The organism is Acidomonas methanolica (genome assembly GCF_004346035.1).
Lineage (GTDB): Bacteria > Pseudomonadota > Alphaproteobacteria > Acetobacterales > Acetobacteraceae > Acidomonas > Acidomonas methanolica.
Genome location: NZ_SLZN01000006.1, coordinates 55,924 through 113,594 on the forward strand (window position 1 = coordinate 55,924; position 57,671 = coordinate 113,594).

At 62.1% G+C, this 57,671-nt stretch carries 52 protein-coding genes and 3 pseudogenes (2 of these 55 only partly in view); 24 read left to right on the forward strand and 31 right to left on the reverse strand.

Annotated features, from left to right (window positions below; genetic code table 11):
* From EDC31_RS06660 to EDC31_RS06725, 14 genes are all read right to left on the reverse strand, one after another.
* Nucleotides 1–2,053, reverse strand: partial view of a helicase-related protein gene (locus EDC31_RS06660; protein ID WP_132126965.1) — the 5' portion only. 263 nt of this gene lie to the left of the window's left edge; 2,053 of the gene's 2,316 nt are visible here — the first part of the coding sequence; the start codon lies at nt 2,051–2,053; its stop codon lies off the left edge, out of view.
* Between the two features lie 152 nt (nt 2,054–2,205).
* Complete coding sequence (locus EDC31_RS06665; RefSeq protein WP_042059041.1) at nt 2,206–3,315, reverse strand: DUF6094 domain-containing protein; 1,110 nt, start codon at nt 3,313–3,315, stop codon at nt 2,206–2,208.
* A gap of 71 nt (nt 3,316–3,386) precedes the next feature.
* Nucleotides 3,387–4,037, reverse strand: coding sequence for a hypothetical protein (locus EDC31_RS06670; RefSeq protein WP_042059042.1), 651 nt, complete (start codon nt 4,035–4,037; stop codon nt 3,387–3,389).
* Nucleotides 4,038–4,123: 86 nt separating this feature from the next.
* Nucleotides 4,124–4,504 carry a hypothetical protein gene (locus EDC31_RS06675; protein ID WP_042059045.1) on the reverse strand — a complete coding sequence of 127 codons (381 nt, stop codon included), beginning with the start codon at nt 4,502–4,504 and terminating at the stop codon, nt 4,124–4,126.
* An 87-nt stretch (nt 4,505–4,591) separates the two neighbouring features.
* A complete protein-coding gene (locus EDC31_RS06680) occupies nt 4,592–5,200 on the reverse strand; it encodes a DUF3275 family protein (protein WP_042059047.1) in 609 nt (202 codons plus the stop codon).
* A 105-nt stretch (nt 5,201–5,305) separates the two neighbouring features.
* Nucleotides 5,306–5,851 carry an STY4534 family ICE replication protein gene (locus tag EDC31_RS06685; RefSeq protein ID WP_042059049.1) on the reverse strand — a complete coding sequence of 182 codons (546 nt, stop codon included), beginning with the start codon at nt 5,849–5,851 and terminating at the stop codon, nt 5,306–5,308.
* A gap of 360 nt (nt 5,852–6,211) precedes the next feature.
* Complete coding sequence (locus tag EDC31_RS06690) at nt 6,212–6,577, reverse strand: DUF3085 domain-containing protein (RefSeq protein ID WP_042059052.1); 366 nt, start codon at nt 6,575–6,577, stop codon at nt 6,212–6,214.
* Nucleotides 6,578–6,689: 112 nt separating this feature from the next.
* Nucleotides 6,690–6,908 carry a hypothetical protein gene (locus tag EDC31_RS06695; RefSeq protein WP_042059054.1) on the reverse strand — a complete coding sequence of 73 codons (219 nt, stop codon included), beginning with the start codon at nt 6,906–6,908 and terminating at the stop codon, nt 6,690–6,692.
* Nucleotides 6,905–7,711 (reverse strand): hypothetical protein, encoded by an 807-nt coding sequence (locus EDC31_RS06700; protein WP_042059055.1) that lies wholly within the window; start codon nt 7,709–7,711, stop codon nt 6,905–6,907. Before EDC31_RS06700 ends, EDC31_RS06695 begins: the two co-directional genes overlap by 4 nt.
* Nucleotides 7,712–7,980: 269 nt before the next feature.
* Complete coding sequence (locus tag EDC31_RS18585) at nt 7,981–8,367, reverse strand: hypothetical protein (protein WP_239641670.1); 387 nt, start codon at nt 8,365–8,367, stop codon at nt 7,981–7,983.
* Nucleotides 8,368–8,446: 79 nt separating this feature from the next.
* On the reverse strand, nt 8,447–9,121 hold the full coding sequence (locus tag EDC31_RS06710; protein ID WP_042059058.1) for a hypothetical protein: 675 nt from the start codon (nt 9,119–9,121) through the stop codon (nt 8,447–8,449).
* 103 nt (nt 9,122–9,224) lie between these two features.
* Nucleotides 9,225–9,509, reverse strand: a complete 285-nt coding sequence (locus EDC31_RS06715; RefSeq protein ID WP_132126966.1) for a hypothetical protein — start codon at nt 9,507–9,509, stop codon at nt 9,225–9,227.
* 421 nt (nt 9,510–9,930) lie between these two features.
* Nucleotides 9,931–11,514, reverse strand: coding sequence for a DNA cytosine methyltransferase (locus EDC31_RS06720; protein WP_042059060.1), 1,584 nt, complete (start codon nt 11,512–11,514; stop codon nt 9,931–9,933).
* A gap of 574 nt (nt 11,515–12,088) precedes the next feature.
* Nucleotides 12,089–14,086, reverse strand: coding sequence for a DNA topoisomerase III (locus EDC31_RS06725; protein WP_042059062.1), 1,998 nt, complete (start codon nt 14,084–14,086; stop codon nt 12,089–12,091).
* A 26-nt stretch (nt 14,087–14,112) separates the two neighbouring features.
* Between EDC31_RS06725 and EDC31_RS17665 the strand changes: the two genes are divergently transcribed.
* Nucleotides 14,113–14,262 (forward strand): hypothetical protein, encoded by a 150-nt coding sequence (locus tag EDC31_RS17665; RefSeq protein WP_158310325.1) that lies wholly within the window; start codon nt 14,113–14,115, stop codon nt 14,260–14,262.
* Between the two features lie 87 nt (nt 14,263–14,349).
* Nucleotides 14,350–14,595, forward strand: coding sequence for an antitoxin (locus tag EDC31_RS06730; protein ID WP_042059064.1), 246 nt, complete (start codon nt 14,350–14,352; stop codon nt 14,593–14,595).
* An 83-nt stretch (nt 14,596–14,678) separates the two neighbouring features.
* On the opposite strand, the gene EDC31_RS06735 is transcribed toward EDC31_RS06730, so the two are convergent.
* Genes EDC31_RS06735 through EDC31_RS06750 form a run of 4 tightly spaced genes read right to left on the reverse strand, consistent with a single transcriptional unit; the run spans nt 14,679 to nt 17,390 of the window.
* A complete protein-coding gene (locus EDC31_RS06735; RefSeq protein ID WP_042059065.1) occupies nt 14,679–15,062 on the reverse strand; it encodes a single-stranded DNA-binding protein in 384 nt (127 codons plus the stop codon).
* Nucleotides 15,063–15,103: 41 nt separating this feature from the next.
* The gene (locus EDC31_RS06740) at nt 15,104–16,069 is read right to left on the reverse strand and encodes a DNA-methyltransferase (protein WP_042059067.1); all 966 of its coding nucleotides are present in this window, start codon (nt 16,067–16,069) and stop codon (nt 15,104–15,106) included.
* Nucleotides 16,066–16,575: a DUF3158 family protein gene (locus EDC31_RS06745; RefSeq protein WP_042059070.1), complete on the reverse strand. Its 510-nt coding sequence runs from the start codon at nt 16,573–16,575 to the stop codon at nt 16,066–16,068. Before EDC31_RS06745 ends, EDC31_RS06740 begins: the two co-directional genes overlap by 4 nt.
* Nucleotides 16,572–17,390 carry a PFL_4669 family integrating conjugative element protein gene (locus tag EDC31_RS06750; RefSeq protein ID WP_042059072.1) on the reverse strand — a complete coding sequence of 273 codons (819 nt, stop codon included), beginning with the start codon at nt 17,388–17,390 and terminating at the stop codon, nt 16,572–16,574. Before EDC31_RS06750 ends, EDC31_RS06745 begins: the two co-directional genes overlap by 4 nt.
* A 799-nt stretch (nt 17,391–18,189) precedes the next feature.
* Here EDC31_RS06750 and EDC31_RS06755 point away from each other — a divergent pair.
* The gene (locus EDC31_RS06755) at nt 18,190–18,558 is read left to right on the forward strand and encodes a helix-turn-helix domain-containing protein (RefSeq protein WP_042059123.1); all 369 of its coding nucleotides are present in this window, start codon (nt 18,190–18,192) and stop codon (nt 18,556–18,558) included.
* Complete coding sequence (locus tag EDC31_RS06760) at nt 18,558–19,790, forward strand: type II toxin-antitoxin system HipA family toxin (protein WP_042059075.1); 1,233 nt, start codon at nt 18,558–18,560, stop codon at nt 19,788–19,790. The genes EDC31_RS06755 and EDC31_RS06760 overlap by 1 nt, the downstream gene beginning before the upstream one ends.
* A 26-nt stretch (nt 19,791–19,816) precedes the next feature.
* On the opposite strand, the gene EDC31_RS18060 is transcribed toward EDC31_RS06760, so the two are convergent.
* From EDC31_RS18060 to EDC31_RS06805, 7 genes are all read right to left on the reverse strand, one after another.
* Entirely contained in the window at nt 19,817–20,941 is a 1,125-nt protein-coding gene (locus EDC31_RS18060) for an STY4528 family pathogenicity island replication protein (protein ID WP_052511940.1), read from the reverse strand.
* A gap of 2 nt (nt 20,942–20,943) precedes the next feature.
* On the reverse strand, nt 20,944–21,504 hold the full coding sequence (locus tag EDC31_RS06775; protein ID WP_042059077.1) for a DUF2857 domain-containing protein: 561 nt from the start codon (nt 21,502–21,504) through the stop codon (nt 20,944–20,946).
* Nucleotides 21,505–21,515: 11 nt separating this feature from the next.
* Nucleotides 21,516–23,186 carry a ParB family protein gene (locus EDC31_RS06780; RefSeq protein WP_042059078.1) on the reverse strand — a complete coding sequence of 557 codons (1,671 nt, stop codon included), beginning with the start codon at nt 23,184–23,186 and terminating at the stop codon, nt 21,516–21,518.
* Nucleotides 23,187–23,413: 227 nt separating this feature from the next.
* Nucleotides 23,414–24,283: a ParA family protein gene (locus EDC31_RS06790; RefSeq protein ID WP_042059081.1), complete on the reverse strand. Its 870-nt coding sequence runs from the start codon at nt 24,281–24,283 to the stop codon at nt 23,414–23,416.
* A 34-nt stretch (nt 24,284–24,317) separates the two neighbouring features.
* Entirely contained in the window at nt 24,318–24,524 is a 207-nt protein-coding gene (locus EDC31_RS06795) for an AlpA family transcriptional regulator (RefSeq protein ID WP_042059083.1), read from the reverse strand.
* 644 nt (nt 24,525–25,168) lie between these two features.
* On the reverse strand, nt 25,169–26,068 hold the full coding sequence (locus EDC31_RS06800) for a LysR family transcriptional regulator (RefSeq protein ID WP_042059085.1): 900 nt from the start codon (nt 26,066–26,068) through the stop codon (nt 25,169–25,171).
* A 1,119-nt stretch (nt 26,069–27,187) separates the two neighbouring features.
* Entirely contained in the window at nt 27,188–27,559 is a 372-nt protein-coding gene (locus tag EDC31_RS06805; RefSeq protein WP_010668705.1) for a hypothetical protein, read from the reverse strand.
* Nucleotides 27,560–27,676: 117 nt separating this feature from the next.
* On the opposite strand from EDC31_RS06805, the gene EDC31_RS06810 reads away from it, so the two are divergent.
* Nucleotides 27,677–28,135, forward strand: a complete 459-nt coding sequence (locus EDC31_RS06810; protein WP_010668704.1) for a MarR family winged helix-turn-helix transcriptional regulator — start codon at nt 27,677–27,679, stop codon at nt 28,133–28,135.
* A gap of 73 nt (nt 28,136–28,208) precedes the next feature.
* Here the strand turns inward: EDC31_RS06810 and EDC31_RS06815 are convergent, their stop codons facing one another.
* The 3 genes from EDC31_RS06815 to EDC31_RS06825 are packed head-to-tail and all read right to left on the reverse strand — an operon-like array spanning nt 28,209 to nt 33,599.
* Entirely contained in the window at nt 28,209–31,370 is a 3,162-nt protein-coding gene (locus EDC31_RS06815) for an error-prone DNA polymerase (protein ID WP_026200119.1), read from the reverse strand.
* Nucleotides 31,367–32,887: a DUF6504 family protein gene (locus EDC31_RS06820; RefSeq protein WP_010668702.1), complete on the reverse strand. Its 1,521-nt coding sequence runs from the start codon at nt 32,885–32,887 to the stop codon at nt 31,367–31,369. The genes EDC31_RS06815 and EDC31_RS06820 overlap by 4 nt, the downstream gene beginning before the upstream one ends.
* The gene (locus EDC31_RS06825; protein WP_018308150.1) at nt 32,817–33,599 is read right to left on the reverse strand and encodes an ImuA family protein; all 783 of its coding nucleotides are present in this window, start codon (nt 33,597–33,599) and stop codon (nt 32,817–32,819) included. The genes EDC31_RS06820 and EDC31_RS06825 overlap by 71 nt, the downstream gene beginning before the upstream one ends.
* 197 nt (nt 33,600–33,796) lie before the next feature.
* On the opposite strand from EDC31_RS06825, the gene EDC31_RS06830 reads away from it, so the two are divergent.
* Nucleotides 33,797–34,444: an SOS response-associated peptidase gene (locus tag EDC31_RS06830; protein WP_010669086.1), complete on the forward strand. Its 648-nt coding sequence runs from the start codon at nt 33,797–33,799 to the stop codon at nt 34,442–34,444.
* Nucleotides 34,445–34,453: 9 nt separating this feature from the next.
* Nucleotides 34,454–34,663 (forward strand): annotated as a pseudogene (locus tag EDC31_RS18430) (pyridine nucleotide-disulfide oxidoreductase); the annotation flags it as partial.
* Between the two features lie 154 nt (nt 34,664–34,817).
* Here the strand turns inward: EDC31_RS18430 and EDC31_RS06840 are convergent.
* Nucleotides 34,818–37,319 (reverse strand): protein-disulfide reductase DsbD family protein, encoded by a 2,502-nt coding sequence (locus EDC31_RS06840; RefSeq protein WP_042062465.1) that lies wholly within the window; start codon nt 37,317–37,319, stop codon nt 34,818–34,820.
* Nucleotides 37,320–37,464: 145 nt separating this feature from the next.
* Between EDC31_RS06840 and EDC31_RS06845 the strand changes: the two are divergent.
* A pseudogene (locus tag EDC31_RS06845) lies at nt 37,465–37,932 on the forward strand (IS481 family transposase); the annotation flags it as partial.
* Nucleotides 37,933–38,376: 444 nt separating this feature from the next.
* Here EDC31_RS06845 and EDC31_RS06850 read toward each other — a convergent pair.
* Nucleotides 38,377–38,571, reverse strand: a complete 195-nt coding sequence (locus EDC31_RS06850; protein ID WP_018308145.1) for a hypothetical protein — start codon at nt 38,569–38,571, stop codon at nt 38,377–38,379.
* Here EDC31_RS06850 and EDC31_RS06855 point away from each other — a divergent pair.
* Nucleotides 38,571–39,088, forward strand: a pseudogene (locus EDC31_RS06855) (type II restriction endonuclease); the annotation flags it as partial. The gene EDC31_RS06850 and the pseudogene EDC31_RS06855 sit on opposite strands and share 1 nt — an antisense overlap.
* A 92-nt stretch (nt 39,089–39,180) precedes the next feature.
* On the opposite strand, the gene EDC31_RS06860 reads toward EDC31_RS06855, so the two are convergent.
* Nucleotides 39,181–41,604, reverse strand: a complete 2,424-nt coding sequence (locus EDC31_RS06860) for a heavy metal translocating P-type ATPase (RefSeq protein ID WP_018308144.1) — start codon at nt 41,602–41,604, stop codon at nt 39,181–39,183.
* A gap of 43 nt (nt 41,605–41,647) precedes the next feature.
* Between EDC31_RS06860 and EDC31_RS06865 the strand changes: the two genes are divergently transcribed.
* The 15 genes from EDC31_RS06865 to EDC31_RS06940 all read left to right on the forward strand — a co-directional run.
* On the forward strand, nt 41,648–41,920 hold the full coding sequence (locus tag EDC31_RS06865) for a metal-sensitive transcriptional regulator (RefSeq protein ID WP_007284529.1): 273 nt from the start codon (nt 41,648–41,650) through the stop codon (nt 41,918–41,920).
* Nucleotides 41,921–42,406: 486 nt separating this feature from the next.
* Nucleotides 42,407–44,239: a copper resistance system multicopper oxidase gene (locus EDC31_RS06875; protein WP_042056440.1), complete on the forward strand. Its 1,833-nt coding sequence runs from the start codon at nt 42,407–42,409 to the stop codon at nt 44,237–44,239.
* Nucleotides 44,236–45,042, forward strand: a complete 807-nt coding sequence (locus tag EDC31_RS06880) for a copper resistance protein B (protein ID WP_023979778.1) — start codon at nt 44,236–44,238, stop codon at nt 45,040–45,042. Before EDC31_RS06875 ends, EDC31_RS06880 begins: the two co-directional genes overlap by 4 nt.
* A gap of 80 nt (nt 45,043–45,122) precedes the next feature.
* A complete protein-coding gene (locus EDC31_RS06885) occupies nt 45,123–45,515 on the forward strand; it encodes a hypothetical protein (protein ID WP_042056445.1) in 393 nt (130 codons plus the stop codon).
* 65 nt (nt 45,516–45,580) lie between these two features.
* Complete coding sequence (locus EDC31_RS06890; RefSeq protein ID WP_023979779.1) at nt 45,581–46,144, forward strand: c-type cytochrome; 564 nt, start codon at nt 45,581–45,583, stop codon at nt 46,142–46,144.
* Between the two features lie 134 nt (nt 46,145–46,278).
* Nucleotides 46,279–48,414, forward strand: coding sequence for a 2Fe-2S iron-sulfur cluster-binding protein (locus EDC31_RS06895; protein WP_023979780.1), 2,136 nt, complete (start codon nt 46,279–46,281; stop codon nt 48,412–48,414).
* On the forward strand, nt 48,414–49,142 hold the full coding sequence (locus tag EDC31_RS06900; protein WP_010668179.1) for a hypothetical protein: 729 nt from the start codon (nt 48,414–48,416) through the stop codon (nt 49,140–49,142). The genes EDC31_RS06895 and EDC31_RS06900 overlap by 1 nt, the downstream gene beginning before the upstream one ends.
* Entirely contained in the window at nt 49,139–49,921 is a 783-nt protein-coding gene (locus tag EDC31_RS06905) for a hypothetical protein (protein ID WP_010668178.1), read from the forward strand. The genes EDC31_RS06900 and EDC31_RS06905 overlap by 4 nt, the downstream gene beginning before the upstream one ends.
* A gap of 997 nt (nt 49,922–50,918) precedes the next feature.
* Entirely contained in the window at nt 50,919–52,973 is a 2,055-nt protein-coding gene (locus tag EDC31_RS06910; protein ID WP_018308134.1) for a ParB/RepB/Spo0J family partition protein, read from the forward strand.
* 84 nt (nt 52,974–53,057) lie between these two features.
* On the forward strand, nt 53,058–53,555 hold the full coding sequence (locus tag EDC31_RS06915) for a DUF6878 family protein (RefSeq protein ID WP_010669160.1): 498 nt from the start codon (nt 53,058–53,060) through the stop codon (nt 53,553–53,555).
* Nucleotides 53,545–53,904, forward strand: a complete 360-nt coding sequence (locus EDC31_RS06920) for a DUF6915 family protein (protein WP_042063043.1) — start codon at nt 53,545–53,547, stop codon at nt 53,902–53,904. The genes EDC31_RS06915 and EDC31_RS06920 overlap by 11 nt, the downstream gene beginning before the upstream one ends.
* Before the next feature lie 127 nt (nt 53,905–54,031).
* The gene (locus EDC31_RS06925) at nt 54,032–55,216 is read left to right on the forward strand and encodes a DUF932 domain-containing protein (RefSeq protein WP_132126969.1); all 1,185 of its coding nucleotides are present in this window, start codon (nt 54,032–54,034) and stop codon (nt 55,214–55,216) included.
* Between the two features lie 83 nt (nt 55,217–55,299).
* Nucleotides 55,300–55,740, forward strand: a complete 441-nt coding sequence (locus EDC31_RS06930) for a hypothetical protein (protein ID WP_018308132.1) — start codon at nt 55,300–55,302, stop codon at nt 55,738–55,740.
* The gene (locus tag EDC31_RS06935; RefSeq protein WP_010517764.1) at nt 55,727–56,773 is read left to right on the forward strand and encodes a DUF7146 domain-containing protein; all 1,047 of its coding nucleotides are present in this window, start codon (nt 55,727–55,729) and stop codon (nt 56,771–56,773) included. Before EDC31_RS06930 ends, EDC31_RS06935 begins: the two co-directional genes overlap by 14 nt.
* A 320-nt stretch (nt 56,774–57,093) precedes the next feature.
* Nucleotides 57,094–57,671, forward strand: the 5' portion of a protein-coding gene (locus EDC31_RS06940; protein WP_010517762.1) for a DUF2493 domain-containing protein. Its footprint extends 352 nt past the window's final position; 578 of the gene's 930 nt are visible here — the first part of the coding sequence; its start codon is at nt 57,094–57,096; the stop codon falls past the right edge of the window.

Here is a 57,671-nt window from a genome sequence, read left to right on the forward strand (position 1 = left end):
CGATCGTCGGAAATTCCAGAAGATCGAGCCCTGTCTTGACCAGTTCCGGGTTGGTGATGAGGATATCGATCCCCCGGTCGAGCTGATCGGCAATCCAGTCTTCCCGGCGGGACGCCTCCACGCTTGCGCGCAGCACGGCCACCTTGAAACCTTCCTGCGCGAGCAAGACCTTGAGACGCGATGTGGTATCGCGCGTCCCGGTATAGATGGAATAAACAAGGGTCTTGCGCCCTTGTGCCTTCTCCCGACGGCAGATTTCGATCAGTTCCCGCTCCTTGGGCATCATCTCCAGCTCATCGAACTGAGCCGGGACAAAGGTCAGGGTTTGACGGGTACGGGGATGAACCACCGCCTCCGACCGGAAACAGCAATCCGCCCAGGCGAGAAGGACGTTGAGCACCACGCCCAGGAGGGTGGTATCGCGCTTCGCCAGAGCCTGCTTCAGCTCCGCGGTGAGACGAGAGGCCAGATCCCGATAGGCCATGGCCTGGTCGGTATCCATTGCGATCTCCCGGAATTCCTCGTTGTAGGGCGGCAGCACATTGCCGCCGATATCCTTCAGTTTGAGAAAAACCGTGAAGGGCAGCACGCACCGCATGACGCCCTTCGGACCGAAGCCGGGGGCCTTGACGGTGCGGACCGTGACCTTCGAGCCCCGGGCGGTCTTGTGGGCCGTGCCGGTGCTCTCGGAATAGATGTCCTTCAGGACGCCATGATCGCGCATGAACGCCATCGCGGCGCCCGTCATGCTGCCGGTCTTGGTCGGTCTGTAACCGTCCTCGATCATCCGCGCGGGCAAGGCGCGGAACAGAAGATAGAAGAGATCGTCGCCGTATCCCCCCATCAGCGTGCCGGTGAGCAGGAGCGTCCTGGTCGCTTTCGCGGCGAGTACGCCCATGGCTTGACCTTGAGCGGAGCCGCCGTTTTTGTATTCATGCGCTTCGTCGGCGATGAGCAGGTCGAACGTGCCTTGCGGCAGGTATCTTTTGATGAATTCCGACGGTTGATAGCCGCCTTCGCCGAAGCCGAACTCCATGTTCGCCATCGCGCGTTCCATGCGCTGGGCCTGGCGGTCGGAAAACACGAGGGCACCCCGTGCGTCCATCAGGTTGATGAACTCGTGGATATTGTCGCCCAGCATGGAGGCCAGGAAGCCGTCGCCAAACGTCTTCATCAGTCTCTGGGCAGTGACTTCCCCGATGGTGGGGATACGCTTGAGCGCCTTGTGAACGGCGGAGGACTGGTCGCTGGAGGACAGCCGTCCCGGACGCATCAGGGTCCACAGGGGGGCGGCGCAATGGCTGCATGTCCTGCGGTGTTCCTCGGCGTCGAGCGCGACCGGATCGATCGGCTCGCCGTCGAGATCGGTAATGATATGGCCGCAGTCCGGGCAAAGACCGATTGCCCCGTGGCCGGTGCGCCTGCGCATGAAGGCGGGTTTCCAGTGGAAGCCCATACGCATCCGCACACGGCCCAGGACGAAGAATTCCTGACCCTGCTCCGGACTGTTCAACTGCTCGCGCAGTTTCAGAAGCTTGACCAGCGTGTCGGGACCGTTGATTACCCAGACCCTGGCGCCAGCCACCGTTTCCTGGATCTCGCGCCGCCATTTGTAGACCAGATGGGGAGGCGAGAGGATCAGGGTTCGACGGAAGCCTTCGGCGTTGAGCACGGCGGCCGTGGCGATGCCGACAGTGGTTTTGCCACAGCCCATCTCGCCATTGACGATCGCGGCACGCTCGCCGCGGTCGATCAGCAATTCGGTCACGGCATGGACCACATCGGCCTGGGCATCGAACAGGCGACGCTTGAGACCGGCGAGAACGATCTGGCGGAAGGCCTTCGGACGTCCCGTATAGACGGGCGGATTAGCCCGGTTCAGCGATTCCAGCAGGTCGTCGCCAAACTCGGCGACGAAATCCGGAAGACTGACGGCGAGTGGAGAAGACGAGACCTCGTCGAGCAGGTCGTCCTGCATCGGCACGAGATCAGCGGAGGGAGGAAGAGTGTCGAGTTCGAGAGACATGGTGATGCTCCAAAGAAAAAGGGGCATGCACCTCCCGCTCGGGGCGATGACATGCCCCGGGGTGGGATGAAGCGAACGGCGAACCGGCCGTGCGCGGATGTGGAGGAAAGCGTGGTTGCTAGAAGGCCAGATTCTCTTCCGGCAACTGGACGGCGGTGAGGCGCCCGGATGGAAAAAGATCAGCGGATCGTGAGCACCTCGCCCCGTGTCGGGGAGCCAGGCGTCATGTCCCACGCGCGGATGACGGGAACGAACTTGTCGGTGAGGATGCGGGTCTCGGCCACGGAGCCGTCGTCGCGTTCAGTGTATTGCGTCTGCGACGTCTTTTCCTTGTGGGTGTCACCCTTGACGACCAGAACGCGCCCGTCTCTCGACCGCACCACGCCGGAAATCGCACCGGCCGCGAGGGCCAGGGCGAGATGCCATTGTGACAGGGCGCGCGCCGGGGGACGCGGTGCCTGTTGTGCGGCGCCGAGATGCGTGTCGAGCGTCGGCCAGAGTCCTTGCAGCCTGCCGATTTCGTCGGCGAACTGCTCGGGCTCCATCGTCGCGCGGAAGAACTGTTCCGGCTCGGAAGCATTGGCCGGGACCGGGTAAGGCAGGAGCGACCATTCGGGCGGTAGCTCCTCGGCCGTGGCATCGCCGCACCCGATCTGAAGCAACCGGTTGCGGATCGCCTTGGCCGTGTCCGACGCTAGATCGCGCTGACGGACGCGGCGTCCGAAGAGCACGACCTGTTTGAACTGCGTTTCCACCGCCCGGTAGATCCGCAGATCGGCGAAATGTCGTGTGAGCCAGCCGACCAGTTCGGCATCGAGGACGTAATGCGGCACGATGAAGACCAGCACGCCGCCATATTGCAGGAAAGGCAGCGAACGCTGATAGAACAGCTTCTCCAGACGCGGGCGGCCCTGGCTCTGATAGCCGATCGTGCCGTCCATGCCTTTGGACAGGTCGCCGTAGGGTGGATTGAGCCACAACAGGCCGAAGGCCTGCCGTGAGATCATCGTATCCATCAGGTCGCCATGGATGCAGCGATCGACCAGTTGCCGGGCATGACGGGCGCGCTCGGCATCGTATTCGACGGCGAACGCCCGGACCTGCTCGCGCCCTAGGGCGTGGGCGGCTTCGGCGATCGCCACGCCTTCGCCGGCGCAGGGATCGAGAATATTCATCGGGCCGGTGGAGGGAGCCAGAGCAGAGAGCACACGCTCAATGGTCGGCTCGTCGGTGGGGAAATAGCCGTTTTTCACGAAATTGCGCGCAAGGCGCGGGAACATGAGAGCCATGAGATGTCTCCTGACAGAGGATTAGGAAAGATGGGCAGGCGCGCGCGGGCGTGCCCCACCGATGGGATTGGCTACGCGACGCGCAGCAAAGGTGGCCCGAAGGACGCCCGGTGTTCGTCGATCGCCAGTTCCCCGCTGCGGATCAGGCTGCCGAGGGCGGTGGTCAGCGCGGGAACGTCAATGGCCAGCCGGTGGCCTTCCAATGGCCCGAGAGCGAATGGAAGGCGGCCGAGCATCTCCTGCGCGTAGAGCAGGTCCAGCACCGTGTCGCGCCAGTGATCGAGCAGAGGCAGCGGGCAGGTTTCCCGCACCAACGCCCAGAGGCGTTCGCGCCGATGCAGGGAAAGGCCCGGCAGGAGAGCCAGCGCGGTTGCGTTGGCTTTGTCGGGCCGTACGCAACGGCGGTCGAACAGCCACAGATGAACGATGGCGCCGAACAGTGTGCGCCGATAAGCGCGCGTGGTCCGCTTTTCCAGGTTGTCGACATTGCCGACGAACACCGGAACACCGTCTCCCTGTTCGGGGATGATATGAAAGCGGTCGAGACCGGCTTCGTCGTGCCCGAGGGTCAGCCGTGCCAGGAATTCCTGGATGGCGGTATCGCGCGCCCAGATGGACAGGAACACGAGGCCGTTCCGATCATCGGCGATGCAGGCATCGGCCATGAGGTCGGGGCACTCCGCGATCCGATACAGCGGTTTGGAAAGTGTGGGTGTGGGCATTGGTGATGTCCTTGAAGACAGGAACAGTCACCGCCCGTGGGCAGTGATTGCCCCATGGGGTTGAAAAGAAGAGGCCGGACGGACGATCAGGTCGGCGCAAGATGACCGTGACGGGCGTGCCAGGCGTGAACACCGGCGCGCCATTCGGAAGACTGCTCGGGCGCCAGGTCGAGGTAGGACAGGGGGCACGAGTAATAATAGGGGTGCATGGCCTCCTCCAACGGCTTGTGCCCCCACATCTTCCCGCTTTGATCCAACAGATCGCACCGGATGTAGGTAAGGGACTCGCCGGGTTTGAGGTGGGGATGAACGCCTTCGGTCCGAGCCGTCACCTTGACGACTGACCACAGCACAGTGTCGGACAATGTGTGGTCGAGGACTTCAACGATCGCGCGATCAGTCGTTGTCGACTGCGTGAGTTCCCGGACCAGCGCGGCTTTGGATTGCAGTGAGAAATACCAGCCCATGAGGGTCTCCGTGAGAAAAGGTCGGAGTTCCTCCCCGAAGGGCGAACCCCGACGGGTGAAGGAATGCTGGTTGAGCGGTGAGGCGGATCAGGTTCTGGCGAGACGCCATTCCTGGGCCAGGGGGGCGAACTCGTATCCGAGGGCGCCGAGACGATCGCATTGCTGACGCAGACGCTGGCGATCGACGGTGGGGTCGAGCTTCACCACCTCGCCAAGCGGCCACAACGTATCGAAGAGCGCCTTGTCGGCGTCTTCATCGCGTGCCTTGACCGTAGCGGGAGGCTCGGCGCCGAACGGTGTCGTATCGACCAGGGGATCGTGCTGCCCGCGCGGCTTCGCCGTCTTCGGTGCCTTGGTGCCAGACGGCACGGCGGGCTGTGCCTCTTCGTCGATCGGATCGACTTCCTGCGGACTCAGCCGCTGGGCGTCGTCCGGACTCAGGGCGTCGATGGTGGACAAGGACATTCCGCCGAGCAGGGCACGGATCTCGATGACCATGCGGCCATTGGTGGTGTAGGTGGAAGGACGGATGTCCGCGATGGCGAAATCGCCGTCATATTGTCCTTCGGCGTACTGATCGAGTTCGGCATTCTTGACGACGAACTCGCCGATAGAGGTCGCAAGACGGCCGACGTTGAAATCGCCGTTGCGCCCGTGGATGGTCTTGATGGCCAGACGACCGGGGATGGTGATCATGGGAAATCTCCCTGTTGGGATAACGCCGCATCACCGCGCTCTTGCCGAACACGAGGGACGCGATCAGGGAAGCAAGACCCCGATGAACGAGGTCTTGCTGGACGATCAGAAGGACTCCGCGAACGCCGGTTCCGAAGTATCGGCGGCGTTTTCCTCGGGCGCATCGGCTGCCGGCACGGAAGGTCCGGGCGTGGCAGCATCAGGCTTTGCGGAAGAAGCGGGAGCCTGCGGTATGGGATCACTGGTCTCGGTCGGCTTGGGCTCGGCCTTGTAGACGAGCTGGCCGTCGATTTTGATCCAGCTGACGAAAAGCAGGCGGGCCTTCAGGCTGACGCCCTGCTCGCCGGCACGCTTGCCCTTGGCGTAGGTAAAGATGTCGGTCCAGAGATCGCCAAGTCGAAAGCCGATCAGGACTTTCTTCTCGGCGTCAACCGCCTGGATGCAGCGCCGGACGAGATGCTGGGCTTCGGAACCCGAGACCCGCGCGTCGAAACGCACATAGGAGGCATCGTCGGTCGGGCCATTCAGCGCCGCGATATCGCAGGCGAGGAAGGGCGCGCCCTTCTTCGGCTTCACCTCACGGATACGGTTGAGGTAGCCGAGGCCGGTGATGTGCAGGTCGAAATAGGTGCTTTCGGTGGATGTGGTCATGGTGGATCTCCTGGAGAAAAAAGGCGGAGACACACCGACCCGGACCGGGAGGTGTGGAACCCCCGCGTGGGTTGATGGACGTAAGGTCTGGCATCACCGTCATGAATGACGGCCGTTCGCGCATGGATGCCGGTGCGAACCGGGATGATCAACGCGGTCGGAACCGCGCCGCAGCCTTCAGGATCGGGGCTGCCTGGGCATGCTGCTGATCACGATCAGCGGGCATGATGGGAGGGTCGCACGCGGGATTTCGCTCCACGGGCAACAATATGCACCGTATCCAGTCCCTGTTCTCCGTCGGTGGGGCCAGCCCCCAACGAAAAATCCCCCGCCGAAGCGAGGGACCAGGAAAAGGACGGGTTATTTATCGCTGGGGGAAGGTGCGACGGCCTGTAGCGAAAGATGCGTCGGGGTCGCGGAGAGTTCGAGGTCGTCTTCGCTGTGCAGGATGCGGGTGAAGACGCCCTCGTTCGGGTCGAAATATTCGCCGAAATCGTCGCCGCCGAGTTCCGCGCGGACCAGTTCCCACCAGTCGTCGAACGGATCGGTGTCGGGATTGCAGCCGACGGCGTAGGCCAGCAGTTTCTGGCGTCCGCTCTCGGTGCGCTCTCCCCGCTCGGAAAGGAAATAGGCGCCCTGATCCTTGGCGAGGATAACGCGGCAGTGATTGGCGATTGCTTCGGTCAGCACAGGCCGAAGATCGGCCCCGCGGAAACGGAGTGACATGGATAAATCCTCCTGAAAGCCGGAAAAAGCTCTCCGTCCGGGGACGGAGAGCGGGGAAAGGCATGGTTTCGGTCGGGTTTGAGCGAGCGGACGGCGTGATGCCGCCGGACGGTCATCCGTCCGACTGCCAGGCTTCACGCCAGGATACGAAGCGCGCGTCTCCGCCGAGCGAGACCGGAGGTGCAAGATTCCGGGTGTCGTCGGTGGAAAAGCGCGTCGCCTGGCACAGAGACGTCCAGCCATGCGTGTTGGACCAGAAGCCCGCACCGTCGCTGGTGGCGGACTCATTGGGGGAATAGACGACCCAGAGGTCGTGACGGTCAGATGTCATGCCGCCGACCGTCGGCGCGCGGATCGTTCGTCAAGGGCATTGACCTTGATCCGACGCCAGGCGCCATCATCGAGCAGCCGTTCCAGCACCCTGCCGAGATCGTCGAAATACACGTCGTCAACGCGATCGACGCATTCGCCATTCTGCCGCAGTTCGATCCGGTAGACGTCCGCTCCCCGGTCATAGAGAATGCTGACATTTCCGGTGAACTTCACGGTGGTTACGGTGAAGCTGATCGCCGGTGGCGTCTTGATGATGTTGGCGAGCGTGGGATCGACGAGAGTGAAATCCCGCGCGCCTGCATCGACGAGCAGGTGGGTGATGCGCCTGAAACCATCCGGTGCGGGTAACTGCTCCAGCTGGTTGATCAGTTCGGCCAGTTCGGGGCAGTCGGGCCGTGGGACGGGCAGTTTGGCGGGGGCGCTTCCCAGCACGTAGGTTTTTGCCGTGTAGGCCGAGCCGTCCGCCAGATATTGGGTCTTCGTCTCGGGGGTGTCCGCGCGCAGACCGTCGAAACGGTGCCTGGCATAAGGCTCCACGCGAACCCTGGTTCCCTCGCAGGGGTCCATGGTCGCGAGGTGACGATCAACGACCGCGAACTGCGTGCGACCGATCTTGACGATGATGGCGTCATCGGTCCTGGCGACGACGGTCCCCTCGAACGGGTCGGGGTCGATATAAAACCCCAGCGTCGAACGCTTGGGCTCACCATCATAGATGGCGAATTTGAATTTGCGGGCATTGGAGGGCACGTGGCCACGAACCAGGGCCGGCATCTGTTCACGGATGGAATGGGTGTCCATGGAAGGGCTCCTTTGAAGTGCAGGGAGTCCCGCCCCAAGGGAGGAAACTCCCGTTGGGGTGCATGAGAGGGACGCGAGATGCGTCCGGAGAGGATTGGGGGACCAGCACGGCAAGCCGTGCCGCAGTCTTGATGGTCTCGACTGCCTGGGCATGTTGCTGGCGACGCCAGCAGACATGCCCACAGAATCGCGCAACACATCCGGTTGCGCGTCAGAGAAAGGGAAGGCCGCCGCGCTCGTTTTGTAGACGGGCGCAGGAGGTGAGACCGTCAGGCCTCACAGACGAAGTGGTGCAGTTTCTGCCGTGGGAAGAAGACGTGTTTCCAAAGATCGCCGTGGATGTTGCCGCCATCGAACAGGATCATCTCGTAGAGAGTGAGGTCGGCGTCGAGCAGATCCAGCGTCGCGATATGACGCATGTGCAACTCAGCTCCTTCGCGAATAAACACCCAGGTTCTGCCGACGGCGTCATCCTGCGCCATAGCGTCGATGCAGGCATTGAACTGCATGTCGAAATCCGTTTCGTACCCGTGTTCGTCGATCAGACGGTCGGCGAGGAGGTCGGGAGTCAGTTCCGCCGGAAAAGGAGAGTGTTCGACCTGCGATCGGCAGGGATCGGTGACTGTCTGGACATGGGGTGTACTGGTATTGGGCATGGAAGGTCTCCGGAAGCAGGAAGGCTGGAGTCCTCCCACGCCGGGATCGGACCCCAGCGGGTTAAGGAAAAGCGATTGATCAGGTCTGATCGAAAAGCCGGTCAGCCAGACGTTGGTGGAGTTGCGTACGGAAACCGGCGTCCTGGATTCCATTGAGCCGATTCAGGATCTCGCGGAGGATCAAATCCGTCGCGGCTTCGATCTGCTGATCCAGAACTGCCTGTCGCAGGCCGGACGCGAGCGTGAGGATTTCGCTGGACGAGCCGAAAAGACAGACTTCCCGACTGATGAATTCCCCATCGCCGCCGAACTCGTAAAGACGAGGTTTGCTACGATGCCAGCAGCCCTCGAAGGAAATCGCGGTCAGGTTGTGACCATCGTCGAAACATGTCGCCAGGAGGAACAGGGCGTCGAGATCGGCGGTGTCCTCGAAACCGTGCCGCTCGATGAGGGTCTCAAGGTCCTCGTTGTCGTCGGATTTGAAGTGCGTGGCGAGAAGACGGAGCAGAGGCTCGATCGACAGGTCTCCGTCGCTCGCGGGGACCGCCAGATCAAGCTCGACGGCGAGATCTTTCAGTCCTTCCGCGACGTGCTCCCATAGTGGATCGTTCGTCTCGGAAATGCGGGCGATGTAGATGCGCCCGCCGCCTGGATGGGATGGATCGAGAGCATAGGGACCGAACAGGGCGTGAATGACGGGCGTTACCCGATCGAGGAAGAGAACGCCGGTGGCGTCGTAATAATTATTGGCCATGACTGGCTCCTTTGTAAGAGGGGGTGGTGTTCGTCCTGGAAGTGGACGTCATCCGTGAGGAAAACCGAAACCATGCGGTATCGGTGATGGAATGAAGGTCGGTTCAGTCCGTCCTGTCGGCGGACAGGGTCAGCGTGTTGATGATCGCGTCCGGCGATATGGCGCCCGGGGCGTTTTCGTAGATGACGGCCTGCTCGCTGTAGCAGAGGGCTTCGGTGAAACCGTCTCCCGTAGGGATGACCTTGATCTCGGCTTGATCCGCGCCGTCGATGTCGTAATCGACCACGACGATCCTGGGATGAGGGATGTGGCTGGGCCAGTCCTGCAAAACGACTGCCAGGACGATGCCGCCTTCCAGAGCTACGGCGATGGAGGGTATTGGGGACATGATCGCTCCTTGAAGAATGAGAGCGAGGAACACGCTCCCGCACGGGGACGCATGTTCCCCACGGGGTTGGACAGGAAAAAATCAGTGAATGGTGGACAGTCTGCCTTTGTCGTCGAAGCTGAGATTAAGGGTTGCGTTGGGCGCGTTGGTCGCGCGAGGATTGAAAGGCGCATGACCAGTTGCCGCGCGTGAAAGCGCATGGAGACTGGATCGACGCTGGGTGGGGTGAGCGCCGGAGCGCGATGGGAAAGGGTGCATCGACGCCCTGTGGGCGCGCGTCCGCGACATGATGCGATGCGGACGAGGTGGTCGGACGCGGAAGACTCCGCAGCGCAGCCTGAAGACCGTGACTGCTGGCGATGGCTGACAGGTCAGCGCATGCAGCAGAAAGGATCGATCGGGTCGATCCGGATGTCGCGCGTCAATGCGCTGTGCCTGCTTCCCGGCAATCGAGCCCCGCGATGAGCCGGCGTCCCAGCCACGCCATGCACGGCACCGCCATGGAATTGCCAATCGCCTTGTAGCGTGGCGCGTCGGCGGCCGGTTTGCCGCGATAGGGTACGAGGGTATAGTTGTCGGGCATCCCTTGGAGACGTTCGCATTCGATCGGCATCAGGCGACGCACCAGCCAGCGCGACCAGGGCGGCGCGTCTGGATCGGCCGTATACAGGAACGATGCGCTATAGACGGGCGCGATGACATGCCCCTTGTCGCTGCCTCCGCGGGACGCCCGCAATGCCGGTGAAATCGGGCCGCCCGGTTCGGCGCTCACGCCGTCATCGCGCCCGCGCAGGGATAGGCTGACCACCATGGGGCATCCCTGGCCGGGCTTGCCGCCGCCGGTGGAGAGCGCGCCGACAAGCTGCCCATGCCCGGATTCCAGCCTCAGTTCGTTCCGGGAGTTCTGCGCGAACGCGATAGCGGGTATCACGCCTGCATTCGCGTGTCCGCTGCGGTGGCCCCCTGCCCGTAGCGGGGGTGTCCGCTCCACCGTGGCATCAGCGCCTGACCCCTGCGCGGTGAAAGCGATGATCGGAACGCCCCTGCCGGTCCGGTCCTCGCTGCTGCCCTTGCCGCCATTGGCCGTGTTCAATGCGTGAGTGACGGTTCCGGTGACGGACTGCACCATGAAGGTCTCGACCTCGAAGTCGTTCTTCGGGCCGGCGGCTGCCGTGAGGCAGGCGGCAACGTCGATGGGACCGCCCGTGTTGCCGCCCCCGAAGGAGAGGGTCATCGGGTCGTATGGGCCCCTTACGGGTCCATAGTTGCCTGGGACATCAGGACGTGATGCAGGAGTGGCGGCAGCGTCTTCCCACGGCGTGCAGCCCGGCGAAGGATTCCCGAACACGCCGTCGGACTCAAAAAGTACCGTGGCGGGATCGAGGTCGTCTCGACCACTTGCCACAAGAAACACGCGACGGCGCCGTTGGGCCACGCCGAAATGTTGGGCGTCGAGCAGGCGCCAGGCGATGCGGCGGCGGGGACCAGACACATGACCAGCGTGCGTCCATTTGCCCCCTGGCGGTTCGAGCGCATGGTCTTCTCCGGCCAGTGCGCCCAGGAAATGGCCGAAGGCGTTGTCGCGGGTGCTGAGAACGCCGGGGACGTTTTCCCAGACGAGCGTGGACGTCGGGAGACGGGATTCAGTCCGGATTTGATCGATGGCATCGGCAAGGTCCACATAGGCAAGGGTAAGGGCGCCACGCGGATCGGCCAGCCCCTGGCGGTATCCGGCGACGCTGAATGCTTGGCACGGTGTACCGCCGACCAGAATGTCTGGCGCGGTCACGCTGCCGGCACGGATGCGTGGCGCCAGCATGGTCATGTCTCCGAGATTCGGGACATCAGGGTGGTGATGGGCGAGCACCGCGCTCGGGAACGGCTCGATTTCGGCGAACCAGGCGGGTTTCAGCCCGAGCGGTTGCCAGGCGAGGCTGGCGGCCTCGACGCCGCTGCACACGCTGCCGTACTGCAAGGCGGGTGCGGTCAAAGAGTGATGATGCATGGGGGGTGTCTCGTGTTCGGGTGGCGGAAAAGCAGGAGAAAGGTGCGCGACCTCCGAAAAGAGGTCGGGCTGTGGAGAACGAGACCACCCGTGGGCTGAACCAGATCAGGCTGTCGTCAGGGCCTTCCGCTGGAGCAGCAATCGCACCCGGTCCGTTTCGTGGCTGGGACCGGCATTCGCTGGCGCACATCCGCGCACAAAAGGAGCCCGTTGTTTCACCGGCGGGCACCGGCATCGAATACCGTCGACCGGAAGGGTCGCCCGGTCTCTGGTCCAAAGGCAGAACCAGGGATCGGGGGACCCTTCCGGGAGGACGGAAATACAGGAGAGAAGTGAAGACGCGGGATGCGTCGCGAAGAATGTGGCCCTCCAACCCGCGCCATGGGCGGCTCGCGGGGCGCGCTGTCATGATGGGAGGGCGGTGCGCGCTGGAGATCCCGCTGTTTATGAGCGGGACCAGAGCCATGCCGTCGGGGCGAGCGGCATGACGCATAGTGGGAACTGGTCGCGATGCGGGCGGACGCCGGGCATGCGGTGAGTGTGCGCCAGGGCGACCTTCAGGACATAGGAGGCCCTAACGGCGTTTGCCGGCCCCACCACGTTTCGCGGGACCAGTCTCGGCCGGGAGCGTACCGGTACACTCGGGATAACGGCTGCATGACCAGAACGCGCCGGTCTTGCTCATGCGCTCCCGTGTCGGCGCGCCGCATTTCGGGCAGGCCGGCGTCGGTGGCAGGGTAATGGCAAGCTTCGTGCCGCGATAGTGCTGGACGAGTTGGCCGACCCAGGCCGATTGTCGTGCGAGGAAGTCGTCGAGCGTCATCTGACCGCCCTCGATCATGTCGAGGGCCTGTTCCCAGATGGCTGTCGTCGCGGGATCGACGATGGCGGCGGGCACCGCGTCAATGAGCGTGAAGGCGGCCTCGGAGGCGCAAACCGCACGTCCTTTCTTGACCAGGTAACCCCGACCGACCAGGCCGCTGATGATCCCGGCCCGCGTGGCCTCGGTGCCGATGCCGGTTGTGTCCTTCAGCTTCTGCTTCAGGCGCGGATCGGTGACCAGTTTCGCGACGCCCTTCATGGCCTTGACGAGTTCGCCCTGCGTGTAGGGCTTGGGCGGCAGCGTCTTCATCGCCTTCAGATCCACGGCGCCGACAGTGCATGATACACCCGCGTGCAAGGCTGGCAGGGTCTGACTCCGCGAAGGAGCGGCGCCTTCGTCCTCCTCGGTCTTCGGGGCGGCGAGCACCGCACGCCAGCCGACGATCGCGACCAGCTTGCCGATGGCCTGCAACTCCTGATCGGCGCATGTCAGCTGCACCGTGGTGCGATCGAATTCATGCGCCGGCAGGAACTGTGCCAGATAATGCGCGCGGATCAGCCTGTAGACGGCCAGCTCCTTCTGGTTCAGGGCGGTGAGATCGACCGGTTCGAGCGTGGGGATGATGCCGTGGTGCGCGCTGACCTTGCTGTCGTCCCAGGCGCGCGAACGCTGGGTACGGTCGAGCTGGTCGAGGAGCGGACGCAGACCGGGATCGGTTTTCAGCAGACTGTCGAGCACTGTCGGCACCTCGGCCAGCATGCTTTCCGGGAGATAGCCTGAATCGGAACGGGGATAGGTCGTTGCCTTGTGGGTCTCATAAAGGGCCTGCGCGATATCCAGGGTTTCCTGCACATCGAGCCCGAGCTGTCGGGAGCAGACTTCCTGAAGCGTGCCGAGGTCGAAGGGCAGCGGTGCGCCCTCGCGCACGCGCTCGGTGTCGACAGACCGGACCAGGGCTGTACCGGCGCCACGCATCCGCTGTTCGGCGTTCTGCGCGACGGACTGTTGCAGACAGCGGCCGGCATCGTCCGTGCAGCTACGGGGTGGCATCCAGCTTGCGACGAAAGACTGCCCGCCCGTGGAGAGGGTGATGCCGATGGTCCAGTAGGGCACGGACATGAAACGGGCGATCTCGCGATCGCGATCGACGACGAGCTTGAGGGTGGGGGTCTGCACGCGTCCAACCGAGAGCACGCCCCTGTAGCCGGACTGCCGGCCCAGCAGCGTGAAGAGCCGGCTCAGATTCATTCCGATCAACCAGTCGGCACGCGAGCGTGCCAGGGCCGAGTAGTAGAGTGGCAGGGTCTCCGCTGATGGTTTGAGCGCGCCCAGGGCCTTGCGGATGGACGCATCGTTGAGGGCGGAGAGCCACAGCCGCTGGATCGGACCGCGATAACCGCAGAGATCGAGGATCTCGCGCGCGATCATTTCGCCTTCGCGATCGGCGTCCGTGGCGATGATGATTTCGGCGGCCTTGCCGACGAGTTGCTTTACGATTTTGAGTTGTGGCGCGGTCGAAGGCTTGGCCTCGACGTGCCACTGCTCGGGAATGATGGGCAACTGTTCGAGAGTCCAGCGTTTATACCCCTCATCGTAGGATTCGGGCTGCGCGGCTTCGACCAGATGTCCGATGCACCAGGTAACCACGACGCCGGAGCCGTTGTAGCAGCCGGACCCGCGCTGTCTGGCGCCCAGCACGCGGGCGATGTCCTTTCCCTGGGATGGCTTCTCGCACAGATAGACGCGCATGAAACCTCCTGGTCCGGATGAACGGGATGGTCGGCATTCAGCGACCGATCATCATCATTCCCGGCTGGCAGGCTGGCGGCAGCAAACAACGCGCAAATCGCGCGATCCGCTTGTCCCGGAACGAAGAAACGCGAGGAAGACAGGACGAAATCCGCCAGTTTTCCGGGCTTTGCTGACTTTGCCCAATGTGGGGTAACCTCCAGCAGGTGTGGCAGGGTATAATCATCGGAGATTTCTCACCCTGTTTGGCGGGAGACGCGCGAATGGAGACAGTCAGGATTTTCCGGTCGGCGGACGTTCAGGTGGTTCATCTGCCGAGGGCGTTTCATCTGGATGCCGACGAAGTCAGGATTCGGCGGCACGGGGCGTCTATTGTCCTGGAGCCGGTCGCCCGGGATTGGAGCTGGCTCGAGGATGTCGTGGGGCCTGTCGATGAGGCGTTCGAGCAAGCTGTTGCCGCGCCCGTCGAAGGTCAGGTGGGGCCTGATCCGGATTTTTACGGGTTGTGAGGCGCAACGCCTCTGGATTTGGGCGCATGTCGCCGAAGAAGGGGTGACGGAACGCTGGCGCAGCCACCCCCCTGTCGAGAATGTCAGCGTTCGGTCGCGGGCTTCGGGCTCAGCGTCACCGCTTCGATCCGATACGGCAGGATGCCGACACGACGTGCCTCGATCCGGAACGTCACCCGTTCGTTCTCTTCGGCGTCTTCCCACTCGTCGCGCACCGTGCGCCCCTCCACCAGCACGCGCATGCCCTTCTGGTAGAGCGCCTGCCAGTGTTCGGTGTCGCGATGCCAGATCTCCACCGGGGCCCAGAAGCCGCCGCGGTCCTCGAAGGTCCCGTCCTTTTTCGGCACCGGATTGTCGAAATAGACATTCAGCCGCAGCAGTCGGCGCGGTTCGTCGTTGCCGTTGGCAAACTCGCGATATTCGGGGGGTGAGCCAATATTCCCTTCACCGCTGAAATGGGTGCTCATTGTGCTGTCTCCGTCATGAAACGTGGGGGACACCAGACCCTCTATGGGAGGTGCTGGAGGGCGAGAAACGACGGGTTCAGTTCGCAGCCGATGAACCGACGTCGAAGGCGCGTTGCCGCCCGTGCGGTGCGGCCGCTGCCTATGAAGGGATCGAGAACGATGTCGCCGATCCGTGAGCCGGCCAGCACGCAGGGCGTGACAAGGGCATCCGGAAAGACGGCGAAATGCTCGCCTTTGAGAGGCTGGGCGGCGATGGTCCAGACATCGCGCCGGTTGCGACGGGGCCGCGCGCCGATCTGATGCAGCCTGCCGCGCAGATTGCCGTTCGGGCCGGTTGCGCGTTCTCCGGGAGGCTGGCGGACCGGCCGCAGATTGCCTGGCGCGCGAGGATCGGAAGACGGCTCGGAAATCGCTTCCCGATCGAAATAGTAGCGGCGCGCCTTGCTGAGGAGGAACAGATATTCATGGGCGCGGGTGCAGCGATCCGTGACACTTTCGGGCATCGGGTTCGGCTTGGCCCAGATGATGTCCTGGCGCAGATACCAGCCATCCTGTCGCAGTGCGAACGCCAGCATCCAGGGGATGCCTATCAGATCCTTGCCCTTGAAGCCTTCGGGCGGTGGTTGCCAGCGTCCACCGCGTGGTCCGCGTGTCCGGGCGCCGTATGTCTCCCAACGATGGCCCTGGCTGCCCCCGCCCGATTTCCCGGTCCCGGCGTAGCTGTCGCCGATATTGACCCAGAGGGTGCCGTCATCGGCCAGCAGCTTGTGGACCTCGCGAAAGACGGCGAGGAGATTGTCGATAAAAGCGGCCGGTGTTGTTTCGGTGCCGATCTCGGCGTGGCTGTCGGGATGATCGGGTGGAAGATACTGGCGCAGACCGAAATAGGGCGGGCTGGTCACGCACATGTTGACCCGCACACCGTCGTCGGCCATCTGGCGCAGCAACAGGCGGCAGTCACCGATATGGGTGCGGCCGAGCCAGGGCGAGGGCGTGGTGAGCGTCATGGCATGGACTCTCCCTGCTGCATCAGCATACGACCGGCACAGACCCGATCGGTGTCCCTGAGCTTGTCGGCGCAGTCCCCGGCCTGCCGCGCCAGGGTATGGAGCAGGCTCACCTGCATGTTCAGGACGATCCGCTGGCATTCCATCGCCTTGAGGTCGTCCAGGAGCGACGCGGGCGTTGTCGGGTCGGCGATCAGGGCCTGCCACAGCGCCACGCCCATCCGGGAACGGTCGCGGTTGCGCCAGCGCAGGAAGGTCGTGCCTGCGCCAGTGGGTTGCTGGGCCAGTTGCACATTGAGGAGCGCAAACGGGTAGCGGTTCGTCTGCGCCAGAATTCGCCGCTGCGCCAGGGTAATGAGGTCGTCCCGAAGGGCTGAGCACTGGCTGGCCCAGGTCTCCAACCCCTTACCTTTAAAAGGTTGTAAAAGGCCTTTTAGGTAGGCTGCGTGTTCCAGTCGCTGGAAGTCTGTCTGTTCCAGCGGAATGAAGTGGGGGCTGCCGGTCATTCGTCACCGCCTTCGCCAGCAGAAGAGTCGCCGGCGTCGTCTGATGTCTCCTCGGAAGGGGGCTCGGGTTCGCTGTCCGGCGACACGGGTGCCGGTTCGGCGGTGGCGCTGCGGCGCGGGGGCGAAGAAGACGAAACCGAACGCCGGATCACGGGCGGGGCGAAGCGCGAGCGGCGTGTGCCGTCCAGCACGTCCTGCGGCAAAGTGCCGAACTTCTCGATCGCCGCGCGCCCGGCAGCGTTCATCGAGACGAAATCGTCGCGCGAGCAGCCGGAATAGCGATATTGCTGGGCCAAGCTGAACAGGCTGCGCAGCGCATGTGCGCCCTCATTGAGCCAGCGTTCGAGCGTGGAGCGGTCGATCAGCGCGGTGTGGTGCGCAAGAATCAGCTTGCGGGCGAGTTCATCGTAATCGGCGAGCAGATACAGCGCCATGAACCCCAGTTGCGACGAGATGAAGAGGGGCAGCTTGACCGGCTGCACGTTGAGATTCTCGCCGACGCTCAGGGCGGACGGCAGACCGGCCAGCGCCTGGTCGACCTGTTCGCGCAGCGTGTGAAGCTGGTCCTTCGTGGTGTTCAGCTTTTCTTCAATGCGCAGCATCCACCAGTCGCTGTAGGGATCATCCTGTTCGGCGCCGCGCTTCATCCGGTTCATGACGGCGACGTAGCCATTGAGGCCGACGATGGCCGGCTTGCCGTCGGACGCCGCGCGGCCATGCCAGATGCGGGAAGCATGATGGGTATGCAGCGTCAGCGACATCGTGCTGCGCAATGAGCCAAGATTTAACTGAAGGGTTTCCGTCGAACTGGACATCGGCACCGCCTCGCAAGGAAAAGACGCCCAAGCATCCGGTCGATCGGGAAGGCTGTCAGTCGCCAAACCGCATCGGTGCGGGGCCGGATAGACCCGAACGGCGTGTCCGTGGCGAGACCCGGAAGGCTGCGTGTTGCGTTATACCCCGGGTATAATTGGCGACGACGCTCCATCGGGCTCCTGTCCGGTGCGGAGAACCGAAGAGCCGGTTGGCGTCGGATGCCACCGTCAGATGCGCCATGCCTGCCACCCGTAGGCGTTGGGCGCGGGGGTGCGACCCATGAAGTCCGGTCCGGAAGGCTGCGTGTTGCGTTATACCCTGGGTATAATTGGCGACGACGCCCCATCGGCCTCCTGTCCGGTGCGGAGGAACGAAGAGTCAGGCGGCCTTCGGCTGCTGCTGTCAGGCGTGTCATGCCTGCCACCCGTGGGCGCGGCCGCCGGCGGTGCGGCCCATGAAGTGCGGTCTGGAAGGCTGCGTGTTACGTTATACCCTGGGTATAATTGACGACGACGCCCCATCGGCCTCCTGTCCGGTGCGGAGGGCCGAAGAGTCAGGCGGCCTTCGGCTGCTGCCGTCAGGCGTGCCATGCTTGCCACTCGTGGGCGCGACCACCGGGGGCGGCGGCCCATGCAGCCCGGTCTGGAAGGCTGTCTGTTACATTATACCCAGGGTATAACTGACGGGATCGGGTGCCACAGGTGCCGGTTACCAAGGCTCGCAACGTCCTTGAATTCTCGCCAAACACATCATATATGACGCATATAATCTGTCTTTCGGTCAAATATGGTGAGTTATATGGGTTCCCCGAAGGCCAAGACGGCACTTGAACGGCTCGGGCACGATGTGCGAGGCGCGCGTCTGCGGCGTGGCATCGCGGTCGTGGATCTTGCCGCGCGCGCGGGAACCTCGCCGAGTTCGATCTCCCGTCTCGAACGCGGCGATCCCGGCGTTGCCATCGGGACTCTTGCCGACGTGCTGGTTGTTCTGGGCCTTCTTGAGCGTCTCGCCGACCTGATCGACCTTCGCAAGGACGATCTGGGGCTGGCGCTTGCGGCGGAACAGGGACCGCGCAGAGGACGTTCCTTCGCGGCGCGGCTCCGCAAGCAGAAGGTTCGGCCGGAGAAAGGGCAGGACGTCGTTGACCCCGAAGGGGTATCATTCTGATGGCCGATTTCCACGCCCATGTCGCACTTGGAGAAAGCCTGACGCCGGTCGGCCAACTGCGCTTCACCCATGTCGGGCCGCGTCAGTTCTCGACCTTTGCCTACGGGGAGTCCTGGATCGACAATCCGCGCGGCTTTGCCATAGTGCCGGATCTGCCTCTTGAGGGCGGCCCGTTTCACTGCTCGGGTCAACCGGGTCATCTGCGGGACGCCTTGCCGGGCGTTTTCGCCGATGCCGCCCCGGACAGTTGGGGGCGCAGGCTCCTGGAACGGGCCTATGGCAACGGCCTCAACGAGTTCGAGTATCTGACGCTGGCCGATGATGCCTGCCGGCAGGGGGCGATGCGTTTCCTAGACGGCGCGGGTGAGGTCATTCAGGGCAAGGCGACGGACTCTGTCCCCAGGCTGGTCGACCTGGAAACCATCACGACGATCGCTCGCGCCTACGAGGAAGGCAAGGAGATTTCAGCCGGGGACATGCAGGCCCTGGCCGGGGCCGGCGGTTCCGGCGGCGCGCGTCCCAAGGCGAATGTCAGGGATGGCGAGACGCTCTGGCTGGCGAAATTCACCTCGGTTCATGACCAGCAGCCCATCGAGCGCGTCGAGGTTGCAACGCTTCGTCTGGCGGAGACGTGCGGACTTCGGACGCCCGGGGCGCGGCTGGAACTGGCGCATACGCCCTTTCCCGTGGCTTTGATCCAGCGGTTCGATCGTCGGGGAGCCAGCCGGATTCCCTATATTTCGGCGCGCACGGCCCTTGGCAAAACCGGAGCGGAACTCGGCTCCTATACCGAAATCGTTGATTTCATGCGGTCGTGGTGTTCCGATCCCATGGCGGATTTTCGTGAACTGTATCGGCGCCTGATCTTCACGATCCTCGTCTCCAACAAGGACGATCATCTGAAAAATCATGGTTTTCTCTATGTGGGAGCCGGTCGATGGCGGATGTCGCCCGTTTTCGACGTGAATCCCGCGCCCGACCGCAACCCGCATCTTGAGACGGCGATCATGGAGGGCGGTCCGCATGATCGCTCGATCGCGCTGGCCCTGGAAGCTTCCGCGTTCTTCGAGATTCCCGAGCCTGAAGCGCGGATGGAGATCCGGACGATGGCGCGCCGAATCTCGGACGGATGGCGCGATATGTTCCGCCAGGTCGGTCTCTCCGGTGCCATGGCGCGCGACTACGAACCGGCGTTCATGAGCGAGCAGATGGATCTGGCCCTGTCCTTCTAGTCATATCTGACTGGAAGCCTCCTGTTTCATGTCAGATCCGAGTGTTTCCAGTCCCGGACGGAGGCGCCGCCTTTTGCCTCCCGTTGTCCGGCCCATGCCCGAAATTCGCCGCGGAGAGCCTTCTGCACGATCCCGAACAGATATCCCGCGGGATTTCGGACCACGCCAGCCCGGCACCGGGCATCCCATTCGTCGAAAATAGCCTGATGCCCCGAGGTGTCGGTCGCCCGCAACGCGGCCAGGACGCCAGTCTGCTGGTCGTGCGTGAGTGTGGCGAACCGCTCCGGGAGGTTCAACGCGCCGGACGCGGACCGTACAGTATGTATTTTACTATTATCTTCTTTTTGTACAGTACTGGCCGTCTTCGGAATCCGAAGAGAGCCGTTTTCCGGGCGTTTCCGGCTGACTTCGGATTCCGAAGACAGAGAGGCACGATTCCGAAGACGGTGCGGATCACTGTCTTCGGAATCAGGATTATCCCCACCCTGTGGATAAGTCTGACGCAGGGTCGAGCCCTGCGTCGCCATGCGCTGTGCCATGGCCTGAAGGCGCGTGGGCAGGATCTGATCGTGCAGGCAGGCATCCTCGGTGATCTCTTTCAGCACCAGCGCGCCGATCTGTTGCAGTGATTTGCTGGCGTGCGTGAGACTTCGGCCGACAAGATCGAGATAGTCCATGTCGAGCTGAATCCCTTCGTAGGGCGTCAGGGGTTCGTCGTGCAGGACATAGAGGTTGCCCACGACGCGGCCGGTTGCCGGGTCGCGGCGGCGTCGTGCGAGACTGATCCAGCGTGTCAGCCGCATGGCCGTCAGGGCGCGGGCGACTGTCTCATGGGATGCCCGACCGGCACCGGGGAGCGATGCGAGATACGGTGCGAGTTCATCGTAACTGGGAAAAGCCGTTATGCCGTCGTCGTTGAGCAGGAGACGAAAAACCTGCCAGGCGTTTCTCTCCAGGGGCGTCAGGCGGCGATCGAGGAGGAGCGCCCTGGGCACGGCATCATGACGGTTGCCGGAGAAGATCAGGCGATCCGCACGGGAGGCGGACTGCCGGGACGATGCGTCCGCGCGTTCAGCCTGGAGACGGCTTGCGGCATGATCGAGGACGGTCTCCAGCCCTTCGGAACCGCGTGGTGGCCGTGGGCGGTTCACGGCTAGATCTGGCCTTCATCGATCCATCCACGAATGGCGCTCCAGACGACGGAGAGAGGAAGATCGGTGCTCTCGGCAAGATCGGCCGCGAGCGCGAACATGGTCGTCTCGTCGGTCAGGGCGATTTTTCGCTCCTTGATGGCGGCGCTCCACAATTCCCACAGGTTTGCGTCCTGCTCTTCGGTCAGAACGGGGTGGCGTCCTTTGCGTTTCGGGAGGCCAAGAATGTCGCGGCGCAGGGCGATTTCCTGGTGCGTCAATCCAAAGAATCTGGTGATCAGCTCGGTGCTGGCTCCAAGGCGCAGCAGGCGATCGACCTCTTCGATTTCCTTGGCGAAGCTGTGAATCTGTGACAGAAGACGTCTCAGGACGTCCCGATTGATCGTGACGGAACACCAGCAGATCGCAGCATTTGCCAGAATGGCGACCATGGCCGGGTTCTTGAGCGCGTCCAGGTCCTGTGCATCAAACCCCATTGAGCGGGCGCGGCGTAGCTGCCCGTTCCGCAGGTCATGCAGGGCTTGTGCGATGACTGCCTGGTTGAGAGGATGCGGGCCGGACATCGGAGCGCATCCTAGCGATCGGGCATCGCGGCAGCGCCCGAGACCGGCGTCCGTTCAAGGTCGGTCAGTCGGCGCGCCAGCCGGATCAGGCGAAACAGCTTGACCAGTCCCGCGTCGCTCAGTCTGCGGCTTTCGTGATCCTGCATGGCCGTTCCGATCAGCAGAAACCTCAGATCGCCGTAAACCATCTCCGGGGATGTCGATGCCGGCGCGGTGCCGCTCAGTGCGTGGAGCAGAGACCGGGCCGCCCGCGCCGCGGTCGGACCGCTCTGTTCACCCGCAGCGACGGGCGTGTACCGGCAGACGAAACCGAGGCCGGCATCGTCGGGTGAAACACTCTCGTCGTCGAGACCTGCTTCGTGTGCGATTTCACGGGCGAATTGCGCGATATGGCTGCGTAGCTGCTCGGGCGTATCCAGGTCGGGTTCGATGTGCCAGACGTCCGAGATCGGGTAGAGGCCGCCTGCACGAACGGGGATGGCTTGCAGGACCGTGCTCTCGAAATCAGCGTGGGTCTCGCCGGTGTGTTCGGCGACCAGACGCTGGATGGTGTCGAGCCGGTCACTGCTCCGAACCGGCGAGACCACATAATCATCTCTTCTCGTGGCAGGGAGATCACCGAGCGGGAGGTCATCGTCGCCCTCCGTCGGCAGGGAATCCGCCGTTGGGGTAACGTCACGAGCGGACGCCGGGATGCGGGGCGGAAGAACCGGCGGGTGAGAGACCGCAGGCGTTGACGGTGACAGTATCTGTGATGGTGGTTGGGGCGGGGCGGTCGTTTCGGTGGTAAGCGCCTGCCACCGGCGATCCGAATCAACGATCTCAAGCGCGAGGGTATCGTAATTCTCGCCCAGCAGATCCGCCATCTGACCCACCAGTTCGTCCTGTACGCGCTGCGCCGAGAACTGACCGGGGTCCACATCGAACGCAGAAAGCACGTCCTGGAAGAGTGTCGGAAAATCCGTGGTGCCCGTTGGAGAGGTTTGCCGGCTGTCCCAGCATCTTGACGCCGACCGACGCAACGACGTCAGCTGCTCGACCTGGTGTCGGCCAAGACCCGCATAGAGCACATTCGGAATGGCAGGCAGAAGGTACTGGATCGCCTCCTGCATCCGGCTGATGTGAGGCTGGGGGACTGGATAACCGTCTGTCCGAAGGCGCCGCGCCAGGTCCGATTGCGTCAATGTCCTGCCGGTCTCCTCCTCATACAGTTCACGCGCCTTGGCAACGCCAAGGGCCCGCTCGATGAAGGTCAGTCCGCCGTGAAGTTCGTTCTCCGCGAGGTGCCCGGTGAGTGAGAGGATCTCGCCCCGCTGGGGCCAGGGTCGAAAAAGGCAAGCGATGCGATAGAATCGCTCGTCCCGGGTTTCCGCCCAGAGATCGCGGAGAATGGCGAGCCGCGTATTTCCGCCATTGCGAATGATGTAATGCCCCGCACCCGGTCGACGGGTGATCGGCGGCGGCGCATCGAGACCCCGCTCGCGAATGGAGGTCTTGATATCGTCGTAGAGCGGATTACGGGTGATGCGCGGGTCGAGTTCATAGGGGCGCAACTGGTCGAGTGTGACGACCATGGGGGTGTCGGTAATCGGGTCACTGAGGTTTTCCACGGAAGGCCCCGCATGACGAAAGCCCTCACTGAGCAGCCTGGCGGCCATATCTTCCGCGGATGGATTAGCCATGGCGCGTTCCCTTCTCGCAATGTTGCGCGGAGTGCCGCTGGGCTCGACGAAGCATCGCACGGGCGTTCCGGCCTGAGCGGTGATCGCTGGCGGTGGAAGCGGTAAAAATCGGGGGGAGTCCCTCCTTGACGAATTTCAGGTGACCTCCGGCGGTCCGATGCACCGTCCATCCTGTGTTCAGGGCATATTCGATCAGCGGCAGCAGCCGTTTGTGACCGCGAGCGAGATCACGCGCGTTCGGCATCGACAGATCCTCCCTGTGCTCGTCCGGTGACCAGCGCGAAACGCTCCTGCCATTGCGGGCATAGCTCGGTCGCGACTTCCCGCATGACTTCGAGAGCAGACGGGGCAAGCCGTCCCGACGGGCGGCGGTACTCGACCCTATGCGCGGGAAGACCTTGCGTGGCCGCGCGCGCAATCGATTCGATCGAGGGGACTTCGGCGTCCATGAGATGGATGGCGGCGTGCGGATCATCCGGGAAAATCAGTCGCAGGCCCTCGCCGACGAGGCGGGCCGTGGTCGAGATCGCCGGGACGCGGTTGATCAGAAGGTGAAGCGGCGGAGGTTCGATCCCGAGACGTCGAAACGGCGCCAGGTCCGCGACCAGTTGCAGGGTGCCGCGGCGCAGCTCCCGCGCCGCCAGGATTTCCGGCGTCACGGGTGAGACGGCCAGGTCCGAGGCCAGCAGGGCCATCTCCAGCACGACGCTGCGCGCCCCCTGCGTGTCGATCAGCAGCAGGTCGTAATATGGCCGGAATATCGGCAGCAGGTTGCGCAGCCGCAGCCGTCCATCAGGTGCATGCAGCAGCAGCGTATCCAACTGGTGGTTGGGGTCGTTGGAAAGCACGATGTCCAGGCCGTGTATGACCGTATGCGAGACCAGCTTCTCCAGCGCGCACTCGTTATGGGCCAGGAGTTCATAAACGCCGCCGGCAGCGCGTCGACCGAGAGGATAATATGATGAGAGTGTGGGTTGGGCATCGAGGTCGAGCAGCAGGACACGCAGGCCCGCGTCGGCTGCGAAGCCGCCGAGATTGGCGGCCATCGTCGTCTTTCCGACGCCACCTTTGGTCGATACGATGCAGATACTGTGCATGACACGCTCCTGGAAAAGGTTGGGAGGAGCTGCGTCAGGATCGTTCCTGGAGACGCGCGGTGATCCAGCGGTCGATCTCGTCCGAATCCCAGCCGACAGCACGGATGCCGATGCGGATGGGTTTGGGAAATGTGCCCGCTTTGACCAGCTTGTAGATATGGGCTCTCTTGAAGCCGGTCTTGACCTCGACTTCCGATCGCCTGAGAACACGACGCTCGGACGGAAACGCTGTCTGATGCACGTTACGATCCTTCCTTGACGCTTAGTGGAACTCCCGTGTGATTTTAATCAGGCCGCATCGAGGAGAAGCGCATTCGTCAATGCGGATGCGGAGACGACCCTATTCGCCATGTCTCGGTCTGACCCGGAAGAGGTTCAGGCAGACGGAATCCGGACCAGAATGACTATGCTGGTTGGAAGAGACCAATAAAGCGTCTGTTGAGTCGGTCGGTCACATCGTGCAATGCGATCAACGACCAAGGATAAAAAAACGGCTTTCGGTGAGCCTGTTTTTTGGTTTTCCCAAGTAGAATCCTGCGGGAACGTCTAGCATTATTTTGTTCTGCGCGGATGGAGTTCATGGAAGTAATTTTTCATTATTTATTATGGGAATTATTATAGTCTCATATGTGTAATCAATAATTGATGTTTATATTGTATGGAATCATATTAATTATTAATAAAATGTAGAAAGTTTTATATATCTCGCTTTTCTTTTGAGGGTTATTATTTGGATTATACAGAGAAGGATGCACCCACGTCATCGTCAAATGCCCGGAACGAGGCGCGCGGCTTAGGAAGTCGCCCCGTTCCGGAAGTCAGAAACGACGTTTTTTGCCAATACGGAATGTCAAAAAGGGAGTAGCGCCTTGTCTTGCCCGCCGATCATTCGACAGGACTGTCGACCGAGCGAAGGGCGCGCTCGATGAAACGCTCCAGGCTAGGCGACGGAGAAGGTTCCTTGAACACCAGAAGGATTTCGGCCGGGGAGACGGTGTCTCCTAGCGGACGAAACACGACGTCCGGGTGGGGCTGGGTCAATGCTCGACTTTCAAGGCACGCACCGAGTCCATAGCCTGCTCCGACCAGCATCATCAGGGTGTCGTGACCCGATGCGGTAACGGCCTCTCGGGGAAGCGATGAAGACGTTTCGGCGAACCATTTGCGAAGAAGATAATGTCCGCCCGACCATGTCTCGGGATGACAGACAAGGAAGGAATACGGCTTGGTGTCCCGCAGGTAGATCGTCTCGCGGGCGAGCAGTGGATGTCGGATTGGAAGCGCGACGGCAGGTCGTTCCGTCCATGCGACTGCTTTGGTATAGGAACCTGTTGCCTCGCCATCGAGCGTGAAGGCTGCATCGAGATGCCCTCGCTCAAGCGCGTCGAGCATTTGGCGAACATCCATGGTGGCAATACGAATCGCGGTCTGAGGTTCTTCTTCGCGGCAGAGCGCGAGGAGACGTGCTATGCGCGGTTGGACGAGACCGTCGGTGAGACCGATACGTAATTGACTCCGAAATCCCTTGTTCGCGGAAATGACTTTGTGCTTTACGCTCTCAATGTAATCTAGGATGTGCTGGGCTTCCTCGCGAAAAACCTGGCCCGCAATCGTGAGCCGGATTCGACCCTTGCGTCGATGAAGGAACGGAACTCCGAAATAGGATTCCAGATCGCCGATTGCACGCGAAAGTGGCGATGCCTCGATATTGAGCTTTTCCGACGCGCGCGAGAAATTCAGTTCATCGGCGACGGTCAGATAGTATTTAAGTTGACGGGTTTTCATACAAAACCTCTCCTGGGTCATTACTCTCCCTTCGCGGCGAGGTTAGGCGTCCTGGTTGTTTGACCTTCAATGGTCGATGGTCCCGCTTATGGTCGACATAACCTCGGCGAAGATCGGTGTGGCAGGAGGGGAGCACGGCGATTGTTGGAATCAACACTAATCCAGCGTGTGCGGGCCGTTTACGGAGGAAACCTGAACGTGGCGAACTCGACCTGCTAGAATAACACATCGCGATGCAGTATATTGAAGGATATTCATCGATTAATCAGAGGTTTGTTCAAATAATCTAAAAAGTGGTAAAGATACTGTTAAAAAAGTAACCATTCTGGCTGTTAAACTTCGTCAATTCATTAAATTAATATTTATATATCTTCACTTCCGGACGACTGGGCCCTGTTTGCATTCAACGGAACCAGATCATGACACGGACGATGCGGACGAAGCCCATAAGGGCGCGGAGCAGGCTGGCGTTGTAAGTGATGCCGGCGATGACATGAGGGGCGCCTTGCAAACCGAAGAGGAGAGCTTCGGCCCGCGGCCGGTAGTCATGGTGTCTAGGCGTTAGGTGAACGCAAAGCGGAAGGTCGATTGCATCGGCGGTTGCGTGCCGCTTGGTTGCCAGCCCGCTGCCCGAAGGATCGATTGCGGCCGTCCCTGGAGCATCGAATGCAGCTTCCGAACGGCGTTAATACCGAGGAACTTAATGGCATGATGGTTCCGTTTTCGGCTCCGGACCCACTCAATGGCTTGGCGCGGACGCGCAGGGGAGCGATCCGTCACAATTGACGTTCGTTGCCAAAGCAGGCGAATTAGTCCATAAGCTAGTCTAAATCTATGCTCTGGTGAGTGAAGATCCTCATTGCATTCAATCTGTTAGAAGCGGTTTTCGATTCCCATCGCCCGCTCCAGATTTTCCAAGGAAAATCAGACGGATACGAGGAAGCCGCCGCAAGGCGGCTTTCGTCGTTTTGGGGTGTGGTGTCCACATGGTGTCCACCGCGAGGCTGAATCTGTGATGGCCTTAGCGGAGACACACACTTGTTTTGCGGTCCTGATCGCGCCGTCAATTCGTATCAATCGTTATTGTCGGTGTGCGCGGCTCACATCGGTACTCTGCGCTTATTGCCGTCGAGCAAGGCGCAGACCATCCCTGAAATTCAGGACCAGAAGAGTAAGATTGATAGAGCCGGCCAGAAGTTCGAGCGCCTGTATACTGTAGAATGGCCAACCGAATCGTGATGCCGCCGCGCGGGCGGCCAGAAACAGCGCACACGGTACGAGAACGCAAATCCCGTTGAGGCCGATGATCCGCATACGGCGGAGTTTCACGAGTGCCAGACCACGCGGAGCCCCACTTGTCGCGCGATAGCCCGAAAGCCCCGTTGTGGCGAGACATGGGACCAGGACCAATAATCCCCAGAGGATCGCACGCTTGACTGTGCTGATAATCGAGGCGTCGCCATAGAGTTCTGCGACGACCGAGGCAGTCATGAAACTGCCAATACAAAGGATCGACAGGCTTTCCTGTCACACGATGGAGACGGCGGAGAAGCGTTGGCATGATATGATCCTTGCTTCCTGAAGAGAAGGTCTTTTACATAGCAAGCCATGAAAGAAGATAGCAAGCCATATAAATGGCCGTCCCGAACCGACTCCCTTGGCTATATGGTCAACTGGGCCGCCCGGCTTTTTGCTCGTGAGATGGATGAAGCACTGCGGCCCTTTGGCCTCATGTCCGGTCAGCTACCGGTGATCTTCGCGTTGGCGGACGGCAAGACACGGAGCCAGCGTGAACTGGTGAACCTCGCGGCCGTCGAGCAATCCACGATGGCGAAGACCCTTTCACGAATGGAACGGGACGGGCTGATCGAACGCAAGCCGGATCCGAACGATCGCAGAAGCACGACGATATCGCTATCGCCATTAATGTCTGTCAGGTTGCCGGAGGTTGCGGCAGCCGTGGCGGTCATCAACGCCCGGAGCCATACGCATCTCTCGGAGGAGGAAGGTGAACGACTGCTTGATCTGCTTCACTGGGCGATCAAGGGTCTAGCAGAGAGGCCATGACGCAGATTTCCGATAACCGATGCACGCCTCTTACAATCATGGAAATGCGGCACAACACTCTGGACATCGCACATCAATGGAAATTCCGCGATCGAACTATGATGACGTCATCCGGGTGATGTCTGTCGCTTGGGGTGCCACCATTTGAGCGGTTTCCAACATCGGCGAGTAGTCCCGACTGGTCGATGATCTCCAGAGCGATCAGATGAATCACCTCGCCCTCCTTCTGAAGCCTCCCCTTCACAGCCACCATGCTGGCGGACAGGACCACCGGCCGGAATTTCTCGAAGGTGTCTGCCCAAATGATGACATTCAGCGTCGCCGTCTCGTCCTCCAGCGTCATAAAAACCACGCCTTTTGAAGAACCCGGACGCTGACGCACCAGGACGATTCCGGCTGCCGTCAGCCGCTTGCCATCCCTGGCATTGATTGCGTCCCGGCACGACAGGATGTCATCGCGCCTCAGATCATCCCGCAGAAAGGCAACCGGATGGTCCCGCAGGGTCAGGCCGATACGGTTATAGTCCCGTGCCACCTCGGCGCCGGCCCGCATGGGCTGGAGCAGGACATCCGGTTCCTTTGCTTCCCGGACGATCTCCGCAGCCGCGAACAAGGGCAACGGTTCATCCCGTAGCGCCTTGATCGCCCACAGAGCCTCACGCCGTGCCAGCCCGAACCCCGCACGAAACGCATCCGCCTCGGCCAGGTGGGTCAGGGCAGCGGCCTTCACGCCGGATCGTCGCCACAGATCGTCTATCGACACGAAGGGCCGATTCCCACGGGCCGCCACGATCCGCGCGGCATCCTCATTGGCCAGTCCCTTCACCAGGTTCATCCCGAGCCGCACCGCAAACAGGCCGTTCGCCCGTTCCGGCCCTTCAAGGATGGCCTCCCAGCGTGACCGGTTCACACAGATAGGCCGGACTTCCACCCCATGCGCCTGGGCGTCGCGGACGAGTTGGGCCGGCGCGTAGAAGCCCATCGGCTGGCTGTTCAGCAATGAGGCCAGGAACACGTCCGGATGGCGGCATTTCATCCACGATGACGAATAGGCCAGGATGGCGAATGACGCGGCATGGCTCTCCGGGAAGCCATAGGAGCCGAAGCCCTCAAGCTGCTGGTAGATACGCTCGGCGAATTCCTCCGGATATCCGTTCTCCCTCATGCCTTCGAGCAGGCGGGTCTGGAATTTCGAGACCGTCCCGGTGTTCTTGAAGGTCGCCATCGCACGCCTGAGTTGATCGGCCTCGGCCGCCGTGAACCCGGCACATACCATGGCCACCTGCATGACCTGTTCCTGAAAAAGCGGCACGCCGAGGGTCCGCTTCAGGACTTCCTCCAGTTCCGGGGTCGGGTAATCGGGCTGCTCCAGGCCCTCCCGCCGGCGCAGATACGGATGAACCATATCGCCCTGGATCGGTCCGGGACGGACGATGGCGACCTCGATCACCAGGTCATAATAGGTCCGGGGCTTCAGGCGCGGCAGCATCGACATTTGCGCCCGGCTCTCGATCTGGAACACGCCGATCGTGTCTGCCTTGCGGATCATGGCGTAGGTCCGCGGGTCTTCGGCCGGAATGGTCTGGAGCGTGAAGCGCTGCCCCTTGTGTTCGGCGAGCAGGTCCAGTCCCTTCTTCATGCAGGTCAGCATGCCAAGCGCCAGCACATCAACCTTCATGAATTTCAGCGCGTCGATGTCGTCCTTGTCCCACTCGATGGTCTGGCGATTCTCCATCGCCGCCGGTTCGATCGGCACCAGTTCGTCCAGCCGGTCATGGGTCAGCACGAAGCCGCCCGGATGCTGGGACAGATGACGCGGCACGCCAATCAGGGCACGCGCCAGATCGAGCGTCAGACGGATACGCCGGTCAGTCAGGTCGATTCCGGTCTCGGCGAATTTCTCCGCATCGACCTCGCGCGACCAGCCCCATATCTGTTTCGACAGCAGGGTGATCAGGTCTTCCGGCAGCCCCATCACCTTGCCCACATCACGGAGAGCCCCCTTGGCCCGATACCGGGTGACCACGGCGGTCAGTGCCGCGCGGGTGCGACCGTAATGGTCATAGATCCACTGGATGATTTCCTCGCGACGGGCATGCTCGAAATCCACGTCGATGTCCGGCGGCTCGCCCCGCTCTTCCGAGATGAACCGCTCGAACAGCAATGTCGTCCGCGACGGGTCGATCGCCGTGATGCCCAGCACGAAACAGACAGCGCTATTGGCCGCCGATCCGCGACCCTGGCACAGAATGCCCCGCCGCCTCGACTCGCGAACGATGCTGTTCACCGTCAGGAAGTAGGGCGCGTAGGACATGCGCCCGATCAGCGCCAGTTCATGGCGGAGAATTTCAGCCACGTCCTCGGGGATGCCATCCGTATAGAAGGCTCTCGCACCTTCCCACGTCAGGGCTTCCAGTGCTTCCTGGGGTGTCTGGCCCGGCGTCGTGATTTCATCGGGATATTGATACGCTAGATCGTCGAGGCTGAACCGGCAGCGTTCGACGATCTCCATGCTCCGGTCGATCGCTTCGGGATATCGCGAGAACAGGCGCGCGATTTCCTGGGGCGGCTTGAGATAGCGATCGGCATGACGCTCACGGACGAAGCCAGCCCGGTCTATGGTCGTATTATGCCGAACACAGGTGACGACATCCTGGAGAATGCGGCGGTCATGGATATCGAACAGCACGTCATTGGTGACGACGGTCTTCACCCGGCGCGCATGGGCCATATTCGCCAATTCATAGAGCCGCATCTGATCATTCGGCCGGCGGCGCAGGGTCAGTGCCATATAGGCCCGGTCCCCGAAGGCATCCCGCAGCTTCCGCAGATGCAGGGCGCAGTCCTCGCCGGCGACATCCGGCACCAGCACGGCCTGAAGTCCGTCGCCCCACTCGGCCAGATCGGCCCAGTTCAGCAGGCATTTCCCCTTGCCGGCGCGCGCCTTGCCGATCGACAGCAGCCGACATAAGCGGCCATAGGCGGCGCGGTCCATCGGATAGACCAGGACCGGCGGAAAGTCGGCGAGGTCGAGCCGGCATCCGACCACCAGCCGCATGCCGGTATCTTTCGCGGCGATGTGGGCCTGGACGATGCCGGCCAGTGTGTTGCGGTCGGTGATCCCGATGGCGGAAAGTCCGAGACGTTTGGCCTGGGCAAACAGTTCGGCAGGCGCAGACACGCCCCGCAGGAACGAGAAATAGCTGGTGACCTGAAGCTCGGCATAGCGGGTCATGCGAACAGCCCGTGCATGAACCATCTCTGCGAGCCGGTTTCTCCATGTTCGCCATCACCCTCGCGGAAGACCCAGAATCGGTCGCCGGCCGTGTCCTCGATCCGGAAATAATCCCGCGCGATCGTCAGTTCCGTATCACCCTTCCACCATTCGCCGAAGACGCGCTCAGGCCCGTCGGCGCAGCGCACGCGATGCCGGATACCGCGCCAGATAAAGAAGATCGGCGGCTGGTCCGGCAATTCGGCCATGGCCTGGACAGGTTCCGGCCGGGAAAGCAGCCGGGTCGGTCGTGGCCATCCGACCGGCCAGGTGGCGCCGTCATCCGGAGCCAGTGCCGGCACCCGGCAGACCGACCGCTCGGGAATGTCGCTCTCCACAGGGGCAAACCGGTAGAGCGATTCCCCACCGACGCGATTGGCCAGCGTGTCGATCAGGCCGGAGATGTCGGCTTCTTCCTCTTCGATCAGCGAGGAAACCCGCTGCCTGACCTCCATCGGCTCGGCCAGGACGGCGACCAGTTCCATGCGCTCAATGCCATAGCCCGGATCGATCGTCTCGATCTTCTCGCACAGCAGGCGCGTCAGATGCTTCGCGTCCCTTGCCGGCCGGGCCGTGGCGATCCGGATCGTCTGGGTTTGGCTGTCCAACCGGTGCAACAGGAGGTCGAGCAGCCGTATGCCGTCGCCCCTGGCATCCAGCCCTTCACACAGGACGGGAACCAGCTTGCCGATATAGCGGGCAATGGTCTCGGCCGCGCCGATGGGTTCGGCGAAGTTGCGCGCCACAGAAACCGGATCGACCGGGCGCACGGCCAGGATCGGTTCGGCGATGCGCCCATAAGCCTGGTCCAGACGGCGTTCCAGTTCCGGCCCGAACCGCAAGGTCAGCGGCGCGCGCGGCATGGCGGCCAGCTTGCCGATCCGGGAGATACCCAGCGTCCGCAATCCTTCGATGACGGCAGCCGGAAGCCGCAATGCCTCGATCGGCAGGTTGGAGAGCGTGTCGGGGATGCCTCCGTCGGGCACGATGATGATCCGGCCACGTCCATATCTGGCCAGGGCATGAGCGGCACCCCAGGTTCCGGCGATCGTGACCTTGGCGGTAAAGCCTGAGTCAGCCAGGCGACGGACCACGGCGTCCAGCATCGCCGGCTCGCCACCATGGAGATGATCCGTGCCGGTCGTGTCCATTACGATGCCATCAGGCAGTCCGCCGGATGCGTCCACGGCCACGATCGGCGCGATCCGCCGCTGGAACCAGAGAGCCAGAGCCTCCAGCCCGGCTCGGTCGCCGTCGGGGTCGGCATCCATGATGGTCAGATCGGGATAGAGCGCCTGGGCCTTGGCAACCGGAATGCCGGGCGTCACCCCGATCTTGCGGGCGGCAAGGTCGGCGGACATGACGACGCGACGGCTGCCTTCCCGGCCGGCCAGGGCCAGCGGTGTCTCAGGCGCGGCGTTGCCCAGCTTCTTCCTGATGCGCTCCGTCGGCCACAGAGGCAGGTAGAGCGACACCACACGATTCGATCCTCCCGTTGGCATCGCACCCCTCCACCTCGAAATCCGCGCATTCCCCCGATCGCGCGCGCAGCAATTCCAGCATCCACCGGGGCCGCTCCACGCCGGGCACGGGAAGCGGCGCGGATGGCAGGACAGAGACCCGCCAGCGTGTGGTGCTGGCTGTCGGCTGTCCGAAATCGGCGGCTTCCGTCTGGCGGCGCCATCTCCGGACAGCCAGGCCGATGGTCCCGGTTCCCTCGGCCGCGATCTGCAAGCGCCGCGAGGCCGTCATCGTCAGTCGCCCGACCTCGGCGACCACGGACCCCAGCCCGCCATGTCGCAGACCTTCCTCGAAGCAGGCCAGGGCGTCGTTGTCCGAGGATGCTTCAACGTGGATGACCCGGCGAGCGGCCAGTCCGGCCTGATCGAGAGCCGGCGCGAAGATGTCCTGCCGGGTGACGATCCACAGCACCTTGCCTCTGGTCCGGCCGGCAATCCCTGCGGCGAACAGGGCCGCAGCCGTGGCGTTGAGGGCGTCAGTCCCGCCACCGGCCACCTCATGAAGCGCGCCCAGGACCAGGCCGCCACCCGGTAACCTCGCGTCGATCTCCTTCACGCCGAATGGCAGGACGGCGCGTTTATGGCTTTTGTGTCCTTCGAGCCGGGCAATGGTCGCCTGAAGCGCTTCCAGGGCGGGCTTCTTCCGGGCTGGGCTCCCTTTCGTGGTCATCTCGAATCCGTCCGATGCTGGCGGCGTCAGTAGCTATATGTTCATGGTTTGTTCCTAACGCGCGATAAGAGTCAAGGCACGATTACCGGAGGTGTGACACAGTGCAGGGAATAGCTGAGGCCCAGCTATGTCTCTGATATCTGTAAAGCTTTGAGTCTCAGGGATTTTTTCTGGCCGACGACGGAAGGACGGCACCGATGTGCAACCTCTACTCCGTAATGACGAACCAGGAGGCGATCAGGATGATCGCCAGGGTCATGATCGATCATATCGGCAACCTGCAACCGTTGCCCGAGGTGTGGCCGAATACAATGGCCCCAATCATCCGCAATGCCGAGGGCGGCAGGGAACTGGTCATGGCCCGCTGGGGAATGCCGACGCCACCCGGCATGCTCAAGGGCAGGAAGGTGGATCGGGGCATAACCAATATCCGGCATATGGAATCGTCCTGGTGGCGGCGATGGGAAGGCGTGGAACATCGCTGCCTGGTGCCGCTGACGGCGTTTGCCGAGCCCGAACATCTGCCCGAAGGTGGAAGTCGTCAGGTCTGGTTCGCCAGAGCGGATGGCGAGCCGCTGGCCTTCTTCGCCGGTCTGTGGTGCCGGTGGACGTCGGTCAGGAAACTGGCTGACGGCGAGACGACAAATAACCTGTATGGATTCCTGACCACTGAAGCCAACCGGGAGGTCGGTGCTATTCATCCTTGGGCCATGCCAGTTATCCTGACGCAGCAGGAAGATATGGATCTGTGGATGACAGCGCCGGCACCTGAGGCCTTGCAGGTGCAGCAGGCATTGCCGGACGGAGCGCTAATAGCGATTGCTCCACCCACGGGGGTTGCTTGATGGCGCCTCTACGAGGCGCGCTATGCGCCGCCGATCCACCGCCCCGTAATGGTCGGACGTGTGGAACGCACTGACCAGAAATTCCTGAATGTCAGCACCAGCGTGGGTGATTTCCTAAGCCGCGCGGTCATCGGCGCCACCGGCACATGGTCTGCGCCCTTCATCCCCGATTATCCGGGCCGCGAATTGTTTGCCAGAACGCAAATCCACTCCTCCCATTCCGACCCGCGCTCTCCGCATTTGCGCCGCTCGACGTGATCGAGCCGGACGGGCTGATCCGCGTTAACGGGCAGCAGGTTGAACTGCCCCGGAGCTTTTGGGGCCGTTTACACCCTGCCCGGGCCGAGCCGGGGCTGGTACAGCCAGCGCCCGGTTATTTGTCGTGGGGCGTTATGGTGCCTATGACCAGTCCGGGCGTCAGTATCTGTGGCAACACCACTGCCGCGCCATGTGCGGGCACAAACAGGTAGAATGGCACGCCATCGCGCCCATGTTTGCGCAAAAACGCGGTTATGGCGGGGTTGCGCTGTGTCCAGTCCCCCCGGAGCGTTATTACGCCATAGCGTGCCATGGCTGCCTGTGTCGCCTGTGTGTTGAGCGCCATGCGCTCATTGACAAGGCAGGTGATGCACCATGCCGCCGTCATGTCCACAAACACGGGTTTGCCCGCATTGTGCAGGGCGCGCAGTCGCTCCTCGGAAAAAGCCTCCGTGCCGGAGGGGAGGGCTGAAAGGCCCGGACCCGAGGCGGAGGGCGGGTTGGCGCCAGCCTGCGGCGCCTGCTCTAGCAGGGCGGGCAGCAGCGCCATGGCCGCCAAAAGCCCCAGCAGGGCCACGCCATACAGGGCCGTGCAGTCCCGGTCATGGCCCGCATGGAGCTGGCGCCTTTGGGTAATGCCGTAAACCCATGCCGCAAAGGCCAGGAACACCATGCCCGATGATACAAGCAAAACCGTTGTGGCCCCACCCTCCACCGCTGCGACCCACAGCAGCCACACGCAGGTGCCCAGTAACGGAAAAGCCAGAAACTGGCGCAGGTAGTCCATCCATGCGCCGGGGCGGGGCAGGCTTTTGGCCAGCGCGGGGCAAAAGGCCAGCAGCACGTAAGGGGCGGCAAGCCCGATGCCAAGTGCTGCGAAAATGACCAGTCCGGTTGCCGGGGGACCGGCCAGCGCCCCGGCAATGGCCACCCCCATGAACGGCGCGGTGCAGGGCGAGGCCACGGCCACGGCCAGCAGCCCGGTCAGCAGGTCATGCACCAGCCCGTGCCGGGGGGAGGAGGATAGGGCGAAGGCGGGCGGCAGGAAGACAAACACCCCCAGCAGGTTAAGCGCCATGGCGAAGATCAGCCATGTGATCATGCCCACGAACATCGTGGACTGGAACTGGAACCCCCAGCCAGTGGCGGCCCCGCCCAGGCGCAGCGCCATGACCAGCGCGCCAAGGGCGGTAAAGCCCAGAATAACCCCTGCGGCATAGCTGATGGCGCTTTGCTTTTGGTGCAGGCGCTCACTCTGGCCCATGCGGGCGACGGCCAGCGCCTTCATGGCCAGAATGGGAAAAACACAGGGCATCAGGTTCAGCACCAGCCCACCCAGGAACCCCAGTACAACAAGGCGGAACAGGCCAGACGCACTTTCCCCCCCGCCATGGGGCGGCCCCGGCACGCCATTGCCGAGCGCTGCCAGATGGCCCGCCATCGGCTGCTCCCCTGCCGGATAGTCCCCTGCCGGGTCTGGGCTGGTCGCCCCCATGGCGGTTCCCGTTGCGGTCCCCGCTGTGGTCCCTCCTGTGGCGGTTCCAGCGGCGGCTTCGGCAGCGGTCCCGGAGGTGGTTCCTGTGTTGGGCTCGGTGGCAGGCCGGGCCGATGGCGCAATGGAGGGCTCACTGGCCATTGGGGGGGGCAGCGGGGTGGCCCGCACGCTCAGCGCGCGCTCCGTCCCATCGGGGGCCTTGAGCACCAGAATACCCGACAACGGCTTTGCAGGCGTAAAGTCAGCCGTGGGGTCAAGGCGCAGGGCAAGGCCCTCGGGGCCAAAGAGCAGGGCTTGCGGTGCGGCTTCCCCAATCCGCCCGCGCTCTTGCGGCATGAACCAGGCTTGCGCGACGGACTGGCGGTTCAACTCCCTGCCCTGAACGCCAAGTACCCCTGTGGGGCTGATGCTCACCGGGTAGGGCGAGGGCACGGGCGTATGCTGCTCCGCCTGTGTAAACAGCCCCACCTGCGCGGACGGGCGAGGCGCGCCCACGGGCAGGGCAAGCGTGAATGTTCCTTCCTCGGGAATACAGCTCTGTGCGCACACCAGCCAGTTGGCGTGGGCGCTAAGGGTTGTCAGCCCTTGCGCGCCCAGGCCGTCGGGCGTTTGCCCCGGCTGGGCCGCCGGTGGACGTCCCGCTGAAGGTTCCACAGGGCGCACCATTGGGAGCACCACTGGCAGCACCACATCGCCCGTATAGGCATAGGACATCAGGGAGGCGTCCCTGATCCGCTGCGGCGTGGGCCAGACAATGGTTTGCGCCTCGCCCCTTAACGCGCCCGTTGCGGTTATGCGCAGGGTCGCGGGGTCTCCCGCATCACCGGGGTTGAGCCAGTATGTGTGCCAGCCGGGCTTGAGCCGCAGGCGCAGGGCCACATGGAGGGACGAGCCGGGGCTGGCGGTATCGGACGCGCTTATCAGGCTGGCCGTGCTGTGCGCGCTGATGGCGGGCGCGCTTTCCGCCCCCCAGGCGGCAGCAAGGGGAGGGAGCCCCGCGCACGCCAGCAGCCCTGCCAGCCCCTTGCCCAGCGCGCCCTGCCATCTCCTGCCCGCGCGGGCGCGGGTGGGGTGAGCTTTCTGGCTAGGTTGGCGCGAGGGAAAAGGGAGAGGGCCGCTCATGAGCGTCAGGCTTTCAACACGGTAGGGGCGGACACACCCAGCATACGCGCAGCCGACGGATGGGGGAACAGGGCAGGCGGTTTCCTAGATGTTTAGTCCCGGGTTTTGATGGTGCATTATTTTCACGAGAGTGGAAGGATGCGCTATGGGCCAGGTTCACCACGGATGCGCCACGACGACAACGGCAGTCCGTCGAGCGATACAGCATAGTCAAGAGAGCCTGAGAGCTCTGGCGGAACGCCACGGGGTCAACCCGAAGACAGTCGCCAAATCGAAGGGACGGCCCGATACAGCGGATCGACGCACTGGCCCGAAGGCTCCTCTTTCGACGGTCCTGTCGATCGAGGAGGAGGGCATCGTCGTGGCGTTCCGCCGCCATACATTATTGCCCCTGGACGACTGCCTTTACGCGCTACAGGCGACGATCCCGCATCTGACGCGCTCTTCATTGCATCGTTGTCTTCAGCGCCATGGAATCAGCCGTCTGCCCGACACCAAGGGCGACAAGCCCAGGCGCTCGAAGTTCAAGACTTATCCGGTCGGCTATTTTCATATCGACATCGCCGAAGTCCGCACCGCAATGGGGCGTCTCATCATCCTGAAAACAGCCGACTTGTATGGCCAGGCTTCCGAGCACCGCGCCGAAACAGAATTTTAAGCTCCCGGGAGCCTACATCACGCGTCTCGACATTGATTAGATGCTATAATGTGAATACTCTCATTAGGTGAACTAATTAATTGACGCGCGAATTAGACTGTTCGAGAGCTTATCCGCCCAAATAATGAGATTCAGCGTCGCGGTCTGTCGACGGTTACCCTGATTAGGACCGGGAGGTGAAATTCAATAAATGTCATATTGGTCGCGATATGTGCTCGCACGTCGTGGGCTTCGATCATTCACGATGCACTCTGTGCGATCGTCTATCCATCCTGTGACGGCTTCCTGCACGACATCGTATTCATGGCTGTTGCAGATTGCATCGGCTTTGAGTTTACAAGAATAGAAAGCAGACCAGTCATTGAATGGTGATTAGACAGTCTCTCCCGATGTCTTTCTTTACGGGTGGCTCTCCTTGTCGGACGACGCCTTGTCATCCCCAATGAGATTGCACGCGGCCACCGGCCGGCGATGATTCGCGTCCCCGTTAATGCAAAGCTCAAACGTATCGTGGCGCACCTGCTGCCCTGCTTTCGTCTTGAGGAAAAACGGAGCGAGTTGTTCAGCGCAATGGCCGCCGTCGCGAACATCCATATAATGCCCTGACCGGATCAAAGGTGAAGCTGGGGCGATGGGAGGAATATCTTGCCATGCGGCAGGGCATCCTGAAACTGAATGCGACCTATCGTTCGCGGCTTTCCAATGATCTGGGTGGCTGCCTGTCGGTGTTGCCTGGGTTCACGACGGAAACGCAGGGAGCGGAATCCGTGCGTCTGATCGATGTTCTGTGGCTTGATCGGGAAAGCCACAGGGTTGTCGCAGCCTTCGAGGTTGAGCATTCAACGACCATCTATTCCGGCATCGTGCGGATGCTGGATCTTGCTCGCGGGTCAGAGGCGCAGGCTTTGGAGGGACTGCTCCTTGTCGCGCCGGATAAGCGGGAAGCCGATGTACGGGAACAACTGTGGCGGCCGGCTTTCAGTAGGATTGCTGACCTGAAAGTCCGGTATCTGCCTTACGGGCGCTTGAGAAGGATCGTAAGGCCATTGAGCGCTTTGGGCAGGGTATAAAACCAATTCAAGCTATATCCCATCTGGCGACTCCTGCATGAAAATCTATGCTCCTGTAATGAACGGGTCTTCGCTTCGTGTGGGTTCCTGTCGCGGATAGGCATACCTTCCGAACGAAATAGGCAATCTGCTTTCACCGAAGTCTCAGGGCATTGAGCCGCAGTGCGTTTGTCACGACGGCCAGGGAGGACAGGGCCATCGCGCCTCCCGCGAACATGGGCGACAGCGTAAGGCCAAAGACAGGATACAGTACGCCTGCGGCAAGTGGGATGCCGATCCCATTGAACAGGAAAGAAAATGCCAGATTCTGCCGGATGTTGCGCATCGTCGCCTGTGCCAGGCGGCGGGCGCGTACCAATCCGGCGAGGCTGCCTTGTGCCAGTGTCATCCCGGCGCTTTCGATTGCGACATCGGTGCCTGTGCCCATGGCGATTCCGATATCGGCGGTGGCCAGGGCCGGCGCGTCGTTGACTCCGTCGCCCGCCATGGCGACACGGGCTCCCTTCTGTTGCATGTCACGAATGATCGCGGCCTTGTCCTCAGGCTTGAGGTCGGCATGTACCTCGTCGATTCCCGCCTGCCGGGCGACGACTTCCGCAGTCCGGGCATTGTCGCCCGTCAGCATCACGATCCGCATGCCGGCTGCGTGCAGTGCCGCGATGGTCTCCTTCGCGTCGGTCTTCAGCGGATCGGCCACGACCAGCAGCCCAGCGGCCTGTCCGTCGACGCCGACGAACATGACGCCCGCGCCCTCCGCCCGGTGGGAATCCGCGACAGGGATCAATGCCGACGCATCGATGCCCTGCTGCCGCATCTGGGCTTGGTTTCCGACGACGACGGCATGGCCGTCGACGGTGCCGGTCACGCCCAGGCCGGTCTGAGACGCGAAATCCCCGACCGGCGCGGCCTGAAGGCCCTGCGCCGTCATCGCGGCGACCAGTGCCTGGGCCAGCGGATGCTCAGATTGTGTTTCCAGTGATGCCGCCAGCCGCAGGACGACGTTGGAATCCCATGCACCTGATGTTTCGGTCGCGATCAGCCGGGGCTTGCCTTCGGTTACGGTGCCGGTCTTGTCGATCACCAGCGTATCGACCGTATCCAGCGCCTGCAGGGCTTCGGCGTTGCGAACCAGCACGCCGGCCCGCGCCCCGCGCCCCATGCCCACCATGATCGACATCGGAGTGGCCAGGCCCAGCGCGCACGGGCAGGCGATCACCAGGACCGCAATGGCGTTCAGCAGTGCGTGTCCGAAGCGCGGTTGCGGACCGACCAGAAGCCAGACGACGAAGGTCAGAAGGGACACAAGCACGACCAGCGGCACGAACCAGCCGGAGACCCGGTCCGCCACCGCCTGGATCGGTGCGCGCGTACGCTGGGCAGCCGCCACCATGCTGACGATCCGGGCCAGCATCGTGTCCGAGCCAACGGCCTCGGCTGTCATCAGCAGGCTGCCGGTGCCGTTGATGGTTCCACCCGTCACCTTGTCACCCGGTCCCTTGGCGACAGGTGCTGGCTCTCCTGTCAGCATGGCTTCGTCCACGCTGGAGCGCCCGTCCATGACGGTGCCGTCCACCGGGATGCTTTCCCCCGGCCGGATGCGGAGCCGATTGCCGGGCACGATCTGGGCCAGCGGTACGTCGTCCTCCCGATCCAGCGCGCCGACCCGGTGTGCGATTTTCGGTGCGAGATCCAGCAGCGCGCGAATGGCGCGACTGGTACGGGCGCGGGCGCGCAGTTCCAGGACTTGCCCGGCCAACACCAGGGCCACGATAACACCGGCGGCTTCGTAATAGACCGGGACCGACCCGTCATGCATGCGGAAGGCAGCAGGGAACAGGCCAGGGGCCACTGTCGCGGCGATGCTATAGAGAAAGCCTGCGCCGACGCCCAGCATAATCAACGTAAACATGTTCAGATGCCGGGTGCGGAGCGACATCCAGCCGCGTTCGAGGAACGGCCAGCCGGCCCACAGCACGATTGGCGCCGTGAGCGCCAACTGAATCCAGTTCGTCAGGCCGCCATCGAGAAATGCCAGCCCTCCCATATCCGCCGCCATGGCGATGATAACGAGCGGGACCGCCAATATGCTCGCCCCCCACAGGCGCTTGCTGAAATCCACGAGTTCCGGGTTAGGCGTGTCGGCGTCGGATGGCTCCTCCGGTTCCAGCGCCATGCCGCAGATGGGGCAGGAGCCGGGGTGATCCTGTCGGATCTGAGGGTGCATCGGGCAGGTCCAGATCACCCCGACCCGTTTGGGCTGAGACTTGATGGGCGTCGTGTCCGCCTTGTGCAGGTAATGACAGGGGTCGGCTTCGAACTTTGTCTGACAGTGCGCGCTGCAGAAATACCAGGTCTGGCCATCATGGTCGGCATGATGCGTCGCCGTCGCGGGGTCGACTGTCATGCCACACACGGGATCCTTGACCGGGCGCGTCTTAACTCCGGTCGCTGCCGGGGTGGGACCCTCTCCATGGAGATGGGACGCGCAAGCTGCTGTATTGTCGTTCGTCATGAGGTCCCCTTGTTTGTGGCCGCCACGCGGCGCCAGACATGCCATAATCGCTTGCGCTCCATGGTATGCCCCTGTAGGGTATAGTGCAATGAGGCAGTCACGGGTAAAGATTTCGCAGGGCCTGAAACGGGTCGAAGGTCAGGTGCGTGGCATCCAGAAAATGGTGGACGAAGACCGCTATTGCGTGGATGTTCTGCTTCAGCTTCGGGCCGCCAAGGCGGCGTTGCATCGGCTCGAGGGGCTTGTTCTGCGCGAACATATCGCGGGCTGCGTCGTGGAGGCGATCGAATCCGGCGATCCGGTGGAACGTCAGGAAAAGATCGGGGAACTGATCGAAACGGTCAGCAAGATGACGGGGTAGATGTGCAAGAAATCGGCGCGACACGGTTGGGACGGTTGCTGGCCTGCCTGCTTCTGCAGGTGGGACTGATGCTGGCGTCCGTCATGCCGGGTCATGCCGCCACGTTGTCTTCTACAGTTGCTTTGGTTACCCAACCGATGGTTGACATGCCAGGGATGCAGATGCCATCCCATACGGATGCGACGACCGCACATTGCAATCATGAACCGTGCCACGACCATCATCCATGTCATCATTGCGGCGATTGCTGCGCCCAGGGTGCCTGCGTCGCCAATTGGCTGATGCCGCCCTCCGTGACCAGGGCGTTTGATTACTCAGGTGTTACGGCACCTTTCGGCCTGTCTCGTTCGGATCGCATCGTCGGTCATGGGTTCGCGCCGGCCCTGCCACCGCCCAGAGAGATGGCCTGATTCTGTTCTGACAGTCTCAGGGCTGGTCATGGACCTATGACCGGCTCCGCCTTCTCTCTTTTGCGGACTATTATTCATCTCAATACGATCCCTTGCGGGACGGAGCGCGATCACGCGCCGCCGTTTCGTCGTCGGGACGGGCCTGTGGGGAGCGGCGCTGGCCCTCCCGCAGGGCAGCGCGAGCGCCTACGCTTCGGTCTATACACCGGCGTCGGGGCGGCCCGACCCGCTGCCTGGTACCCGTTTCGACCTTACGATCGGTTCTGTACCGATCAATATCACCGGTGCGCGCATGCACGCGGTGGGTGTGAACGGCTCCACGCCCGCGCCGATCCTGCGCTGGCGTCAGGATGACACGGTCGAACTGAACGTCACCAACCGGTTGGATGAGCCCAGTTCGATCCACTGGCACGGCCTCCGGGTGCCGGCCCACATGGATGGCGTGCCCGGTCTGAGCTTTGGCGGGATCGCGCCGGGTGACACGTTCACCTATCGCTTCCCGCTGCATCAGAGCGGCACTTACTGGTATCACAGCCATTCCGGCTTCCAGGAGCAGACGGGCCTGTATGGGGCTCTGATCATCGACCCGAGAGACGGTTACGCGCAGCATTTCGACCGCGATTATGTGATGGTATTGTCCGACTGGACCGACGTCGATCCCGAGGACATCGTCTCAAATCTCAAATTCCAGAGCGATTACTACAATTTCCGCCAGCGTACGGTGGGCACGTTCTTCCGTGACGCGCATCGGCAAGGGCTGGGTGCGACGATCCGGGATCGCCTGCAATGGGGTGCCATGAACATGGCACCGACCGACATTCTGGATGTGTCGGGCATCATCTACACCTACCTGATCAACGGCCAGTCTCCCGGGGCAAACTGGACTGGCCTGTTCCGACCGGGCGAGCGCATACGCCTGCGCTTCATCAATGCGTCGGCGATGACGCTGTTCGACGTGCGGGTTCCCGGCCTGACGATGACCGTCGTTCAGGCCGACGGCAATGACGTGGAGCCCATCCCTGTCGATGAATTCCGCATCGGACCTGCAGAAACCTACGATGTGATTGTCGAGCCCACCGCCGATGGACCGTACACGGTCTTTGCGCAGGCCGAGGATCGCACCGGATACGCGCGCGGCACACTCGCCACCCGTCCGGGCCTTGCCGGGCCGGTTCCCCCCATGGACCCGCGCCCGCTGCGCACCATGACCGACATGGGCATGGGGAATATGGACATGAAGGGCGGCATGGCAGGCATGGAGATGGGGAGTCCGCCGGGGAAGCCCGGTGATGCCCCTGCCAGCGGCGGCATGGACATGGATCACATGGATATGAAGCAGGCCAACAGGCCCGGAGCCGCCGCGATGGATATGCCGGGCACGGCGGCTGCGCCGCGGCATAAAACAGAGCTGAAGCCCGGCGTCGCGGTGCAGAGTGTCGCCATGATGCCGATCAACCGGCTGGCGGAGCCGGGCGACGGGCTGGAGAATAATGGTCGCCGCGTTCTGACCTATGCCGATCTGCGGGCCACGATCCCGGGCGCGGACCCACGCCCGCCGTCGCGCGAGATCACCCTGCACCTGACCGGCAGCATGGAACGCTTCATCTGGGGATTTGACGGCAAGAAGTTCTCGGAAGCGGAACCGATTCGTCTGACTTTGGGCGAGCGGGTGCGCTTCGTCCTGATCAACGACACGATGATGGAGCACCCAATCCATCTGCATGGATTGTGGAGCGAACTGGAAAATGGGCAGGGTGACTGCCGACCCTACAAGCACACGATTACCGTCAAGCCGGGTGAGCGGCTGAGTTACCTGGTCACGGCGGACGAACCCGGGCTGTGGGCGTATCACTGCCACCTGCTCTACCACATGGAGGTGGGCATGTTCCGCACGGTGGTGGTGTCGTGATCCGGGGTCTGATAGGTGGCACGGTCCTTGCCGCTGGACTGGCTACCGCGGTACCTGGCACGGGACGCGCCCAGTCAGTCCCGGCACGCCAGAGCGAAGGAACCCAGGAAGCGCAGACCGCCTCGGCTCCCGCGCCCGTGGTCTATGTCAACGGCATCCAGCCGGTCATGGACCATAACATCTATGTGCATGCGCTGCTCGACCAGTTCGAGGCGCGCTTTGGTGCCGATGGCGGGCAGTTCCGTTACGATGGGCAGGCTTGGTTCGGCACCGACTACGACAAGCTCTGGCTGAAATCCGAAGGCACGGTCGGCACAAACGGCAAGTTCGGTGATGGAGATCATGAGGCCCTCTATGATCGTGCCATCTCCCGGTATTTCGATGTCCAGACTGGCGTGCGTCTCGATATTGACAACGGCCCCACACGGGCCTGGGGCGCGATCGGGGTCGAGGGACTGGCGCTATATTTCTTCAATGTGGAGGCCACGGCCTATTTCAGTGACCGAGGCGCTGCGGGGCGTCTGCAAGGTTCCTACGACATTCTGCTGACCAATCGCCTGATCCTCCAACCCCAGGTAGAGATGAACTTCTATTCCGCGTCCGATCGTGCGCGCGGGGTCGGAACCGGGCTGTCCGATATCGATACGGGATTGCGGCTTCGCTACGAATGGCATCGGAAATTCGCGCCTTATATCGGCGTGAGTTACTCCGGCACGTTCGGTCAGGCCGCCGACATGGCGCGTTCAAGGAATGAGCGTGTCCATGACCTGAATTTCACCTTCGGGATCAGGACGTGGTTCTGACTATTCCTGCCCGATGTGAAATCGTCGCGGGGCGCATTGTGCGCCTTCGCATCCGATAACCAATGATGAGGAAAAGACCAATGCTGACCATTAATTTCAGATCATCGGCCCTTCTGGTAGCACTCCTGGCCACGGTCTCAGTTGCGCATGCCCAGACACCGGTTCCGGCACCAGCCCAGCCGCAGGGCCAGGATATGTCCGGAATGCAGGGTATGTCAGGCATGTCAGGAATGGACCACGACAAGATGAAAATGGACGGCATGCCCGGATCCGGCATGAAGGGGGCAGAGAAAGGCATGAAAATGAAAGGAAAGATGGGGGGATGTATGAAGATGAAGGGCATGGCCATGCCGAACGGTCAGGCAATGGCACCATCGGATAAAAAGATGAAAATGGGCTGCGGCGACAAGGGCGACGGCATGAAAATGCCGATGGGCCCGCAGAGCATGCCCGACGCGGTTCATCAGCGCTGATCGGTTCCTGATGGAGCGGGGCGGCGTCATAAGCGTCGCCCCTGGACATGCCCAGGGAGGCACGCATGAAAAGATTAGCCTGGAGTCTCGCCGGCATTCTGCTGGTCGGGATCGGCGCGGGAACGGCCGTCGTTTTCGGTGGTCTGTATGATGTAGGCGCCACCTCGCCGCATTGGCGGCTGACCTATCGTGTTCTGGAAACGGCACGCTTCCATTCAATCCGGCATCACGCCGAGGGCATTACCACACCTGTCGATCTTGAGACGCAGGCACGGCTCGTCGGCGGTGCATCGCATTTTTCGACGCATTGCGCCTCCTGTCATTCCGCGCCGGGCGTCGAGGCCGAGGATATGGCGGAGGGGATGTATCCGAAGCCGCCGGTTTTGAATGATGTGGCGCAACGCTATACGCAAGGCGAACTGTTCTGGATCCTCAAGCATGGCATCAAGATGTCGGGCATGCCGTCCTGGGCGGATCATGGTGATGATGATCTCTGGAACATTGTCGCGTTTCTCAAAAAGCTTCCGGGAATGAACAGTTCCGACTACCAGGCGCTGGTCGCCCAGGCAGGAGCAGCTGGCGGACATCATATGCATCACGACATGGATATGCCGATGCCCCGACAATAGATGCCGCTGGGATAATTGATCGAGATCAAGGAAAATATGCCATACCCCTGTAGGGTAATAACCCGTGCCCTGACGACATCCGGAAAGCGGGCCGGTATGGGCTTTGCCGAGGATGATGGCGTGTTGGAGAAACCATGAGGCGTGTCTTTTTGAGCGTGAGTGTCGTGATCATGACGCTGCTCGTCAGCATGTCCGAGGGATTCGCTCAGGCACCGGGTGAGTCTCCCGCCGTTCCGGCCATGTCCAGCGGCACTATGACGGGGCCTACGACAGGCAGCCCGCCACCTTCGCTGGCGCTGCGGCGGGATCAGCCGGAAGACGATGGGCCGATGGCAGCGCCCCGGGATGCCGGTCATGGCGCCGAGTCGTCCGGCGGAATGGAGACGACCACCGCTCGACCCGACTCAAGTATGTCCGACATGGACGGCATGATGTCGATGGGTGGTGACGAGCATGCAAGCCATCACCCTGGCATGGGCGCGGCGGGGAACCCCGGTGCGCCACCATCCGGGCCGGCGGTGCAGGGCGATATGATGAGCCGCATGCTGCCTCAGGCTGGGCAGGCATTGAGTGCGGTTCCCGGAGCAGACAAGGCCGACGCGGGTTGTTGCGGAGCGCGCGGTCGCACGCCGCTTTATACTTTCATGATGACGCATCCGAAGCTGACCGACGCCGAACGTCAGATGCTGGCCGATATTGCGGCACAGAGGCTTCAGGACGGTCTTCGCGAAGTCGGCGCCGCATCGGTCGATGCCGCTCAGTCCCTGTCGTGGGAGACGATGCGTCGATCCAGCCAGCATCTCCATGAAGGCGTTGCGTTGCTCGATAGCGGAATGGCCGCGCGCGCGGCCGCGACCGGCCTCGTGAATCCTCAAATGGTGGCATTCAACTGGTTCACGGCACAGATGGGTCTGCCGACAGTCGCGGCGAGCCAGCAGAACGGCCTGTTTTTCGGATTGACGCCGGCCCACCTGGTGTTCATGACGATCCTGATCCTGGTATCGATCGCTCTGCTGATCTTGCAGGTCCTGCGGTTGCATCGCGTGCAAGAGATTCTCAGGACCACCACGGCATTCGCACCGAAACCAACGGTCCCGCCCACGCCACCATCGTCGACCGGCGGCGGTCCAACACCTCCTGTTCCGCCGCCTCCCCCTGTACCGGGACCAGGCGGTGGAACGGCCACTCCGATCGTCGGCGCACCTCGACACGGCCTCTGGCGTGGCGGTCTGAAAGTGGCCCGGATCATTCGGGAGACACCGGCGATCGTGACGTTCTATCTAGTTCCGGCCGATGGGGGGCGGATTCCCTTTGACTTCAAACCCGGCCAGTTCGTGCAACTCACCATCGAGCCGACGTCTGGCAAGCCCGCGAGCCGGTCCTATACGATCGCATCGTCGCCGGGGCAGGTCGAACATCTCGAACTAACGATCAAACGCGAGGAACATGGGTTGGTCTCGCGCTACCTGCACGACACGGTCAAAGAGGGTGATCTTTTAAAGATCGCGGGTCCATCGGGTATGTTCACCTTTACGGGTGACGAGGCAGACTCGATCGTCCTGCTGTCCGGCGGCGTAGGCATCACACCGATGATGGCGGTCCTGAGATACCTGACCGATATCGTCTGGCCTGGCGAGATCTACTTCGTCTATTCCGCTCATGCCAGCATCGACTATGTGTTTCGCCAGGAAATCGAGTGGCTGGAACGTCGCAATGACAAACTGCACGTTATTGCCACCATGCGGCGGTCGCCGGGGACAGAGTGGTCGGGGCCGGAAGGGCGCATCACGAAGGAACTGCTTCAGCAATCGGTGCCAGATCTCACAAACCGGCGTATCCATGTCTGCGGCCCACCCGGGATGATGGCAAGCATGAGAGCGTTATTGACGGATCTCGCTGTGCCGGAAGCCAATGTTCATAGCGAGGCATTCGGACCAGCCGCGATGAAGGCCGAACCTGCGGTCGGGCCTGTGGCGGCCCCCTCATCCCCGGCCGTTACGCCTGCCGCAACGACCATTACGTTTTCCACTTCAGGGAAATCGGCTCCGTTGCAACTGGATGAAACGGTTCTCGACGCGGCTGATGCGGCAGGTGTCAATATTCCATCCTCCTGTCGATCCGGTATCTGCGGCATGTGTACGACTCACCTGCAGCAAGGTGAGGTGACGATGGCGGTCGAGGATGGGCTCGATCCGGCTGACAAGGCCAAGGGTTTCATCCTGGCCTGTCAGGCGAAGACCACGGGTGGTCCGCTGGTCGTGGAGGCGTGATGCAGGAGCGCAGCGAAATCATTGTCGGCGCCCTGGTCGTCCTGCTGGTGCTGTTCCCGCTGGGCTTTCTGGTGCATGTCGCGCCACGCTTTCCTGGGAGTCTGGCTGGCAGCCTGATTGGCATTTGCGCCGCCATCCTGATGCTGGTGCCGCTGATTTACGTAGCGGGCAAACGCATTCCCGTCGTGCATCGTTATTTCGCGCCGCGTGTCGAGAGCCGAACCCTTCTGTCGGTGCATATCTATGCTGGCGTCCTTGCACCCATTTTGGGCCTGATCCACGCCGCCCATAAATTCGATAGCCCGATGGGGATCTCGCTAACCGGCATCATGCTCGTCCTCGCTATTAGTGGCTATGTCGGGCGCTACATGTTGATCCAGATCGGGCGCGGATTGCGCGGTCGCACCCAGGAACTGGCCCAACTGCGCACGTCTCTGGCAGATGCCGGGGTGGCGCATCTGATGCCCGAGACGCCGGATGTGCCCCATAATATCGTCCAGCGCCTTTTTCTGACCTCGGCCTATCCCGGTACGCGGGGTACATCGGATCGCGAGGCCACGATTGCCTCGGCGCTGGCCGATGTTGAGTATGCGGTCAGGTCGGAGAGGGTGGCGAACGCACTGTTCGGGCGTTGGCGCAAGATTCACGTCATCCTTGTGGTCATCCTCTATTTTCTGCTGATTCTGCATATCTGGTCAGGCCTGTATTACGGGCTGAGGTGGCTATGAAGCCCGCTGTCATACTCTATACGGTCTTTGCGCTTGCGGCTCTGATCGTCGGACTGGTTGTGCCCCTTGCCGTGCATCGTTCCGGCAGTAACGCAGTTCCTGGTTGGGAAGGGTTGGTGAATCCCGGACCGATCTCGAAAGCGCACCAGTTTATCGCGGGCCAGTGCGAGACATGTCACAGGCCTTTCACAGGTGTGGTGACCAATAACTGCGTGACCTGTCATTCTCTGGCGTCGTTCGCCGACAAGCAATCCACCCGGTTTCATGTCGCGGCGACGCAATGTACGTCCTGTCATGTGGAGCACGGTGAGCGGCCACATATGACCGTGATGGATCATAGTGCATTGACGAGGGCGGATTTCTGGTCAGACACCGTTGCGCAACTTCGCTCGGCCGGGCTGGTTGGAGCGTCGCCGATTCCGGGAAGCGCTGCGGCTATTCCGACTGATCATCGACTTGACCGTGATGCCGTTCTCCATCTGAATTGCGCAAGCTGTCACTCCAACGTGGATCCTCATCGCGCCCGCTTTGGTCCTGATTGCGCGAGTTGTCACTCCACCAAGACATGGCTGATCGCCGCGTTCGAACATCCCGCCGATCAGATATCGACGGATTGCAACGCCTGTCACAAGGCGCCGCCCAGCCATTACATGATGCATTTCAAAATGATTTCGCAGCACGTCGCGCATCAGGATGCCCCGGTGGAGCATTGCTATGCCTGCCATACCACCGATGCATGGAACAATATTCGAGGGTATGGATGGTATAAGCACCATTAAATCTTACGAAATTTGCGTCAGAATATCGCCATTTAACGCGCGTGTGTGATGATGAAATCACTAGAAGCGGCGACATTGCCCAAAAAAGATATTGTAAATCAGAAAATATATCGAACGTTACGTATGATTATTTCGCACGTCGTAAACCTTTGAAGAAAGCAGTTGGCTTACTCTGGCCCGAATAGGGTTATTTCCAGGTTACGGCTAGATAGAAAAATTGACATTTCTTCAAAAAAATCTATAATTATTAGGACACTCCTAGAAGGGTTCAGGCTTTACTATATGCTTACCATTGATGATGGCGGAGGAACGTTATGATCGCATACTTGAGGAATTCGTTTAAAATAACGACGTGTATCTCTTTGATCGCTTTGCTTTCTGCATGTGGCACGACGACAGATCGTCGACTCACTGAGGACGAACAAAGTTGCCGGAGCATGGGGCATACTCCGGGAACGGCTGAGTTCAAGAACTGTCTGGCGGATTTAAATGCCAGAAGGTGTGCCACTTCCCGGCAAAAGGGGTGGGGCGAACATCACGATGCATCGCTGGACTGCACAAGATTGCCCTGAATACGCCGTTTATTATGTTGTGAAACATCGTTTGTGTATATCATTATATAATTAATAGGTGTCATGATGTCGCGATCCGGCTTGAGTCAGAAGCGCCGAATGGTGAGGCGTCGTTTTTGTTTGAGACATTCGGTAGCTTTTTCTGTGGATTACGGGTGGTCTAACATATTCTGTCGACGGTGCGGTTCATGTTGGTGTTCTGACTCGGATACAGATCGGACATCGCATCTTTTGTGATGTATACTGCGAGTACACATGTCCAGTTTCGGGGAGCAGATAACACAGGCTGGACGACCGACAAGAGGACGGTTAGCGACTTAATCGGCCTCGGGTTTTTCATGAAAAGTCAGAGGGTGGGAGTGATTTCATGACGGATTCAGGGGTGGGAGAGAGGCTTCCGCCCGTCCGTCACGGAGTGTTCCGCCATGGCGAGCGCCATCCAGAAAATCGCTCTCAATGCGTCCCGTGATATCCCTTTCAACAAACTGGTGCTGTCGCAGTCCAATGTGCGGCGTGTGAAGGCCGGCCTGTCGATCGAGGAACTGGCCCGCGACATCGAACGTCGCGGGCTGCTCCAGAGCCTCAACGTACGCCCTGTTCTGAACGATGATGGGACGGAGACAGGTTCCTACGAGGTGCCGGCTGGCGGCCGTCGCTTCCGCGCGCTCGAACTGCTGGTCAAGCAGAAGAAACTGGCCAAGACTGCCCCGGTGCCCTGTGTCGTGCGCGAGGCCGGATCGGCCATTCTCGCCGAGGATGATTCCCTGGCCGAGAACGTGCAGCGCGTGGCGCTGCATCCGCTGGACCAGTTTCGTGCCTTTCGGGACATGCTGGAGAAGGGCATGTCCGAGGACGAGATCGCCGCCGCGTTCTTCGTCGTGCCCACCGTGGTCAAACAGCGCCTGCGCCTGATGACCGTGTCCGACAAACTGCTCGAGATTTACGAGCAGGACGGCATGAAGCTCGATCAGCTCATGGCGTTTTCCATCAGTGATGACCATGCCCGTCAGGAGCAGGTCTGGGAGATTATCGCCCAGAGCCATAACCGCGAGCCCTATCTGATCCGCCGCATGCTGACGGAAAAAACCGTGCGCGCATCGGATCGCCGCGTGCGCTTCGTCGGGCTGGATGCCTATCTCGCTGCCGGTGGCCATGTCATGCGTGACCTGTTCGAGGCCGATGACGGCGGCTGGCTGCAGGATCCGACCCTCCTCGACCGGCTGGTGATGGACAAATTGGCTGGGGCGGCCGATGACATCCGCGCCGAAGGCTGGAAGTGGGTCGAGACGGCGCTGTCCTTCCCGTGGGGACACACGCGGGGCTTCGCGAGGATTGAAGGCTCGCCGGTTGTGCTCTCGGAAGAAGAAGCCGCCCGTCTAACCGCTCTGCACAGCGAGCAGGAAGCCATCGAGGCGGAATACGCACAGGCCGATGAGTTCCCCGACGACGTCGATACCCGGCTGGGGGAGATCGAACAGGCTATTGAGGCGCTGGAAGAACGCCCTGTGTCCTTCGATCCGGCGGAGGTGGTCCGGGCAGGGGCCTTTATCAGCCTGGATACTGATGCCACGCTGCTGGTCGAACGGGGCTTCGTCCGCCCTGAAGATGTGCCGGCGGAGCCCGAGGACGGCCCGGATACACCCGAGGGTGATGATGACGCGGTCGTCCATCACGGCGCGGGTGATGACGTCGAAGGAACTGGGACGGAAGGCGCCCCCGGCACCGAGCCCGAAGAGGAAGATGGGCTGAAGCCGCTGCCCGACCGCCTGCTGACAGAGTTGACGGCCTGGCGCACGCTGGCCCTGCGTGACGCGTTCGCCGGCAATCCGCACATCGCGTTGACCGAACTGCTCCACACGCTGGTGCGCGATCTCTACTGGCAGGTGTCGGGCGCGGATTGCCTGGAAGCCTATGTCCGGGAAATCCCGCTGCGGGTGCATTCGCCAGACATGCCGGGCAGTGTTCCCGCTCATGAACTTCGCCAGCGCAACGAGGGCTGGAAGCATGATCTTCCCGATGACGAGGATGCACTCTGGCAGTGGCTCGACGGGTTGGATGATACCAGTCGCCTGGCCCTACTGGCGCATTGCCTGTCTTTTGGCGTCAACGCGCTGCATGAATCGTCCCATGGTCCGTCTCTGGCACGTAGCGTCAGGGAGCGCCTGGCGCGAGCCGGCCGGCTGGCGACAGTGCTCCAACTCAATCCGGCCGAAGCGGGATGGCAGCCGACGGTGGAGAACTATCTCGGCCGTGTCACCAAGGCGCGTATCCTCGAAGCCGTACGCGAAGCACGCGGCGATGAGGCAGCGGCCCGCATTGCGCATCTCAAGAAAATGGACATGGCCAGTGAGGCCGAGCAGTTGCTGGACGGCTCCGGCTGGCTGCCCGAAGCATTGCGAACTGCTGGTTTGACCGACGGTCATCAGAAACAGGTCGCTGTTATCCCCATCGAAACCGCCACGAATATCGCGGCCGAATGACGGGCGCCTCGTAATTCATGACTCCGAACCTAACCGGCCCTGGCTTCGGTCAGGGCCGTCCTGCTGATCCAGGAGAAACAGGACATGACCAATCCAGGAAATACGCCTGAACGGGCCGATACCTTCACCGCCTTTTCCGAGCATTATGAGGCCTATCGGAAACGGCAACAGGAATTTGGAGCAGTCAATCGCAAAGCACTGTTTGATTGCCTTGATGCTGCTGGGATCGAAACAGCGGTGGTCACCTTCGATGGTTGCGGAGATAGCGGCCAGATCGAAGATATGGCGGTCACTCCGGAAACCGATAATACGGTTCTGGAAAACTGCATGCCTTACATCTCTGTCGACTGGCAATGTGCCACGTCGAAAACTGATGATTGCAGCGTCAAGGATGTCATTGAGAACGTCTGCTACGACCTGCTTTCCGAAGCGCACGGTGGTTGGGAAAACAATGATGGTGCGTATGGCGAGTTTACCTTTGACGTCGCGGGACGGTCCATCGCCCTGGAGTATAACGAGCGTTACACCGCCGTCGAAAACTACGGCCATGAATGGACGGAGGAAGGGCACCATGGCGCATAGTTATCATCATGCCCTCTCCGTGCGGAAATGGGGCGGTACGGTAGAGGATTACCTGCCGTTGCATACATGGTTCGATGAATCGAAACTGATCACGGCGGACTTCCGGCACCGGGCGCTGCGACACCATGCGGAAGGCATCTTCCTTGCCGAAAAACTGTTCGGTGTCACACTCACGCTTTCGACCGGGCGGGCAGTGCCGACCCGGCTGATCGGCGAACAGCACGTCCGGGAAGATTTCGGGTTTATCCCGAGCTTTGCGGACTGGGTGAAGGAAATCCGACCCTGTCCATGGATGGGACGCGCCAGGCCTCTCGATGTAGAGCATGAAACACCGCACAGTATGAGCTGATGCGGGATTTCGAGAAAGCGGCTTCCGTTATCCGGAAGCCGCTTTTTTCGTGCCGGTCCGGCCGGGAAGGAGTGAGAGGGCGGCTTCGCCTCTGATGCCGAATATCCGGCAAGAGAGGAGAGTCCCCATGTCCGCTTCCATTCTGTCTTCCGCCCGCACGGGCTTCCGGATTGATCCCTCCCGTGGCGAACGCAGCGCCCGCGTATCGTCCGAATGGTTCTCGCGCCCCGATGACGAACGCTATCTGTCGCTGTCCGACCTGCATGCTGCCACGCTGGCGCGGGCAGACCGGGCCACGGCCCGCACGGTGGAAAGCCGCGCCATCCGCGTCGAGGCCTCGCGCGACAGTGTCGAGCGTCTGACCCTGACCGTGCCAGGACAGCATGAGCCGATCGCGCCGACGCATTGGTCCTTCGGCCAGATGTGCAGCCTGGTCAGCGCGCCGTCCTCCTATCTGCGCGACCTGCCGGCACCGCTGGCGGCGATCAATCTCCAGCACGGGCTGCTGTCGCACCGCGCCGAACTGGTGAAAACGCTGGAGACCGAAGACGGACGGGTAGAACTGCGCGCCGTGACCGGTCCGGATTATGGCCGCATCTGGGATCACGAATTGGTCGGGGCGGTGCGCAAGATCGCGGGTGACGGCACAGGCGATACCAACTGGAAGGTGCCGGGCGTCATCGACTGGGCCACCATGACCCATAATCCCTACGTCGATATCACCAAGGAAACTACGACGCTGTATGCGTCAGACAGGGACGTGTTCCTGTTCCTCGTGGATGATACGCATCCCATCGAGGCCGGACGCCTGCCCAATGGCGATCCCGATCTCTATTTCCGGGGTTTCTACGCCTGGAATTCGGAAGTCGGCAGCAAGAGCCTAGGCATTGCGTCATTCTATCTGCGCGGGGTGTGTCAAAACAGGATGTTGTGGGGCGTGGAAAATTTCGAACAGATCACCATCCGGCATAGTAAGTTCGCGGCCTCGCGCTTCGTGCATCAGGCGACACCAGCACTACGGAATTTCGCCACTGCCAGCCCGGCCTCGTTCGTCTCCGGCATTCAGGCCTCGCGTCGGGCGCTGGTCGCGAAAACAGATGAAGACCGCGAAAGTTTCCTGCGTCGTCGCGGGTTCTCGAAACCGGAAACCGCAAAGATCATCGAAACCGTGCTGCACGAGGAAGGCCGCAAGCCCGAGAGTGTGTTCGATTTCGTGCAGGGGATTACGGCGCTGGCGCGGACAAAGGCCAACCAGGACACGCGGCTGGATCTGGAAGAGAAGGCCCGCAGGCTGATGGAGCGTGCTTCCTGAAAGCCGCTTTTCTGTCTTTCCGTAAAGACGTTTTTACGAGCCCGGCCACTGCGCCGGGCTTTTTCGTTTCGGGAGTCATTCCGATGGCTGATTTCTTCACGCATTTCTCGTGCGTTCTCGATGTGGGTACGGTGGAAAACGCTGCCAAGGCGCTCGATCTCTACAATGAATTCATGGACGAACTGGCGGCGGAAGACCCGCCATCTGATGGGTTCCGGCTTTCTGTAGAACCGGAATATGGTGGCACCAAGCTTTGGATGCGCGATGAGGTGACTGGCGATCCGCATCAGGTCGTGGAATTCGTGCTACGCTGTGCGCGGGCCTTCCGGCTTCGGGGCCGATGGGGATTCCAGTGGGCCAATAGCTGTTCACGTCCCCGGATCGGCGCCTTCAGCGGCGGTGCGCATCTGCTTGACCTTGGCAGGCGCAAAACGATTTCATGGATGACCACCGATCGCTGGCTGGCGATCGCCCTGGACGGAGGCAATCCCGACACAGGAGGGCAGGGCGATGACCTTGCATGATGCAGGCGATCTCGCCCGTCGTCTGGCGGAGAACGCGGAGGCGGTGTGCCGGCAGTATCTGTCCGCCGGTCGCCGTCACGGCAATTACTGGCTGGTCGGTGACGTGCGCAATACGCCCGGCCGGTCGCTGTTCGTCCGGCTCCACGACACCGCCAACGGCAGGGCGGGAAAATGGACGGACGCTCAGTCGGGTGAGCATGGCGACCTGCTCGACGTGATCCGCGAAAGCCTCGGCCTGGTGGATTTCCGCGACGTGGCCGACGAGGCACGCGCCTTCCTCAGCCTGCCGCATCCTGACCCAGTGCCGCCGTCACAGGACCGACCTGCCCGTGAGCGTGCTTCCGCCAGTTCTTCCGAAGCGGCACGACGGCTCTGGGCCATGTCCGGGCCGATCATAGGCACATCCGTAGACGCGTATCTCCGTAGACGCGACATTACGCTTTTGCACGGAACCGAAGCCCTGCGCTTCCATCCGCGTTGCTTTTACCGCCCGGACGAGGACGGTCTGACCGAGACCTGGCCCGCCATGATCGCCGCTGTCACCGACCTCGACGGCACTCTGACCGGTGTGCATCGCACCTGGCTGGCGGCGGACGGCCGTGGCAAGGCACCGGTCGACCATCCGCGCCGTGCCTTGGGCGGGCTGCTCGGTCATGCCGTGCGCTTCGGGGTGGCATCCGACGTGCTCGCCGCCGGGGAAGGCATCGAGACGGTGCTTTCGCTGCGGCAGGTTCTGCCCGATCTGCCATTGGCCGCCTGCCTGTCTTCGGCACATCTCGCTGCCCTGATCTTTCCGCCGCTGCTACGCCGTCTCTACGTCCTGCGCGACGACGATCCGGCCGGGGATCAGGCGCTGGCGACGCTGCACGCCCGCGCGGGTGACGCCGGGATCGAACTGATCGGCCTGTCGCCACGGCTGGGCGATTTCAATGATGATCTCCGTGCGCTGGGACGCGGCGCGCTGCGGGCGATCCTGCATCCGCAACTCGCGCCAGCGGACGTGGCACGCTTTCTGGAGGCCGCCGATACCTGAGCGGGCCGGAAAGAGGAGTGGGGGGGCCGTCTTCTGTCGGCGGGCCTGTCCTGCCTCCCGTCCGGCAGGTCCGCGCCCCGGCCTTTCAAGTGGGGAGCGGGCGTCAGCCGGGCCGGGCCTTCAATGGCGTGAGCCGGCTATTTTCCGTCGCGCCCTGTGGGGGCGCTTTACATCGCGAGGCAAAATAGCCGGCCCCCTGCCATCCTTCGCTGTGCTGCGGCCGCGCGCCAGCGCGCGGTTCCGGCCCGTCCCTGGTCTGCCGCTGTCCGCCCCCGGAAAGGCCGCGAAGGGCGCAGCCGGAGACCTGGGAGGACAGCCTCATGACCCGCATGACCGACGATTTCGAACCGCCGCACGCCGCTTCATCCACCGCGCATGTGCTGACCGAACTCCAGATGTATGGCTACCGTCCCTTCGCGGACGAGCCGGACCCCAGGCCGCTACCCGAAGCGCAGCGCATCGGGGGTGCTGTGGCCGACATCTTCGACGCCATCGCTGCGACGCTGACCGACACACGGCTGGAAGCCGATCTCGAAGCATTGCTCTGGTCCACCGTGAACATCTTCCACCGCATGGTCGGCCAGGTTGAGCGTGAGCTTGACCGCAACGAGCAGGCGCAGAAACGGAGCCAGCAGGAACAGGATGGCAGCGAGATCCGCTCGGTGGAACTGGAGCGGCTGATCGCCGAAGGGCTGACCCTGATCGAGCGCCGCAACGCCTACGAGATCTTCCGCGACGAGGCGCAGGAGCAGTTCGAGCGCCTGACCCTGAGCGCGTGGCGTCCGAAGGCCGGCTCGCTGGTGTCACGTCGCACCATGACGGCCTCCATGATCGACAGCCGCGATTTCCTCAACGCCCGACGCCGCGCCGAGGGCGAGTTGCTGGTCCCGCCCGGCCC

Coding starts and splice junctions, on each gene's coding strand:
- EDC31_RS06800 (WP_042059085.1), bottom strand. CDS start 26,068: ATGAAAACCCGTCAACTTAAATACTATCTGACCGTCGCCGATGAACTG.
- EDC31_RS18585 (WP_239641670.1), bottom strand. CDS start 8,367: ATGCCCAATACCAGTACACCCCATGTCCAGACAGTCACCGATCCCTGC.
- EDC31_RS06775 (WP_042059077.1), bottom strand. CDS start 21,504: ATGTCCGGCCCGCATCCTCTCAACCAGGCAGTCATCGCACAAGCCCTG.
- EDC31_RS06910 (WP_018308134.1), top strand. CDS start 50,919: ATGGCGAGCGCCATCCAGAAAATCGCTCTCAATGCGTCCCGTGATATC.
- EDC31_RS06700 (WP_042059055.1), bottom strand. CDS start 7,711: ATGGACACCCATTCCATCCGTGAACAGATGCCGGCCCTGGTTCGTGGC.
- EDC31_RS06805 (WP_010668705.1), bottom strand. CDS start 27,559: ATGACTGCCTCGGTCGTCGCAGAACTCTATGGCGACGCCTCGATTATC.
- EDC31_RS06780 (WP_042059078.1), bottom strand. CDS start 23,186: ATGGCTAATCCATCCGCGGAAGATATGGCCGCCAGGCTGCTCAGTGAG.
- EDC31_RS06745 (WP_042059070.1), bottom strand. CDS start 16,575: ATGACCGGCAGCCCCCACTTCATTCCGCTGGAACAGACAGACTTCCAG.
- EDC31_RS06790 (WP_042059081.1), bottom strand. CDS start 24,283: ATGCACAGTATCTGCATCGTATCGACCAAAGGTGGCGTCGGAAAGACG.
- EDC31_RS06865 (WP_007284529.1), top strand. CDS start 41,648: ATGAGGCAGTCACGGGTAAAGATTTCGCAGGGCCTGAAACGGGTCGAA.
- EDC31_RS06685 (WP_042059049.1), bottom strand. CDS start 5,851: ATGACCACATCCACCGAAAGCACCTATTTCGACCTGCACATCACCGGC.
- EDC31_RS06915 (WP_010669160.1), top strand. CDS start 53,058: ATGACCAATCCAGGAAATACGCCTGAACGGGCCGATACCTTCACCGCC.
- EDC31_RS06935 (WP_010517764.1), top strand. CDS start 55,727: ATGACCTTGCATGATGCAGGCGATCTCGCCCGTCGTCTGGCGGAGAAC.
- EDC31_RS06815 (WP_026200119.1), bottom strand. CDS start 31,370: ATGACCCGCTATGCCGAGCTTCAGGTCACCAGCTATTTCTCGTTCCTG.
- EDC31_RS06730 (WP_042059064.1), top strand. CDS start 14,350: ATGGAGACAGTCAGGATTTTCCGGTCGGCGGACGTTCAGGTGGTTCAT.
- EDC31_RS06725 (WP_042059062.1), bottom strand. CDS start 14,086: ATGCGCGTCTATCTGTGCGAGAAGCCATCCCAGGGAAAGGACATCGCC.
- EDC31_RS06850 (WP_018308145.1), bottom strand. CDS start 38,571: ATGGATGTTCGCGACGGCGGCCATTGCGCTGAACAACTCGCTCCGTTT.
- EDC31_RS06890 (WP_023979779.1), top strand. CDS start 45,581: ATGAAAAGATTAGCCTGGAGTCTCGCCGGCATTCTGCTGGTCGGGATC.
- EDC31_RS06720 (WP_042059060.1), bottom strand. CDS start 11,514: ATGCATCATCACTCTTTGACCGCACCCGCCTTGCAGTACGGCAGCGTG.
- EDC31_RS06900 (WP_010668179.1), top strand. CDS start 48,414: ATGCAGGAGCGCAGCGAAATCATTGTCGGCGCCCTGGTCGTCCTGCTG.
- EDC31_RS06905 (WP_010668178.1), top strand. CDS start 49,139: ATGAAGCCCGCTGTCATACTCTATACGGTCTTTGCGCTTGCGGCTCTG.
- EDC31_RS06695 (WP_042059054.1), bottom strand. CDS start 6,908: ATGACATCTGACCGTCACGACCTCTGGGTCGTCTATTCCCCCAATGAG.
- EDC31_RS06675 (WP_042059045.1), bottom strand. CDS start 4,504: ATGGGCTGGTATTTCTCACTGCAATCCAAAGCCGCGCTGGTCCGGGAA.
- EDC31_RS06895 (WP_023979780.1), top strand. CDS start 46,279: ATGAGGCGTGTCTTTTTGAGCGTGAGTGTCGTGATCATGACGCTGCTC.
- EDC31_RS06860 (WP_018308144.1), bottom strand. CDS start 41,604: ATGGCATGTCTGGCGCCGCGTGGCGGCCACAAACAAGGGGACCTCATG.
- EDC31_RS06680 (WP_042059047.1), bottom strand. CDS start 5,200: ATGATCACCATCCCCGGTCGTCTGGCCATCAAGACCATCCACGGGCGC.
- EDC31_RS06665 (WP_042059041.1), bottom strand. CDS start 3,315: ATGGCTCTCATGTTCCCGCGCCTTGCGCGCAATTTCGTGAAAAACGGC.
- EDC31_RS06710 (WP_042059058.1), bottom strand. CDS start 9,121: ATGGCCAATAATTATTACGACGCCACCGGCGTTCTCTTCCTCGATCGG.
- EDC31_RS06750 (WP_042059072.1), bottom strand. CDS start 17,390: ATGTCCAGTTCGACGGAAACCCTTCAGTTAAATCTTGGCTCATTGCGC.
- EDC31_RS06735 (WP_042059065.1), bottom strand. CDS start 15,062: ATGAGCACCCATTTCAGCGGTGAAGGGAATATTGGCTCACCCCCCGAA.
- EDC31_RS06810 (WP_010668704.1), top strand. CDS start 27,677: ATGAAAGAAGATAGCAAGCCATATAAATGGCCGTCCCGAACCGACTCC.
- EDC31_RS06755 (WP_042059123.1), top strand. CDS start 18,190: ATGGGTTCCCCGAAGGCCAAGACGGCACTTGAACGGCTCGGGCACGAT.
- EDC31_RS06885 (WP_042056445.1), top strand. CDS start 45,123: ATGCTGACCATTAATTTCAGATCATCGGCCCTTCTGGTAGCACTCCTG.
- EDC31_RS06930 (WP_018308132.1), top strand. CDS start 55,300: ATGGCTGATTTCTTCACGCATTTCTCGTGCGTTCTCGATGTGGGTACG.
- EDC31_RS06760 (WP_042059075.1), top strand. CDS start 18,558: ATGGCCGATTTCCACGCCCATGTCGCACTTGGAGAAAGCCTGACGCCG.
- EDC31_RS06920 (WP_042063043.1), top strand. CDS start 53,545: ATGGCGCATAGTTATCATCATGCCCTCTCCGTGCGGAAATGGGGCGGT.
- EDC31_RS06740 (WP_042059067.1), bottom strand. CDS start 16,069: ATGACGCTCACCACGCCCTCGCCCTGGCTCGGCCGCACCCATATCGGT.
- EDC31_RS06825 (WP_018308150.1), bottom strand. CDS start 33,599: ATGACCACGAAAGGGAGCCCAGCCCGGAAGAAGCCCGCCCTGGAAGCG.
- EDC31_RS06925 (WP_132126969.1), top strand. CDS start 54,032: ATGTCCGCTTCCATTCTGTCTTCCGCCCGCACGGGCTTCCGGATTGAT.
- EDC31_RS06670 (WP_042059042.1), bottom strand. CDS start 4,037: ATGCCCACACCCACACTTTCCAAACCGCTGTATCGGATCGCGGAGTGC.
- EDC31_RS06690 (WP_042059052.1), bottom strand. CDS start 6,577: ATGTCACTCCGTTTCCGCGGGGCCGATCTTCGGCCTGTGCTGACCGAA.
- EDC31_RS06840 (WP_042062465.1), bottom strand. CDS start 37,319: ATGAGCGGCCCTCTCCCTTTTCCCTCGCGCCAACCTAGCCAGAAAGCT.
- EDC31_RS17665 (WP_158310325.1), top strand. CDS start 14,113: ATGGTCGGCATTCAGCGACCGATCATCATCATTCCCGGCTGGCAGGCT.
- EDC31_RS06715 (WP_132126966.1), bottom strand. CDS start 9,509: ATGTCCCCAATACCCTCCATCGCCGTAGCTCTGGAAGGCGGCATCGTC.
- EDC31_RS06830 (WP_010669086.1), top strand. CDS start 33,797: ATGTGCAACCTCTACTCCGTAATGACGAACCAGGAGGCGATCAGGATG.